Source organism: Cupriavidus phytohabitans (genome assembly GCF_000426345.1).
Taxonomy (GTDB): domain Bacteria; phylum Pseudomonadota; class Gammaproteobacteria; order Burkholderiales; family Burkholderiaceae; genus Cupriavidus.
The window spans coordinates 57672-115342 of sequence record NZ_AUFE01000011.1; the positions used below are offsets into that span (position 1 = coordinate 57672).

General features: G+C 67.8%; 48 protein-coding genes and 1 tRNA gene (2 of these 49 cut by a window edge). 22 read left to right on the plus strand and 27 right to left on the minus strand.

Going from position 1 to position 57671, the window contains the following annotated elements:
* Positions 1–267, plus strand: the 3' end of a protein-coding gene (locus K309_RS0110925; protein ID WP_029046443.1) for a TetR family transcriptional regulator. 471 nt of this gene lie to the left of the window's left edge; the window shows 267 of its 738 coding nt (coding positions 472–738); its start codon lies off the left edge, out of view; it ends in the stop codon at positions 265–267.
* Positions 268–288: 21 nt separating this feature from the next.
* On the opposite strand, the gene K309_RS0110930 is transcribed toward K309_RS0110925, so the two are convergent.
* Positions 289–1350: an ABC transporter substrate-binding protein gene (locus tag K309_RS0110930; protein WP_198030808.1), complete on the minus strand. Its 1062-nt coding sequence runs from the start codon at positions 1348–1350 to the stop codon at positions 289–291.
* 321 nt (positions 1351–1671) lie between these two features.
* Here K309_RS0110930 and K309_RS0110935 point away from each other — a divergent pair, with 321 nt between their 5' ends.
* Entirely contained in the window at positions 1672–2346 is a 675-nt protein-coding gene (locus K309_RS0110935; protein WP_029046445.1) for a response regulator, read from the plus strand.
* A 1-nt stretch (position 2347) separates the two neighbouring features.
* Complete coding sequence (locus K309_RS0110940; RefSeq protein ID WP_232232360.1) at positions 2348–3838, plus strand: sensor histidine kinase; 1491 nt, start codon at positions 2348–2350, stop codon at positions 3836–3838.
* An 80-nt stretch (positions 3839–3918) separates the two neighbouring features.
* Here K309_RS0110940 and K309_RS0110945 read toward each other — a convergent pair whose 3' ends face one another.
* The 13 genes from K309_RS0110945 to K309_RS0111005 all read right to left on the minus strand — a co-directional run bounded on the left by K309_RS0110945 (position 3919) and on the right by K309_RS0111005 (position 20502).
* Complete coding sequence (locus tag K309_RS0110945) at positions 3919–5403, minus strand: dihydrolipoyl dehydrogenase family protein (protein ID WP_029046447.1); 1485 nt, start codon at positions 5401–5403, stop codon at positions 3919–3921.
* 66 nt (positions 5404–5469) lie between these two features.
* Positions 5470–6390, minus strand: coding sequence for a patatin-like phospholipase family protein (locus K309_RS0110950; RefSeq protein ID WP_035877223.1), 921 nt, complete (start codon positions 6388–6390; stop codon positions 5470–5472).
* The gene (locus K309_RS0110955; protein WP_051320415.1) at positions 6390–6812 is read right to left on the minus strand and encodes a PaaI family thioesterase; all 423 of its coding nucleotides are present in this window, start codon (positions 6810–6812) and stop codon (positions 6390–6392) included. The genes K309_RS0110950 and K309_RS0110955 overlap by 1 nt, the downstream gene beginning before the upstream one ends.
* 63 nt (positions 6813–6875) lie before the next feature.
* Positions 6876–7934 carry an AbrB family transcriptional regulator gene (locus tag K309_RS0110960; protein ID WP_029046450.1) on the minus strand — a complete coding sequence of 353 codons (1059 nt, stop codon included), beginning with the start codon at positions 7932–7934 and terminating at the stop codon, positions 6876–6878.
* Positions 7935–8058: 124 nt separating this feature from the next.
* Positions 8059–9573, minus strand: a complete 1515-nt coding sequence (locus K309_RS0110965) for a tripartite tricarboxylate transporter permease (RefSeq protein WP_029046451.1) — start codon at positions 9571–9573, stop codon at positions 8059–8061.
* A 28-nt stretch (positions 9574–9601) separates the two neighbouring features.
* On the minus strand, positions 9602–10075 hold the full coding sequence (locus K309_RS0110970) for a tripartite tricarboxylate transporter TctB family protein (RefSeq protein WP_029046452.1): 474 nt from the start codon (positions 10073–10075) through the stop codon (positions 9602–9604).
* A 260-nt stretch (positions 10076–10335) separates the two neighbouring features.
* On the minus strand, positions 10336–11304 hold the full coding sequence (locus tag K309_RS0110975) for a Bug family tripartite tricarboxylate transporter substrate binding protein (RefSeq protein ID WP_029046453.1): 969 nt from the start codon (positions 11302–11304) through the stop codon (positions 10336–10338).
* A 361-nt stretch (positions 11305–11665) separates the two neighbouring features.
* Complete coding sequence (locus tag K309_RS0110980; protein WP_029046454.1) at positions 11666–12502, minus strand: ChaN family lipoprotein; 837 nt, start codon at positions 12500–12502, stop codon at positions 11666–11668.
* Between the two features lie 54 nt (positions 12503–12556).
* Positions 12557–15754, minus strand: a complete 3198-nt coding sequence (locus K309_RS0110985) for an efflux RND transporter permease subunit (protein ID WP_029046455.1) — start codon at positions 15752–15754, stop codon at positions 12557–12559.
* Between the two features lie 3 nt (positions 15755–15757).
* Positions 15758–17008 (minus strand): efflux RND transporter periplasmic adaptor subunit, encoded by a 1251-nt coding sequence (locus K309_RS0110990; protein WP_029046456.1) that lies wholly within the window; start codon positions 17006–17008, stop codon positions 15758–15760.
* A 262-nt stretch (positions 17009–17270) separates the two neighbouring features.
* Positions 17271–17909 (minus strand): MOSC domain-containing protein, encoded by a 639-nt coding sequence (locus K309_RS0110995; RefSeq protein ID WP_029046457.1) that lies wholly within the window; start codon positions 17907–17909, stop codon positions 17271–17273.
* Positions 17910–18083: 174 nt separating this feature from the next.
* Positions 18084–19268, minus strand: coding sequence for an MFS transporter (locus K309_RS0111000; protein ID WP_029046458.1), 1185 nt, complete (start codon positions 19266–19268; stop codon positions 18084–18086).
* A gap of 208 nt (positions 19269–19476) precedes the next feature.
* A complete protein-coding gene (locus tag K309_RS0111005) occupies positions 19477–20502 on the minus strand; it encodes a D-2-hydroxyacid dehydrogenase family protein (RefSeq protein WP_029046459.1) in 1026 nt (341 codons plus the stop codon).
* Positions 20503–21024: 522 nt separating this feature from the next.
* Here K309_RS0111005 and K309_RS0111010 point away from each other — a divergent pair.
* Positions 21025–22881, plus strand: a complete 1857-nt coding sequence (locus K309_RS0111010; RefSeq protein WP_029046460.1) for a phosphoenolpyruvate carboxykinase (GTP) — start codon at positions 21025–21027, stop codon at positions 22879–22881.
* Between the two features lie 123 nt (positions 22882–23004).
* Here K309_RS0111010 and K309_RS0111015 read toward each other — a convergent pair whose 3' ends face one another.
* The gene (locus K309_RS0111015; protein WP_156914341.1) at positions 23005–23679 is read right to left on the minus strand and encodes a response regulator; all 675 of its coding nucleotides are present in this window, start codon (positions 23677–23679) and stop codon (positions 23005–23007) included.
* Positions 23676–25094 carry a cache domain-containing protein gene (locus K309_RS0111020; RefSeq protein ID WP_029046462.1) on the minus strand — a complete coding sequence of 473 codons (1419 nt, stop codon included), beginning with the start codon at positions 25092–25094 and terminating at the stop codon, positions 23676–23678. Before K309_RS0111020 ends, K309_RS0111015 begins: the two co-directional genes overlap by 4 nt.
* A gap of 392 nt (positions 25095–25486) precedes the next feature.
* Here K309_RS0111020 and K309_RS0111025 point away from each other — a divergent pair, with 392 nt between their 5' ends.
* The 3 genes from K309_RS0111025 to K309_RS0111035 all read left to right on the plus strand — a co-directional run bounded on the left by K309_RS0111025 (position 25487) and on the right by K309_RS0111035 (position 28458).
* Complete coding sequence (locus K309_RS0111025; protein WP_029046463.1) at positions 25487–27559, plus strand: carbon starvation CstA family protein; 2073 nt, start codon at positions 25487–25489, stop codon at positions 27557–27559.
* A 26-nt stretch (positions 27560–27585) separates the two neighbouring features.
* A complete protein-coding gene (locus tag K309_RS0111030; RefSeq protein WP_029046464.1) occupies positions 27586–27780 on the plus strand; it encodes a YbdD/YjiX family protein in 195 nt (64 codons plus the stop codon).
* A gap of 228 nt (positions 27781–28008) precedes the next feature.
* Entirely contained in the window at positions 28009–28458 is a 450-nt protein-coding gene (locus K309_RS0111035) for a hypothetical protein (protein ID WP_029046465.1), read from the plus strand.
* A 289-nt stretch (positions 28459–28747) separates the two neighbouring features.
* On the opposite strand, the gene K309_RS0111040 is transcribed toward K309_RS0111035, so the two are convergent.
* Positions 28748–28963, minus strand: coding sequence for a hypothetical protein (locus tag K309_RS0111040; protein WP_029046466.1), 216 nt, complete (start codon positions 28961–28963; stop codon positions 28748–28750).
* A gap of 201 nt (positions 28964–29164) precedes the next feature.
* Between K309_RS0111040 and K309_RS0111045 the strand changes: the two genes are divergently transcribed.
* On the plus strand, positions 29165–30106 hold the full coding sequence (locus K309_RS0111045) for a LysR family transcriptional regulator (protein ID WP_029046467.1): 942 nt from the start codon (positions 29165–29167) through the stop codon (positions 30104–30106).
* 101 nt (positions 30107–30207) lie between these two features.
* Here K309_RS0111045 and K309_RS0111050 read toward each other — a convergent pair whose 3' ends face one another.
* The 4 genes from K309_RS0111050 to K309_RS0111065 all read right to left on the minus strand — a co-directional run bounded on the left by K309_RS0111050 (position 30208) and on the right by K309_RS0111065 (position 35905).
* Positions 30208–32916: a DNA topoisomerase III gene (locus tag K309_RS0111050; RefSeq protein ID WP_029046468.1), complete on the minus strand. Its 2709-nt coding sequence runs from the start codon at positions 32914–32916 to the stop codon at positions 30208–30210.
* A 147-nt stretch (positions 32917–33063) separates the two neighbouring features.
* Positions 33064–33468 (minus strand): thioredoxin family protein, encoded by a 405-nt coding sequence (locus K309_RS0111055; RefSeq protein ID WP_029046469.1) that lies wholly within the window; start codon positions 33466–33468, stop codon positions 33064–33066.
* Positions 33469–33562: 94 nt separating this feature from the next.
* Positions 33563–34717, minus strand: a complete 1155-nt coding sequence (gene dprA, locus K309_RS0111060; protein ID WP_051320416.1) for a DNA-processing protein DprA — start codon at positions 34715–34717, stop codon at positions 33563–33565.
* A gap of 18 nt (positions 34718–34735) precedes the next feature.
* Positions 34736–35905, minus strand: coding sequence for a LysM peptidoglycan-binding domain-containing protein (locus K309_RS0111065; RefSeq protein WP_029046471.1), 1170 nt, complete (start codon positions 35903–35905; stop codon positions 34736–34738).
* Positions 35906–36066: 161 nt separating this feature from the next.
* On the opposite strand from K309_RS0111065, the gene def reads away from it, so the two are divergent.
* The 10 genes from def (at position 36067) to K309_RS0111115 (ending at position 46477) form a co-directional block, all read left to right on the plus strand.
* On the plus strand, positions 36067–36573 hold the full coding sequence (gene def, locus K309_RS0111070) for a peptide deformylase (RefSeq protein ID WP_029046472.1): 507 nt from the start codon (positions 36067–36069) through the stop codon (positions 36571–36573).
* 177 nt (positions 36574–36750) lie between these two features.
* Complete coding sequence (fmt, locus tag K309_RS0111075; RefSeq protein WP_029046473.1) at positions 36751–37764, plus strand: methionyl-tRNA formyltransferase; 1014 nt, start codon at positions 36751–36753, stop codon at positions 37762–37764.
* Positions 37765–37956: 192 nt separating this feature from the next.
* Positions 37957–38817, plus strand: coding sequence for a zinc metalloprotease HtpX (htpX, locus tag K309_RS0111080; protein WP_029046474.1), 861 nt, complete (start codon positions 37957–37959; stop codon positions 38815–38817).
* Between the two features lie 180 nt (positions 38818–38997).
* Positions 38998–40413, plus strand: coding sequence for a 16S rRNA (cytosine(967)-C(5))-methyltransferase RsmB (rsmB, locus tag K309_RS0111085; RefSeq protein WP_029046475.1), 1416 nt, complete (start codon positions 38998–39000; stop codon positions 40411–40413).
* Between the two features lie 9 nt (positions 40414–40422).
* A complete protein-coding gene (locus tag K309_RS0111090) occupies positions 40423–41289 on the plus strand; it encodes a DUF4390 domain-containing protein (protein WP_029046476.1) in 867 nt (288 codons plus the stop codon).
* Positions 41286–43721: a sensor histidine kinase gene (locus tag K309_RS0111095; RefSeq protein ID WP_029046477.1), complete on the plus strand. Its 2436-nt coding sequence runs from the start codon at positions 41286–41288 to the stop codon at positions 43719–43721. Before K309_RS0111090 ends, K309_RS0111095 begins: the two co-directional genes overlap by 4 nt.
* A 54-nt stretch (positions 43722–43775) precedes the next feature.
* Entirely contained in the window at positions 43776–44486 is a 711-nt protein-coding gene (locus tag K309_RS0111100; RefSeq protein WP_029046478.1) for a response regulator, read from the plus strand.
* Positions 44487–44546: 60 nt separating this feature from the next.
* Positions 44547–44622 (plus strand) — tRNA-Phe (locus tag K309_RS0111105).
* A 270-nt stretch (positions 44623–44892) separates the two neighbouring features.
* Positions 44893–45357, plus strand: a complete 465-nt coding sequence (locus tag K309_RS0111110) for a hypothetical protein (RefSeq protein ID WP_029046479.1) — start codon at positions 44893–44895, stop codon at positions 45355–45357.
* 349 nt (positions 45358–45706) lie between these two features.
* Positions 45707–46477 (plus strand): aquaporin, encoded by a 771-nt coding sequence (locus tag K309_RS0111115; RefSeq protein ID WP_029046480.1) that lies wholly within the window; start codon positions 45707–45709, stop codon positions 46475–46477.
* Here the strand turns inward: K309_RS0111115 and K309_RS0111120 are convergent.
* Entirely contained in the window at positions 46461–48266 is a 1806-nt protein-coding gene (locus K309_RS0111120) for a carbohydrate porin (RefSeq protein WP_084402396.1), read from the minus strand. The genes K309_RS0111115 and K309_RS0111120 overlap by 17 nt on opposite strands.
* Positions 48267–48619: 353 nt before the next feature.
* Between K309_RS0111120 and K309_RS0111125 the strand changes: the two genes are divergently transcribed.
* From K309_RS0111125 to dinB, 3 genes are all read left to right on the plus strand, one after another.
* Positions 48620–49756 carry a TRAP transporter substrate-binding protein gene (locus K309_RS0111125; protein WP_029046482.1) on the plus strand — a complete coding sequence of 379 codons (1137 nt, stop codon included), beginning with the start codon at positions 48620–48622 and terminating at the stop codon, positions 49754–49756.
* 119 nt (positions 49757–49875) lie between these two features.
* Positions 49876–50778 (plus strand): EamA family transporter RarD, encoded by a 903-nt coding sequence (gene rarD / locus K309_RS0111130; RefSeq protein ID WP_029046483.1) that lies wholly within the window; start codon positions 49876–49878, stop codon positions 50776–50778.
* 47 nt (positions 50779–50825) lie between these two features.
* Complete coding sequence (gene dinB / locus K309_RS0111135; protein WP_029046484.1) at positions 50826–51920, plus strand: DNA polymerase IV; 1095 nt, start codon at positions 50826–50828, stop codon at positions 51918–51920.
* Positions 51921–51983: 63 nt separating this feature from the next.
* Here dinB and K309_RS0111140 read toward each other — a convergent pair whose 3' ends face one another.
* Together K309_RS0111140 and K309_RS0111145 are read right to left on the minus strand one after the other, a co-directional pair.
* Entirely contained in the window at positions 51984–52979 is a 996-nt protein-coding gene (locus K309_RS0111140; protein WP_029046485.1) for a DUF2272 domain-containing protein, read from the minus strand.
* A gap of 250 nt (positions 52980–53229) precedes the next feature.
* Positions 53230–53508, minus strand: a complete 279-nt coding sequence (locus K309_RS0111145) for an HU family DNA-binding protein (RefSeq protein ID WP_012354324.1) — start codon at positions 53506–53508, stop codon at positions 53230–53232.
* A 1027-nt stretch (positions 53509–54535) separates the two neighbouring features.
* Between K309_RS0111145 and K309_RS0111150 the strand changes: the two genes are divergently transcribed.
* The gene (locus tag K309_RS0111150; RefSeq protein ID WP_029046486.1) at positions 54536–55039 is read left to right on the plus strand and encodes an SET domain-containing protein; all 504 of its coding nucleotides are present in this window, start codon (positions 54536–54538) and stop codon (positions 55037–55039) included.
* Positions 55040–55052: 13 nt separating this feature from the next.
* Here the strand turns inward: K309_RS0111150 and K309_RS0111155 are convergent, their stop codons facing one another.
* The 3 genes from K309_RS0111155 to K309_RS0111165 form a co-directional block, all read right to left on the minus strand.
* Complete coding sequence (locus K309_RS0111155; RefSeq protein ID WP_029046487.1) at positions 55053–56732, minus strand: sensor histidine kinase; 1680 nt, start codon at positions 56730–56732, stop codon at positions 55053–55055.
* 83 nt (positions 56733–56815) lie between these two features.
* Positions 56816–57520, minus strand: a complete 705-nt coding sequence (locus tag K309_RS0111160; RefSeq protein WP_029046488.1) for a response regulator transcription factor — start codon at positions 57518–57520, stop codon at positions 56816–56818.
* 148 nt (positions 57521–57668) lie between these two features.
* Positions 57669–57671 carry the end of a 4a-hydroxytetrahydrobiopterin dehydratase gene (locus K309_RS0111165; protein WP_029046489.1) on the minus strand. The gene runs 303 nt beyond the window's last position, so the window shows 3 of its 306 coding nt (coding positions 304–306); its start codon lies off the right edge, out of view; its stop codon occupies positions 57669–57671.

Consider the following 57671-nt stretch of genomic DNA (forward strand, 5'->3'; position numbering starts at 1 on the left):
CTGGACCTGGATCTCGCCGTCAACGCCTTCCACGCCTGCATCGGCGGCGTGCTGGCGCACTGGCTGTTCTCGCCCGAGGACTTCGACCTCGACGCCAATGCCGAGCGCATGGCGGACGCCTTCATCGACACCCTGAAATTGTCTCCCGCGCTGCGGCTCGGCTACGTGCCGCGCCCGATGGCGCAGCTCGACGACGAACTGTCGACGCTGTGCGAGCAGGCCTGCATGAAGGCCGAGGGCCTGGACACCAGCGACCTGGTGCCCTGATCTCCCCGATGCGCGGCCGGGCTAGCCGCGTACCGCTTCGTGCCAGCGCGCCAGGAAGGCGCGCTTGCGCAGGGTGTCCTGCGCGGCCAGCAGGCCCGGTCCCACGCTGATCGGCTTGAGCGCGTAGCCCAGGCGCTCCGAAAGCGCCGCGGCGGTATGCACGCTGTCGGTATCGGTGCGGACGGTATAGAGCTGCGTGGTCGACTTGGCCAGCAGCGCCTGCCCCTCGCGCGACAGCAGGAAATCCAGCCACAACCGCGCGGCATTGGGCCGCGGCGCCCGCCGCGCGATAAAGGCCACCCGCGACATCACCAGCGTGTAGTCGCGCGGCGCGATCACGTCGATCGCCGCGCCGCGCTCCATCAGCGACAGCGCATAGGAACCCAGCAGGTTATACCCCATTACCAGCTCGCCGCTGGCGATGCGCTCGACCATCTCGGCGGTCGACGACGACAACTGCACCCCGGCGCGCCCCAGCGCCTGCGCCAGGTACCAGAACTCGCTGCCCATGCGCGCGTCCTGTTGCGCCAGCAGGTAGCCCACGCCGGAGCGCTCCACGTCATACGTCACCACCTTGCCGCGCCAGCGCGGCGCGTTCTCCTGCAGCAGCCGCGCCAGCCCGGTGCGGCTGCGCGGCGCGCGCATGCCGGCGAAGTGGTGGCGGTTGTAGACAATCACCGCGGGCTCGAAGGTGGTGCCCCAGGCCTCATCGCGCCACACCGCCCAGCCGGGCAGGCCGGTGCGCTCGGGCGAGGCGTAGCGCTGGGCGTTGCCGTCGTTGACCAGCTTGATCTGCAGGTCCATGGCGGTGCTCCACAGCACGTCGGCATAGCGCGCGCCCGGCGCCGGGCGGCCGCCGCCGAGCGCGGCGGTCTCCGCCAGGAAGCGCCGGTTCAGGTCGACGGTGTTCAGGTCCTCGTAGCGCACCCGGATGCCGGGATAGCGCGCCTCGAACGCCGTGATCAGCGGCTGCGCCACTTCCAGGTCGGTCGAGGCGTAGACCACCACCTCGCCTTCGCGCAGCGCGCGGGCGATGGTGGCGTCATACCCGGAGGGGTAGCCGGGCGGCGGCGCCGGCAGCATGGACTGGGCCCGCAGCGGCAACGACAGCGAAGTCCCGGCCAGCAGCGAGGCGCCGACCAGCCGGCGGCGCTGCGGCGATGCGGGGGCAACTTCGGCACGGGAAGACTCGACGGCGGGCGGCAGCGGCAAGAGCAGCACAGGGAGGCGTGTAAGGCAGGTCGGACGACGGGGATACCGTGCCGTCATTCCCGCGCATACCCAAAGGGCACGTGGGCGGGAACGACGGCATGTCGGAACAGCGGGGTTATTATAGGCGCCCACGGATCGTGGCGATGACGCCCCGGCCGCACCACAATGAACCGGCAGAGGAGGAAAACCGGCATGCGCATCCTGCTGGTGGAGGATGAAGTCGAACTGGCACGCTGGGTCGCCCGCGCGCTGGAGCAGGGCGGTTTCCTGATCGAGCACGTCGCCGACGGCCTGCAGGCCGAGACACGGCTGCAGGCCGAGGAATACGACGCGGTGGTGCTCGACCTGCGCCTGCCCGGCAAGGACGGGCTGGCGGTGCTCAAATCGATGCGCGGGCGCGACGACCGCACCCCGGTGCTGATCCTGACCGCGCAGGACACGCTGGACGAACGCGTGCGCGGCCTCAACCTCGGCGCCGACGACTATTTGGCCAAGCCCTTTGCCATCGCCGAGCTGGAAGCGCGCCTGCTGGCGCTGATCCGGCGCAGCCGCGGCCGCGCGCACCCGCGCCTGCAGTGCGGCACGCTGGTGTTCGACGGCGAGACCCGCAGCTTTACGCTCGATGGCCAGCCGCTGGCGCTGACGCCGCGCGAATCGACGCTGCTGGGCGCGCTGCTGGCGCGCAGCGGCCAGCCGCTGACCAAGGCGCAGCTGCTCGACAAGGTGTTCTCGCTCGACGCCGACGTCTCGCCCGACGCCATCGAAGTGCTGGTCTACCGGCTGCGCAAGAAGCTGGCCGGGCACGGTGTCACCATCGTCACGCTGCGCGGCTTCGGCTACCTGCTGGAGCCCGAGGCCGGGCGCTGACATGCGCTGGAAGGCGGCGACCATGGGCCTTGGGCCACGCCATCCCGTGCTGCTGTGGCGGCGCGGCAGCCTGCGCCGCCAGCTGCTGTTGCTGCTGGTGCCGGCGCTGGCGGCGATGATGGCGATCGACACCTGGCTCACCTACGGCACGCTGCGAGACGCCGCCAACCGGGCCTACGATCGCTCGCTGTACGGCTCGATCCGCACCATCGACAACGCCATCGGCATGGCCGGCGAGAGCATCCAGCTCACGCTGCCCGACGCCGCCATGGAAATGTTCGAGAGCGCCGCGCAGACCCATGTGTACTACCGCGTGTCGCTGGAACGCGCCGGCAAGGTGGAAACCATTACCGGCTATGACGACCTGCCGCTGCCCGCCGGCAACCTCGTCAATAACACGCCGCGTTTCTACGATACCGAGTACCTGGGCGAGGCGGTGCGCATTGGCGTCATGGCGCGCCCCGTGTACCGGCCCGACGCGCGCATGCGGGTGATCATCCAGGTCGCCGAGACCGCCGAGCCGCGCAGCGCGCTGATCGCCACGGTATGGCGCAGCGCGCTGGCGCGCGACCTGCTGCTGATCCTGCTGAGCGCGGCGATCCTGGTGGGCGGCGTCACTTACGTGCTGCGCCCGCTCAAGCGCGTGCGCGACGACGTCGAGGCGCGCTCGCCCGATGATCTCGCGCCGCTGGCCTTCGAGCGCGTGCCGTCCGAGGTGCGGCCGCTGGTCGACGCGGTCAACCTGCACGTGTCGCGCTCGGCGGCGATGGCGCAGTCGCAGGCCCAATTCATCGCCGATGCCGCGCACCAGCTGCGCACGCCGCTGGCCATCCTGAAGACGCAGGCCGAATACGCCCAGCGCCAGCTGCGCGATCCCGATCCGGAAGCCGCGCGCCGCGCCGCGGGCGAGGCCGTGGGCGGCATCGTCACGCAGCTGGAGCAGGCCGCGCGCCTGACCAACCAGCTGCTGGCGCTGGCGCGGGTACGCCAGCACCATGGCGAGAACGCACAACCGGGCGAGGCCAGCGACACCATCGACATCATCGACGCCGTCGCCGTGGCCGAGCAGGTGGCGCTCGACTACCTGCCGCTGGCGCGCGGCAAGCAGCAGGACTTCGGCTGGGAGCCGGTGCCGGGGCTGAAGCTGCCGGTGCGCGCCGATCCCGCGCTGCTGCGCGAGGCGCTGGCCAACCTCGTGCACAACGCGATCCAGTACTCGCCCCGTGGCAGCCGGATCACCTTGTCGGCAAGCCGCGATGACGAAACGGCCTGCCTGATCGTGGAAGACGACGGGCCGGGCATCCCGGCCGAAGAGCGCGACAAGGTCTTTGCGCGCTTCTATCGCCGCGTGGGCAATGCCGAGCCCGGCTCGGGGCTAGGGCTGGCCATCTCGCGCGAGATGGCGGCGCGCTTCGGCGGCACGGTGGAGCTGGGCGAAGGGCTGCAGGGCACCGGCGTGCGGGCGGTGCTGAAGCTGCCTGTCGGCGAATAATTCAGCCAGGAACGCATCGCGACCGGCTGTGGCCTCCCTCTCCCGCAAGCGGGAGAGGGGAGCAAACCGGCGGCAATCCGCTAACTGAACAGCTCCTCCGCCACCGTCGGATGCAGCTGTACCGTGGTCTGCAGATGCGACTCGCGCACGCCCAGGCGCAGCGCCACCGCCAGCGCCTGCACGATCTCCGGCGCGGCGTTGTCCATCAGGTGCACACCCAGCACGCGCCCGCTGCGCGCGTTCAGCACCAGCTTGAACACGCTCTGGTACGCCGTGCCGCCGAAGCGGTTCTCCAGCGAGACAAAGCGCTTGACCACGGTGCGGATGCGCTCGGGCTTGCCGGCATCGGCAATCGCCTGCGCCTCGGTCATGCCGACCGCGCCGATGGCCGGTTCGCTGAACACCGCGGTGGGCACGAAATCGAAGTCGGCACGCTCGCCGCGCCGGCCATACAGGCGGTCCGCGAGCCAGCGGCCCTGCGCGGTCGCCACCGGCGTCAGGTGCAAGCCGTCGGTGGCATCGCCGATTGCATAGATCTTGCGCAGGCTGCTGCGGTACTGCTTGTCGACATGGATGCCGCCCTTGTCGCCAAACGCCATGCCGAGTTCTTCCAGCCCCAGCCCCTGCACATTGGAAATGCGCCCGATCGCCGCCAGCGCGGCCTGCGCGCGCACGGCCTCGGTCTGGCCGGGGCGGTCGGTGGCGCGGTAGCAGACTTCCACCGCGCCATTGGCCTGGCTGAGCAGGTGGACTTCGGCATTCAAATGCAGGCGTACGCCGCGCGCCGTCAGCGCCTCGGCCAGCGCCGCGCCGATCTCATGGTCGAAATGCCGCAGCAGGCGGTCGCCGGCGACGATCAGGTCGACCTTGACGCCATAGCGCGACAGGATCGATGCCTGCTCCACGCCGATATAGCCGCCGCCGATCACCGCGACCGAGGCGGGCACGGTCTGCCAGGTAAAGACATCGTCGGAGCTGGCCGCCAGCTCGCCGCCGGGCACATCCAGCGTGCGCGGGCGCGCGCCGGTGGCGATCAGGATGCGGCGCGCGTGGATGGTTTCGTCGCCGACGCGGACTTCATCGGGCGCGGTGACGCGCGCGTCGCCACGCAGGATCTCCACGCCGGATTCATGCAAGCGCTGGGTGTAGCCGGCGTTCAGCCGCGCCACCTCGGCGTTGACGCGCACGATCGCGTCGCGCCAGTCCTCATGCCCGCCGGTGTGCGACAGGCAGCCGGAAAGAATCGCCGCCCACGAGGCGCCGTAGGACAGCATCTTCTTGGGTACGCAGCCGCGGTTGACGCAGGTGCCGCCAATGGCATCGCGCTCGACCAGGATCACGCGGGCGCCGTGCGCCGCCGCGCGCCGCGCGCACGCCACGCCGCCGGAGCCGCCGCCGATCACGACCAGGTCGGCTTCGCGCGCCTTGCCGTTGCGGCGCCTGCCTGCGCCCTGGCCGCGGGCGCGCGGGACGCGCTCCACGGGCGGCGCCGCGCTGATCTGGCGGGCACGCCGCGGTTCGTTGGTCCCCAGCGTTGCGGTGGGGGTTGTCTTGCGCTCGGTCATCCATGCCTCCTGTCGCGGCCCGCGGGCCGCATCGACAATCGATCGGGCCGGTGCCACAACACGAAGCTAGGCGGCCGGCCGCAGTTCGGTATTCAGGATCGACGGCCACTCGCGCAGGAAGGTTTCCCCGTCGCGGCGGCCGAGTTCGTAGGCGTGCGTCATGGCATCGGGCCGGGTGTAGTCCCAGCTCGAGATCGGCACGCGCTCCGAGGGCTGCAGGTACAGGCGGCGCTGGCCGCCTTGCTCGAACACGTGTTCCTGCACAAAGCGGCGCGGGCGCGGATAGAGCCGCGTGACCAGCACCAGCACATTGCCCGGCGCGGTGTCGAGCGCATCGACCGGGACGTTATCCACAAGGCCGCCGTCGAGCACCGGCCGGCCGTCGCGGCGCAGCACCGGCGTGAACGGCGGTGTCGACGCGGACTGCAGCAGCAGGTCGGCCAGCTGCTCTGGCGAGGCGCAGTCCTGCGCGCGCACGAACTCGGGCCGGAAGCCCAGCTTGCGCCCCAGCCGCGGGTGCAGCGTCTTGAGCACATGCTTGTCGATGTTGTAGGCCAGCAGGCCTGCGGCCACCGCCAGGCGCGGGCCGCTCCAGCGCGGGATATGCGCCACGCCGATGCGGATCTCGGGCGCCTGCTGCAGGTGCGCCAGGCGGCCGTCGGCAAAGATCGTCAGCAGGGCGGTGCGGTAGATGCCGTAGTGGGGGAACACGCGCTCGTTGCGCAGCAGGTTGCCCCAGTAGGCATTGCGGCGGTTGCGGGACAGCACCTCGCGGTAGTAGTCCATGGTCTGGTGCGAGTCGTGCGCATAGACCATGCATGCGGTGGCCGCGCCGGCGGAAATGGCCGCGATCACGCGCGGCCGCAGCTGCAGTTCGGGCGCGACCGTGTCCCACCAGCCCGCCTGCCACCAGCAGCGGTTGCCGCCGCCGGCAAAGACGACCTGGTCGAAGGGACTGGCGGGATTGGCGCCGGCGCTGGCCAACATCAGAGCAGCGCGTAGGTGGTGGTGGCCTGCACCGCCAGCTTGCCGTCGGTACCGGTCAGCTCGATCTCGCCGAACACCACGGTCTTGCCCAGGCGCAGCACGTTGGCGCGCACCAGCACGTCGCCGTCGATCACGGGACGCATGAAGTTGGTGGTGAGCGAGACCGTGGTCATCGGGCGGAAGCCGCCGAGCGCACTTGCGACGGCGACGATCATGGCGGTGTCGGCCGCCGACATCAGCACCTGCCCGCAGACCACGCCACCCGCGTGGCGAAATGATTCGTTGAAAGGCAGGCGCAGCGTTACGCCGTTTGCATCGACGGCTTCGGCACGCAGGCCCAGCTGGCGCACCCACGGCGCCAGCACGCGCTCCAGCGTGGCGTCGATGTCGGCAAGCGCAAGTTGCGGTGAGGCTTCAGACATGGCGGTCCTCGTTCTTGTATCCATGTTCCATGGCCGCGCCCGTGGCCGGCCCGTGGCGGACCGCTACGCTGTCTCCCCCGGCGCGACGCGATGCTTCAGGCAATGATACAGGGGGCCGGTGGCAAGCACCACGAAGGCCATCCGGATCACATGGAAGGCCGTCACCAGCGGCACGCCCAGCTCCAGCACCTTGGCGGTGATGCACATCTCGGCAATGCCGCCGGGCGTGGTGGCCAGGATCATGGTGGCCGGGTGCGCGCCTGACAACGCCGCCAGCGCCCAGCCGAACAGCGCCGACACCACCAGCGCCAGCACGGTGTACAGGGCCACGCCCGACAGGAAGCGCGGCGCGGTGTGCAGGAACTCGCGCGAGAAGCGCACGCCCAGCGACACGCCGATCAGCAGCTGGCCGGCGCGGCTCATCCAGGTCGGGATCGCCGACAGTTCGATCCCCGATGCCGTCAGCACGGCGGCCGCCAGCAGCGTGCCGATCACGAACGGATTGGGCATGTTCAGGCGCCTGACCAGCAGCGCCACGCTTAGCGTGATCGCCACCAGCGCCAGCAGGCCCGCCGCGCTGACCACGCGCGGGCCGGGGATATACGTGTCGAGCCCATGGATGCCGCCGTACTGGAAGATCGCCGGCACCGTCACCACCACCATCAGCACCCGCAGCGAATGCGCCGCCGCAACCTGGTCGATGCGCGCGCCATTGCGCTCGGCCAGGTTGGCCATCTCGGAAGCGCCGCCGATGGCCGTGGAAAAGTAGGCGGTCTTGAACGCGACGCCCGTGGTCCCGCGCAGCATCAGCGCACCGCCCGCGCCCATCGCCAGCGCGAACAGCGAGCCGGCGACGATGTACGGCAGGAACTCCACCAGCCGCGCCACCACGTCCGGCGTGAAATACAGCCCGAGCGATGCGCCGATCACCCACTGCCCGGCATTGCGCGCCTGCGATGGCGCGCGCAGGTCAGCGCCCCACATGCGCGCCGAGGCGACGGCCAGCAGCGGGCCGATCATCCACGGCAGCGGGGTATGCAGGACGGTGCAGAGCAGGGCGGCGGCCAGCCCGAGTGCCAGCGTGGGCACTGCGGACAGCCAGCGGTTGGCGGCAAGACGCATCGGACAGCGGCCTGGCGCGGGGGGCACCGGCGCTTGTTGTTGGTTGTTTTAAGGGGATGGAAATGCAAAGGGCCCGCACGCCATGGCGCCGGGCCCCGGAGAGACTACCGCATGCTAACGTGTATCACGCCGCGTTGTCAGCCTGCGCGTGCGCCGAGCCGCGCGCGGCATGCCAGCGCAGCAGGCGCGGGATCACCACCACCGCCACGGTCATCGCCAGGATGGTGGCCGAGATCGGCTGCTTGATGAACAGGCTCCAGTCGCCCTGACCGATCGACAGCGCATTGCGCAGCTGCTTCTCGGCCATCGGCCCCAGGATCATGCCGACGATCACCGGCGCGGTCGGGAAGTCGAAGCGGCGCATCACCATGCCGAGCAGGCCGACCACGAACAGCAGCAGCAGGTCGAACCACGACTGGCGGATGCCGTACGCGCCCAGGCCGGCGAAGATCAGGATGCCGCCATACAGCAGCGGCGTGGGCACGCGCAGCATGCGCACCCACAGGCCGATCGCCGGCAGGTTCAGCACCAGCAGCATCACGTTGCCGATATACAGCGACGCCAGCAGGCCCCACACCAGGTCGCCCGAGGTCTGGAACAGCATCGGGCCCGGTTGCAGGTTGTAGTTCTGGAACGCGGCCAGCAGGATCGCGGTGGTGTTCGAGGTGGGGATGCCCAGCGTCAGCAGCGGGGCCAGCGTCGCGGTCACCGCCGAGTTGTTGGCCGCTTCCGGGCCGGCCACGCCTTCGATCGCGCCGACCTTGCCAAACTCTTCCTTGTGGTCCGACAGCTTCTTCTCGGTCGCGTACGACAGGAAGGTCGGGATCTCTGCGCCGCCCGCGGGAATCAGGCCGAACGGGAAGCCGATGAACGTGCCGCGGATCCACGCCGGCAGCGAACGCTTCCAGTCCGACTTGTTCATGTGGACCGAGCTGAGCTTGTTGAAGGTGCCGTCCGGCTGCGGGAAGAACGCATTGAACAGCGCTTCGCCCACGGCGAAGAGGCCAACGGCCACCACCACGATGTCGATGCCGTCATACAGCTCCTGCACGTTCATCGAGTAGCGCGTCTGGCCCGACAGCGAATCCATGCCGATCAGGCCGATGCCCAGGCCCAGGAACAGCGCCGTCATGCCGCGCAGCAACGACGATCCCAGCACCGCGGAGACCGTGGTGAAGGCCAGCAGCATGATCATGAAGTACTCGCCGGGACCGAACTGCAGCGCCACGTCGGCCGCCACCGGCGCGAACAGCGACAGCATCACGGTAGCGATGGTGCCTGCCACGAACGAGCCGATTGCCGCGGTCGCCAGCGCCGGGCCGGCGCGGCCGCTTTTTGCCATCAGGTTGCCTTCCATGGCCGTGACCATGGTGGAAGACTCGCCCGGCGTGTTCATCAGGATCGACGTGGTCGAGCCGCCGTACATCGCGCCGTAGTAGATGCCGGCGAACATGATCAGCGCGGCGGTGGGTTCGACCTTGGCGGTCAGCGGCAGCAGCATGGCCACCGTCAGCGCGGGGCCGATGCCCGGCAGCACGCCGATGGCGGTGCCGAGGAAGCAGCCTACCAGCGCCCACATCAGGTTGATCGGCGTGATCGCGACGGCAAAGCCGTGCATCAGCATGTTCAGGGTTTCCATTCGAAGACTCCTTGCTGGACGGGCGGGCTCAGAAGCCGGCGATGGGGAGCAGCGGCAGGTTGATGCCGAGCAGGAATTCAAACAGCGCCCACATCGGCACCGTGATGCACAGGCCCACGATCAGGTCGCGCACGATGCGGCGGCTGCCGTAGCCGCGCGCCACGCACACCATCAGCAGCGTGGAAGAAAACACGAAGCCGAGCGTGCCGATCAGCGCCATGTTCAGCACCAGGCCGGCGGCCACCCACAGGAAGCCGCCGAAGTTGTGCGGTGCGCTGGGCAGCTCGGCATCTTCCTCCGGCATGTTGCGGAAGCCGCCGCGCACGCCCTGCCACGTCAGCAGCGCGCCGCACACGGCCAGCCCGACGGCCACCAGGGTGGGCACGAAGCGCGGCGACAGGCCGGCATAGCCTTCCTCGCCGGTGATGCCGGCCAGGCCGAGAAAGAAGAACAGCGAAAGCGCCAGGACGGCAACGCCGATGGCAACGTGCGAGGGTTTCATGGAGACTCCTTGGCCTTTGTCGCCAGCAAAGGGGGCTGGCGTCCGCGACGCTGGCTTAGCTGACCTTGCGGCTCGCGCGGCAATGAGGCCCGGCGACATATGGTTCTTGTCTTCGGTATCGCAGGTGGACACCGGGCCCCTTGCCGTTTTCCTGCCGCCGGGATCAGCCGGCGGTGTTGGCAGGCACGACAGGTAAAGCGGTTTGATGCGGTAAAGCGGGGTGGTTCAGGGGCCGCGCCGGGTTGGCGCGGCAGCGGGCTTTACTTGGCGACGCCCAGCTCGCGCAGCGTGCCGCCCAGGCGGGTGGATTCGCTGTCGACGAACTTGCCGAACTCGTCGCCGGTCAGCAGGAACGGCGTCCAGTCGTTCTTCTGCAGCGTGTCCTTCCAGGCCTTGCTCTCGGTGGCCTTGACCACTGCGTCGATCATGGCCTTGCGCTGCTCGGGCGTGGTGCCGGGCGCGCCATACACGCCGCGCCAGTTGTAGATCTCGACGTTGACGCCTTGCTCCTTCAGCGTCGGGATATCGGCGGTGCGGTCCTTGGAGGTCACCGCCAGCGCGCGCATCTTGCCGCTCTTGATGAAGGGCAGGAATTCCGACACGCCGGCAATACCGACCGTCACGTGGCCGCCCATGATCGAGGCCGAGGCTTCGCCGCCGCCCTGGAACGGCACGTAGTTGATCTTCTTGGGATCGACGCCGCTTTCCTTGGCGACCAGGCCGGCCAGGATATGGTCGATCGAACCCTTGGAGCCGCCGCCCCAGCTGACGCTGCCCGGGTTGGCCTTGAGCTGCGTGGTCAGGTCCTTGATCGACTTGATCGGCGAGCTGGCCGGCACGGTGATGACCATGGTGTCGGCGAACAGGCGCGCGATCGGCGTGGCGTTCTTCAGCGTGACCGGCGGCTTGTTGGTCTCGATCGCGCCGACCATCACGGCGCCCACCACCATCAGCGCGTTGGGATTGCCCTTGTCGGTGTTGACGAACTGCGTCAGCGCGATGGTGCCGCCGGCGCCGCCCTTGTTGTCGTACGAAGCGGTCTTGGCCTGGCCCGCGGCAATCATCGCGGCGCCCAGCGAGCGGCCGGTCTGGTCATAGCCGCCGCCGGGGTTGGCGCCGATCATGACCTTGACGCTGTCCAGCGCGTAGGCGGGCGCGGCAACGACGGTGGCGGCAACGGCGGCCGATGCCAGCGCGGCATGGGCGAAGCGGGAAATCGAACGGCGCATAGCGGTCTCCTTGGTAGTAGTACCGGTGATCGCTTGCCAGTTGCTGGCAACCGCGATCCGACCCGGGGGTTCCGGCAGCCTCTGCATTGCCGGGGACGGGGACACGGCCTGGCGGCGGCGCGCGTGGCGCTGCCGGGGTTGTCTCCTGTCCGGCGCGGCGGGGCGTGGCCGGGACTGTTCTTGGATTTTTGGTGAATCAGACTGGGTTAGCAGTCATGGGGCGGATTCTAGGCGGGGGAAACTGTCAAAAGGCTGTCAAAAGCGGAGGGAAGGGGTTGGGGTTTACGTGGATGGTTTGGGATTGGCGTGTGGGCGGGCGGGACTTCGTGGTGGCGCCGGCCCTGCAATAGCCAGATAGCGCTCACCCCGCCGGCTTCGCCTCCAGGCAAGGATCCTTGCGCGCCACCGCCGGCACCACCACCGCCATGTCGAACTCGCCGTGCGCCGCCGCGCTCTCCACATAGCCCACGCTGACGACCTTCCCTGCCTCGCCGGAAAGCCAGCGCGGCACACCCACGTCGCGCCGCACGTGCCCGTTGCCGGCGATCAGCACCGCCCCACGCTGCGCGTAAGGCCGCAACGCCTGCGCCATCACCGCGTCGCGCGCGGCCTGTGCCGCCAGCATGCCGGGCAGCATCGCCTTGGGGAAATTGCCGCAGTGGCCGCGATCGAGCACTGCGGTCTGCGCCGCCACCATGTCAGGAGGCAGCGCTCCGGTCAGGCCGAGGGTCTGCCGCTCGTCCGCAGAAAACAGCCCGTTCAGGCCGCCGCGAACGATCTTGCCCGCATCCGCGCGCGACAGGTTGGCCGCGACCAGAGGCAGGTCGTACTGCAGCGCCAGCGCCACCACCGGCCGGTAAAGGGGCCACTGCCAGGCGCGGCCGCCGGCCTGCGCGATCAGGTAGTCGGCATCCTTCGGCCGCTCGCGGCGGGCGCGGTCGATAACTGACTGCTGTTCGCGGTCGAACTGCTCCATGGCGATGGCCGGGCGCCAGCCCTGCTCGAGCGCGCGCGTCAGCGCGGCCAGCCGCTGCTGCTGTCCGGCGGCATTGTCATGGACCTCGCCCAGCAGCACGTAGGGCTTGCCGGCAAAGCTGTCGCTGACGGTAGCCGGCGAGGGTCCCGAGGCAGCACAGCCGGCGGTCAGCAAGGCAAGCGTTGCGGCCAGCAGGGTCGGAACGCGCAAGCGGAATGACATCACGCGGCTTCCTTTATCTTGTTTCGCTCATCGGGACGGACCCGGCTAACGCACTCAGTGCTGCCGCACTGTCTCCCCAGGCACCTTCTCCGGCAGCTTGTTCCCTTCCGAGTCGATCTGCAGCGGCCCCGTACCCGAGAACTTGTCGAGCGCCAGGTAGATCACCGGCGTGATGAACAGCGTGATCACCTGCGAGAACAGCAGCCCGCCGACCACCGCCAGGCCCAGCGGCTGGCGCAGCTCGGCACCGGCGCCGAGGCCGAGCGCCAGCGGCAGCGCGCCCATCACCGCGGCGAAGGTGGTCATCATGATCGGACGGAAACGCAGCAGGCACGCCTGCCGGATTGCCCTGGCCGGCATCATGCCTTGCTCGCGCTGCGCCGCCAGCGCGAAGTCGATCATCATGATCGCGTTCTTCTTGACGATGCCGATCAGCATCAGCACGCCGATGACCGCGATCAGCGACAGCTCGACATTGAAGACAAAGAGCGTCAGCAGCGCGCCGACCGCCGCCGAAGGCAGGCCCGCCAGGATGGTCAGCGGGTGGATGTAGCTTTCGTACAGCACGCCCAGCAGCGTGTAGATCACCGCGATGGCCGCCACCAGCAGCACGATCTGCGTGGCCTGCGATGACTGGAACACCGCCGCGTCGCCGCCCCAGCTGGTGAAGATGGAGGTCGGCATCGCGATCTCCTGCTTGTAGCGGTCGATACGCGCCGACGCGTCGCCCAGCGCCGCGCCCGGTGCCAGGTTGAACGACACCGTTACCGACGGCAGCTGCCCCTGGTGGTTCACTGCGATCGGGCCGACGCGGCGCTCGGTGGTGGCAAAGGCTGACAGCGGCACCATCTGGCCGGTCTTGCTACGCACGTAGAGCTTGGCGAACGCGGTCTCGTCGACGCGGTCGATGTCGGCCGCCTGCAGAATCACGTAGTAGTTGTCGATCGGCGTGTAGATGGTCGACACCTGCCGCTCGCCGAACGCCGAATACAGCGCGGTGCGCACGTCCTGCATCTGCACGCCGAGCGCGTTGGCCTTGTCGCGGTCGATCGACAGGTGCGCCTCCAGGCCCGACTGCTGCGAGTCGCTGGTGACGTCGCGGAACAGGCTGTCGGCGCGCATCTTGGCCATCAGCTTGTCGGAGTAGTCCTGCAGCTGGCCGGCCTTCACGCTCTGCAGCGTGTACTGGTAGCGGCTCTTGCTCTGGCGCCCGCCGAGCTGCAGGTTCTGCACCGGCGCGAAATACACCGCCAGGCCGGGCACACCGGCCACGTCGCGGCGCAGGGACTCGATCACCCTGGGCATGGCGTCGCGCTCGCCGCGCGGCTTGAGCTCGACGAACATGCGGCCGGTGTTGATGGCCGGCGACGGTCCGCCGCCAATGGCCACCACGATGCTCTTGACCGCGGGGTTGGCGCGCATGCGCTCGGCCGCATCGCGCAGGCGTTCGGACATGGCGTCGAAGGAAATGTCCTGCGGGCCTTCGGCATTGACGCGGATCTGGCCGATGTCCTCCTCCGGGAAGAAACCCTTGGGGATCGTGACGAACAGCACCGCGGTCAGCACGAAGGTCAGACCAGCGGCCACCAGCACGGTGCGCCGGTGTGCCAGGCACCAGTCCAGCCCGCGCGCATAGCGGTGCAGCGTGAACTCGAACAGGTTCTCGAACCACTGCGTGGAGCGCATGCCCAGGGTCTGCTTCTGTGGCACGGCAGGCTGCGCGATCGCGTGGTCGCCATAGGCGTGGTGCGACTCGTCGACCGGCACGTTCTCGGCCGACAGGAAGCGCGCGCACAGCATCGGGATCAGCGTCAGCGACACCGCTGCAGACACCAGGATCGCCAGCGACACCACCGCGGCGAATTCATGGAACAGCAGCCCGATCACGCCCGGCATGAAGAAGATCGGGATAAACACGGCCACCAGCGAGATCGAGATCGACATGATGGTGAAGCCCATCTCGCGCGAGCCCACCAGCGCGGCCTTCAGCGGCGGCACGCCTTCCTCCATATGGCGCACGATGTTCTCGAGCATGACGATGGCATCGTCGACCACCAGGCCCACGGCCAGCGTGATGGCCAGCAGCGATACGTTGTCCAGGCTGTACCCGAACGCCTTCATCAGCGCCACCGTGCCGATCAGCGAGATCGGCAGCGACACGGTGGGGATCAGCGTGGCGGCGGCGCGGCGCAGGAACAGGAAGATCACCATCACCACCAGCGCCACCGTCAGCGCCAGCGTGAACTGCACGTCGTGGATCGATTCGCGGATCGAGCGCGAGCGGTCGTTGACCACCGCCACGTTGACCGAGCCCGGCATCTGCTCGATCAGGCGGGGCAGGGCGCCCTTGATCGCATCGACCACCGCCACGGTGTTGGCGTCAGGCTGGCGCAGCACGGCCAGCACGATCGAGCGCTCGTTGTTGAGCCAGCTGCCGGTCTTGATGGTCTCGACGCTGTCCTCGACCTCGGCCACGTCGGACAGCCGCACCAGTGCGCCATTGGGCTGGCTGGCGACGATGATGTTGCGGAAGGCATCCGCATTGGTCAGCTGCCGGTTGGCCTGGATGGTCAGGGTCTGGCGCGCGCTGTCGAGCGTGCCCACGGGCGTATTGGCGTTGGCGCGGTTCAGCGCCGTGGCCAGCTCGTCCAGCGTCAGGCCGCGCGCGGCGAGCGCAGCGGGGTGCGCTCGCACGCGCACGGCAAAGCGCTTCTGACCGAAGACCTGCACCTGCGCCACGCCCGGCAGCGTGGCCAGCGTGGGCGAGATCAGGTTGTCGCCGAAGGCATTCAGATCCGCCAGGCTCATTGCCGGCGAGTTGATCGCCAGCAGCAGCACCGGCGCGTCGGCCGGGTTGACCTTGCGGTATGACGGCGGCGTCGTCATCTCGATTGGCAACGAACGCTGCGCGCGGAACAGGGCCGCCTGCACGTCCACGGCCGCGTCGTCGATGTTGCGGTCGTTGTTGAACTCGATGGTGATGCTGGAGTTGCCGAGCGTGTTCGACGAGCTGATCACCGACACGCCGGGGATGGTCGCGAACTGCTTTTCCAGCTGCGTCGCCACCGACGCCGCCATGGTTTCCGGGCTCGCGCCCGGCAGTGTCGCGGTGACCTGGATCACCGGCGAGTTGAAGCTGGGCAGCGCGGCGATCGGGATGGTCGGGTACAGCACGATGCCGGTGACGATCACCGCGAGGCACAGCAGCACCGTCATCACCGGACGGCGGATGCAGAGTTCGGACAGCGTCATGGCTCAGTGCCCCGCGGCGGCGTTGGCGGTATTCGCGGGGCGTGCGGCGGCCGCACCGGAGGCGGCGCCGGCCGGCGCCTCGCGCACCAGCGCGCCCGGGCGCAGGTTCTGCGTGCCTTCCACGACGACGCGGGCGCCGGGCTGCACGCCTTCCACCACGGCCGCGGCGGCAGTGGTGGTGATCACCTGCACCGGCACGCGCGCGACCTTGCTGTCGGGCTGCACCACATACACGAAGCGGCCTTCGGGGCCGGTCACCACCGCCTGCGGCGGCACCGACAACGCACCCTTGAGCGTCTGCACCACCGCGCTGACGTTGGCGTAGGTGCCCGGCCAGAGCCGCTGCTCTTCGTTGTCGAACTGGGCCTTGACGCGGATGGTGCCGTACTGCGGGTCGACCGTGTTATCCACGAAGGTGATCTTGCCGGTCACCGGGGTCTTGCTGCCGTCATTGGGCTGGGCCGTGACCTGTACCGGACCGGCCTGCAGCGCCTCGCGCAGCGCCGCCAGCTGCCGCTCGGGCAGGCTGAAGGTCACGGCGATCGGCTGCACCTGCGCGATGGTAACCATCGGCACGGCGCCGCTGGGCAGCACCAGCGAGCCCGGGAAGGCGTTGATCACGCCGGTGCGGCCGCTGATGGTGGCGCGGATCAAGCCATAGCTGATCGCCACGCGGCTGGCCTCGATGGCGGCCTGGTCGGCGCGCACGGTGGCTTCGGCGCCATCGACCTTGGCCTGCGCGGTATCGACCGCGCTCCTGGAAATGAAGTTGCGCTCGAGCAGTTCCTTGCTGCGCGCCAGCGTGCGGTGGGCGTCCGCCAGGTCGGCCTGGTCCTTCAGCAGCTGCGCCCGGGCCTTGGCCAGGTTGGCCTCGTCCATGCGCGTGTCGAGCGAGAACAGCAGGTCGCCCGGCTTGACCGTCTGGCCTTCCTTGATATGGACCGTGCGCACGGTGCTCGACACCTGCGGCCGCACCTCGACCGTGGACAACGCGGTGACGTTGCCATTGGCCGTGACCTGCAGCGGCACGTCACCCTGCTGCACCGGCGCTGTGGTCACCACCACCGCGGCGGGCGGCTTGGGCGCCGGCTTGGGCGCCAGCCAGGTACGCCAGGCAAACCAGCCCAGCCCGGCCAGCACCAGCACTGCTGTGATCCATACCCACGGCGATACCCGGCCGCGCCCGGTCCCGGCGGCCGCACTCCAGTTACTGTCGACGAAGCCCTTGGGCTGGTCGATCCTGTCAGTTTTCATGTTCTCTGTGGACCCTCTGCACCGCGTCTTGCGCCACTCCCCGTGATCCGCGCCGGCTTGTTGTGATCGAATGTCGCCGGCGCGTGTTGCGCAAAGACTCTACTAGTACCGCGCTTCGCCCGCCGGAGCCAGCGTCGCGTATTACAGTCCATTACAGGGGTGTAAGGGTCTCGTGACGGCAGGCGCTGGCACGCGCGCGCCGGGCGACGGAAAAAGCCGGGTGTGAATTAGGCGGGGCGCTTGTATTGTTAGACAAACATTATCAGAAAAGCTGCCGCCTGCTGTCACGGCGCCACTGGTTGACGCTGTCGACCGACAGTTCACGTGGCCCCGGCTGCACAATGACTGCGTCGCCGGCCCGGACCTGGCCGGTCACCACCACGCTCAGGTAGACACCCGAATACCCGCTCTGCACCATGTCGCGCACCGCATGGCGGTAGCCGAGTGCGGCATTGAATTTGTAGCAGGGCCGGCGCGGCGCCTCCACCCGCAGCAGCGCCGTCCCGGCGCGCACCAGGTCGCCGATCCACAGGTCGGACTCCAGCAGGCCTTCCATGCTCAGGTTCTCGCCCAACGCGCCGAACGGCAGCGGCTGGCCCGCTTCGGGCTGCCCGCAGGCGCGCCGGCGCGCATTCCACCAGGGGTAGTGCTCGGACGGATAGGCATAGACCGCCTTGTCGCGGCCGCCGTGGACGGCCAGGTCGGCCTGCTCGTCGCCGGCCAGGCCCTGCGGGCGCACCTGCACCGGGAGCGGGTGCAGCAGGGTGCTGACGGCATGCTTGCGGATGCCGGACAGCACCACCGCCTCGGTGCCGGCGCCGGCCACGACCAGCGGGATCGCCTTGCCAAGGCTCACGGCCAGCACGCGTGCATTGCCTTGCCAGCGTCTGGATTCGCTCACATGCGCCCCCGCTTGGTGGTTGTGGAAAGGGATGTGGATAAGCTGCGGATATCCCTGAGGATAAAGGGGCGGATAACACTGTGGACAAGTGCTTGGTGCGGTGCCTCACAAGACGCCGCGGGCACGGCGAGGCAGGCGCGCCCCCGGCGGATATGATGCCCCGGGGGCGCGGCGTCAGCCGGCGTTGGGCGCCTGCTGCGGAGCCGGCGGGCGCTGCCACTGGCAGCCCAGCGAGCGGGCGCGCTGCGACACCGCCAGCGCCGCCAGCATCAGCGCCGCAGCGCCCCAGTGCAGCGAATCGGCTCCGGCCAGGGTATAGATGCAGGCGCCGGCCATCGCGCCGGCCGCCTGCCCGAGGTAGATCGACGAAGAATTCAGCGAGATGGAGGCAGAGGCCCGCTCCGGCGCCAGCAGCACCAGCCGCGCCTGCTGCGCGCTGTTGGTGGCAAACCCGCCCAGCCCCCACAGCATGAACAGCAGCACCAGCGCCACGCCGCCCAGGCCAGCCAGCGGCCACAGCACCATGGCGGTGACCGAGGTCAGCAGGGCCACCTGCACGATCCGGCTGGGCGTGACGCGGTCCATGCGCGACGCGGCCAGCGCATTGCCGAGCACGCCGCAGGCCCCATAGGCCAGGAACATCAGGCTGAGCGCGCCGCCGCTGATGCCGTAGACATCGCGCATCAGCGGCGCGACATAGGTAAACATGGTGAACATGCCGGCCGACGACACCATGGTGGTCAGCACCACCAGCATGACCGGCTTGTGGCGCAGCACCGCGGCCCAGGCCTCGCGTCCCACCGGCGCCACGTACAGCCCGCGCGGCAGCGCCCGCCACACCGCGGCCGACACCAGCAGCGCCAGACCGCCCACCAGCCCCATGCTGACGCGCCAGCCCAGCGTGGTCGAGATCCACGTGCCCAGCGGCACGCCCACCACGCTGGCGACGCTCCAGCCCAGGAAGACAAAGCTGATGGCACGGCCGCGCGTCTGTGCATTGACCAGCAGCGGCAACGTCGCCGCGGTCTGCGGCGTGTAAATGGCGGCGCCGATCGCGGTCAGGAAGCGGATGACCATCAGCGCCGCGAAGCTGGGGGCAAAGGCGGCCGCGAGGTGCATCACCGCGTAGACCAGCAGCGACCCCGCCAGCAGCAGCCGGCGGTCGATGCGCGAGCCCAGCGTGGCGAACAGCGGCGCGCCGACGCAGGTGGCCAGCGCGAACACCGAAATCAGCTGCCCGGCACTGGCCGCGCCCAGTCCGAAGTCCCCGGCAATGTCGTTCAACATGCCGGTCACGATCATGGCGCCGGTGCCGATGACGAAATTGCCGACGCAGAGCGTCACGAGCCTGGGATCCATGCCGGCCTTGGGAAGTGGGGGTGCGCGCGGGCGCCTGTTGTTGTCGGGGCTGCCGCCAGGGCCATTGCGGCCGGCGGTTAGGGAAGTCCCGAGTGTAGCGGGATTGGGAGATTCGCGTTGACGAGGCAAGCAGCCGTGGCCGCAGCCCGCGTCATGGGAACCAGGCTCCCCTTTCCGTCGGGCGGGAGAGGGGAGCCGACCGTGCGCCTCAGCGCGACAGCGCCGGCGTCAACGCCTTGGGATTGACGATGCAGTCGTGGTTGCCGCCCAGCACGTCCAGGATGTTCTGGAACGCCGTGCGGAAGTACAGTTCATAGCTGTCGCGCTCGACGTAGCCCAGGTGCGGCGTGCAGATGCAGTTTTCCATGCGCAGCAGCGCGTGCCCCTGCAGGATCGGCTCGGATTCGAACACGTCGACCGCCGCCATGCCCGGCCGGCCGCGGTTGAGCGCGGTGACCAGCGCGTTCTCTTCCAGCAGCTCGGCGCGGCTGGTATTGACGAACAGCGCGGTGGGCTTCATCCGCGTCAGGTCGGTCAGCTTGACGATGCCGCGGGTGTCGTCGTTCAGCCGCAGGTGCAGCGACAAGACGTCGCTGTCGGCAAAGAACTGGTCCTTGGAAGAGGCCACGTCCAGCCCGTCGGCGCGCGCCGCCTCCAGCGAGGCCTCGCGGCCCCACACCATCACCCGCATGCCGAAGGCCTTGCCATAGCCGGCCAGCAGCCGGCCGATCTTGCCGTAGCCCCAGATACCCAGCGTCTGGCCGCGCAGCACCTGGCCCAGCCCGAAGTTGGGCGGCATGGTGGTCGATTTCAGGCCCGATTGCTGCCACGCGCCGTGCTTGAGGCTGGCCACGTACTGCGGAATGCGCCGCTGCGCGGCCATGATCAGCGCCCAGGTCAGCTCAGCCGGGGCCACCGGCGAGCCGACGCCTTCCAGCACCGCCACGCCGCGGTCGGTGGCGGCATCCAGGTCGATATGGCCGCCCGGACCGGCGCCGACCTTGCCGGTCTGGCTGATCAGCTTCAGTTTGGGCAGTTTTTCCAGCAATTGCCGGGTGATACGGGTACGTTCGCGGATCAACACCACGGCTTCCACGTCCGACAGGCGCGCGGCCAGCTGGCCCACGCCCTTGACGGTGTTGTTGAACACCTTGACGTCGTGCCCCTCCAGCAGGCTGAAGCACGGCAGCTTGCGCACGGAGTCCTGGTAATCGTCGAGTACGGCAATCTTCATCGGCAACTCTGGTTTGTCTTCCGGCGCTTGTGCCGGTTGGTGCGCGCGGCAACCGAGCCGCGCGCCGGCCAACAGTATTGTGGATAACCCGGCGTCGGCGCCAGCATGCCGGGCCGCCGCGAGGTGAAACATCTCTTGCGAAACAATGGTGTCAATTGTTGCGCAGCAAAAAACAGGGGGGTGCGCCAGTGGTATCCTTGCCCGCTCCGGTGCCGCCGCGGATTGTCGGTCGAGCCTTTCTCCCGACACGCGGACGCCGCTGGACAAAGCCCGCCCGGCGCGCGCAGCTACCCCTGCGCGGGCGAAGCGCAACTTTAGCGCAGCCGCAGGGACCGCCGCGACCTTTTGCACAACACGGGCCGCCGCGGAGTTGTAACGGGATGTGACGATCGGGACATGACGACCTCCATGCCGCGATCCGCGATTCCGTCCACCGCGCGAGCAGCGGAAAAACCGCCCCCGCCGGCCAGGCTTTGCAAGGTTTCCTTCCCTTCCTTCCCTTTACAAACCTGGAGTTGCAGTATGAACCACCCCACGATGCAAGGCATGGCGCCAGTGAATGCTCCGGCCTGGGTCAAGCACCCCAAGCTGGTGGCCTGGGTCGCCGAAATCGCCGCGTTGACCAAGCCCGACAATATCTACTGGTGCGACGGTTCGCAGGAAGAATATGACCGCCTGTGCGAGCAGATGGTCGCCGCCGGCACGATGAAGCGGCTGAACCCGGCCAAGCGCAAGAACTCCTTCCTGGCGCTGTCGGACCCGTCGGACGTGGCCCGCGTCGAGGACCGCACCTTTATCTGCTCCGACAAGCAGGAAGATGCCGGCCCCACCAACAACTGGACCGCCCCGGCCGAGATGCGCCAGACGCTGAACGGCCTGTTCGACGGCTGCATGCGCGGCCGCACGCTCTACGTGGTGCCGTTCTCGATGGGCCCACTGGGCTCGCCGATCGCGCATATCGGCGTGGAACTGTCGGATTCGCCGTACGTGGTGGTCAACATGCGCATCATGACGCGCATGGGCCGTGCCGTGTATGACGTGCTGGGCAACGACGGCGAGTTCGTGCCGTGCGTGCACACCGTCGGCAAGCCGCTCGCCGCCGGCGAGAAGGACGTGCCGTGGCCGTGCAACCCGACCAAGTACATCGTCCATTTCCCGGAAACGCGCGAGATCTGGTCGTTCGGCTCCGGCTACGGCGGCAACGCGCTGCTGGGCAAGAAGTGCTTCGCGCTGCGTATCGCGTCGACCATGGGCCGCGACGAAGGCTGGCTGGCCGAGCACATGCTGATCCTGGGCGTGACCTCGCCCGAAGGCAAGCAGTACCACGTGGCCGCCGCGTTCCCGTCGGCCTGCGGCAAGACCAACTTCGCGATGCTGATCCCGCCCAAGACCTTTGAGGGCTGGAAGGTCACCACGATCGGCGACGACATCGCCTGGATCAAGCCGGGCAAGGATGGCCGCCTGTACGCGATCAACCCGGAAGCCGGCTATTTCGGCGTGGCCCCGGGCACCAGCGAAAAGACCAATTACAACGCGATGGCGACGCTGAAGGAAAACGTCATCTTCACCAACGTGGCGCTGACCGACGACGGCGACGTGTGGTGGGAAGGCATGACCAAGGAAGCGCCGGCGCACCTGGTGGACTGGCAGGGCAAGGACTGGACCCCTGAGATCGCCAAGGCCACCGGCGCCAAGGCCGCGCACCCGAACGCCCGCTTCACGGCACCGGCCTCTCAGTGCCCGTCGATCGACGAGAACTGGGACAACCCGGCGGGCGTACCCATTGATGCGTTCATCTTTGGCGGCCGCCGTTCGACCACGGTGCCGCTGGTGACCGAGGCGCGCAACTGGACCGAAGGCGTGTACATGGCTGCCACCATGGGTTCGGAAACCACTGCCGCGGCCGCGGGCCAGCAGGGTGTGGTGCGTCGTGACCCGTTTGCGATGCTGCCGTTCTGTGGCTACAACATGAGCGATTACTTTGGCCACTGGCTGGAGCTGGGCAAGAAGCTGGAGGCCTCGGGTGCCAGGCTGCCGAAGATCTACTGCGTGAACTGGTTCCGCAAGGATGCCGATGGCAACTTCGTGTGGCCGGGCTTTGGCGAGAACATGCGGGTGCTGTCGTGGATGATTGACCGCGTCGAAGGCAAGGGGCAGGGCGGCGAGCACGTGTTCGGCACGACGCCGCGGTATGAAGATCTGAACTGGAACGGCGTGGAGTTTTCGCCCGCGCAGTTCGAACAGGTGACCTCGATCGACCGCGATGCCTGGCAGGCGGAACTGGCGCTGCACGATGCGCTGTTCACACAGCTGAATCACCGTCTGCCGCAGGCGCTGGCGGAAACGCGCATGGCGCTGGGCAAGCGGCTGGAGGGCTAAGCCACTGCTGGTTTGCTCCCCTCTCCCCAGGAGGGGAGGGGGCAAACACCTTGCCAGGGCGAACTCGGGGGCTAGGGAGCACCCCAGAACCACTCTCCTTTTCGGTGTCTTGGGGGGGCCCCGTCACCCGGCCTCGCTATTCCCCAGCGTCTCCACCGCATACTTCACCAACCCCGCGCGCCCCTCGATCCCCAGCTTGCGCTTCAGGTTGAGCCGGTGCGTCTCCACCGTGCGCACCGATACCCCCAGCTGCACGGCAATCTCTTTGTTGGCCATCCCGCGCCCGATGCATCCCAGGATGTCGCGTTCACGCCGGGTCAGCGCATCCAGCGGCCCCGGGCTCTGCTCTGCCATGCCGCGCGCGATGCGGGCGCTGTAGAACACGCGCCCGGCCAGCACCGACTGGATCGCCGCCATCAGCTCATCTGCCGGCGCGTCCTTCAGCACATAACCCCGCGCCCCAGCTCGAACCGCCTGCCGCACATATTCCAGGTTGTCGTGCATCGACACGATCAACACCGCCAGTTCCGGATACCGGTCATGCAGCGCCGCCGCCAGCGCAATCCCTCCCATGCCGCGCATGCCGATATCGGTGATCACCAGATCAGGCATATCAACCTCACCGGCACGCCCGAGCCAGGCAAGCGCGGCCTCGCCATCGTCGGCTTCCCCCACGACCCGCAGCCCCGGCTGCAACGCCAGATGCATCCGCATCCCGTCGCGCACCAGGGCATGGTCGTCGATCAGCAAAACGCGCGCCGGCGCCTTGGCATGGTTGGGTTCAAACGAAATATTCATGACTGGGAAGGTCCGGCGGAAACAGGATCATGTGGAACGGCGGCAACGCGAGGCGCTGCCTTGGCCAGCGGCAAGGACGCCACCAGCTCCGTACCGCCGATGCCGGAAACAATGCTGAACTGCCCACACAGCGCAGCAATACGCTCGCCCAGATTGCGCAGCCCGATCCCGCGCTGCGGATCGACCTGCATGCGGGCCACATCGAAGCCGCTGCCGTCGTCGCGCACGGTCAGCCGCGTGGCATCGGCATCGAACGCAAGGGACACGCTGACGTTCCGGGCGTTCGCATGGCGTTCCACGTTGGTCAGCGCCTCCTGGGCGATTCGGAACAGCGCTGTGGCCTGTTCGTCGGGCAACTCGCGCGGGGTGCCTGATTGCATCACGGAAATCTGGAACCGGCTGCCGCCTTGCATCTCGCGCGCCAGGTGCTGGAGCGCGGCAAAGAGACCCAGGTCATCCAGCAGCGCCGGGCGCAGGTTGCGCGCCACGCGCCGCACCTCATTGAAGACGGTGTCAAGCCGGTTCAGCGCCATGCCCAGCACCGGCGCCACCGCGGCGCCTTCGGTCGGGGCCAGCCGCAGCCGGTTGGTGGCGGTCTCCAGCACCAGCTTGGCCGACACCAGCAGCTGGCTGATGCCATCGTGCAATTCACGCGACAGCCGCGCGCGCTCCTCTTCCTGCGACTGCACCACGCGCTGCGCCAGCTGGCGCAGCTTGGCATCGGCCTCGCGGTGCTCGCTGATATTGAGCGCCAGGCCGCTGGCGGCGACCAGCAGGATGCTGACCGCCGCGATCACGCCGATCCACGCCATGGTCTCGCGGATGTCGGTCTCGGCGCGCGCATCGAGCTGGCGCAGCGTGTGCTCGACGTCATCCAGGTAGATGCCGGTGCCGAGCATCCAGCCCCACTCCGGCACCGCCACCACGTAGCCAAGCTTGGGGGCAAGCTGCTGCGACGATGGCTTCTGCCACTGGTAGCGCACCGCGCCGCCGCCGTTCTTTGCTGCGGTGATCAGTTTCTGGATCGGCAGCGTGCCCTGCGTATCGCGCAGGGTCCACAGGTCCTTGCCGACCAGTTCGGGCTGGCGCGGGTGCATCAGGTTGCGGCCCTGCATGTCGTAAAGGAAGAAGTAGCCGTCGGGCCCGTAGTCGAGGCGGGCCAGTGCCTCCATCGCCGCCTGCCGCGTGGCGAGGTCGGCGCGGCCGGACCGCACCATCGGCGCGATCGCGCTCTGCGCCAGCTCTACGTAGTGGCGCAGCTCTGTCTCTTTGCTTTGCAGGTAGGCGGCTTCGACCAGCGCGCGCTCATGCTGCGCGAGCTGGGTCGCCTGGTTGCGCACGGCAAGCGCGATGCCCAGCATGGCCACCGCCAGGGGCGCCACCGCGAGCAACAGGATCTTCTGGCGGAGTTTCATACAGGACCGGGGGTAAACACCGATGCCGCACAGGCGGCATGCCACCGTCGATTTGCGTAGTACTACGCAGAAGTGCTGCGTAGTTACGCGCTTGTGCGGGGTTTGGCGGGTGTCAATACTACACGCCGGATGCGCAAGCCGCCCCAACAAGGCGCGCGCGTCCACGCAGCTGGTGCACCGGCCTACCCGGATGGTGCACCGCCTGCCTGCAATGCGAGATCCGGAAACGACACGAACCGGGCGAGCAGCAGCCAGATCCCAGGAGACACCCTCACCGCCGGATTGCCCCAGCTGCCCGCCCCGGCGCGCCCGCCGCCGACCCAGCCCGTTGCCAGTTGCCAGTCCTTCGCCGCCGCAGGCTTTCCAAATAACGGTCTGAGGAGACCTTCACTATGAATCGCATCGGAGAACACCTGGTGTGGCTGGCCGTCGCCGTGCTCGGCGCGTTCGCCTTCGGCACCGTCGCGCTGGCGCGCGGCGAAGCCGTCAGCGCGCTGTGGATCGTGGTTGCCGCGCTCTGCATCTACCTGATCGCCTATCGCTACTACAGCCGCTTTATCGCCGACAAGGTGATGCAGCTTGACCCGAAACGCATGACGCCGGCCTGGCGCCACAACGACGGCCTGGACTACGTGCCGACCAACAAGGCGGTGCTGTTCGGCCACCATTTTGCCGCGATCGCCGGCGCCGGCCCGCTGGTGGGCCCCGTGCTGGCCGCGCAGATGGGTTACATGCCGGGCATGCTGTGGCTGCTGGCCGGCGTGGTGTTCGCCGGCGCGGTGCAGGACTTCATGGTGCTGTTCATCTCCACGCGCCGCGACGGCCGCTCGCTGGGCGACCTCGTCAAGTCCGAAATGGGCACGGTGCCGGGCCTGATCGCGCTGTTCGGCTGCTTCATGATCATGATCATCATCCTGGCGGTGCTGGCGCTGATCGTGGTGAAGGCGCTGGCCGACTCGCCGTGGGGCACCTTTACCGTGGCGGTGACCATTCCCATCGCCATTTTCATGGGCATCTATACGCGCTACATCCGCCCGGGCCGCATCGGCGAAGTGTCGGTGATCGGCTTCGTGCTGCTGATGATGGCGATCATGGGCGGCCAGTACGTGCATGAAAGCGCGACGCTGGCGCCGCTGTTCACCTACGACGGCAAGGCGCTGACCTGGATGCTGATCATCTACGGCTTCATCGCCGCCGTGCTGCCGGTGTGGCTGCTGCTGGCCCCGCGCGACTACCTGTCGACCTTCCTGAAGATCGGCACCATCATCGCGCTGGCGGTGGGCATCGTGATCGTGGCGCCGGAACTGAAGATGCCGGCCTTCACGCAGTTCGCCGAAGGCGGCGGCCCGGTGTGGTCGGGCAACCTGTTCCCGTTCCTGTTCATCACCATCGCCTGCGGCGCGGTGTCGGGCTTCCATGCGCTGATCTCGTCGGGCACGACGCCCAAGCTGCTGGAGAACGAGACCCATGCGCGCTTTATCGGCTACGGCGCGATGCTGGCCGAGTCCTTCGTCGCCATCATGGCGCTGGTGGCCGCCGCGGTGATCGAGCCGGGCGTGTACTTCGCCATGAACAGCCCGGCTGCCGTGATCGGCACCACGCCGGAAGCGGTGGCGCAGGCGGTCTCGACGTGGGGCTTCGTGATCACCCCTGACGTGCTGGTGCAGACCGCCAAGGACGTCGGCGAGAACACCATCATCTCGCGCGCCGGCGGCGCGCCGACGCTGGCCGTGGGCATCGCGCACATCCTGCACCAGGTGGTTGGCGGCCAGGCCATGATGGCGTTCTGGTACCACTTCGCCATCCTGTTCGAGGCACTGTTCATCCTGACCGCCGTCGACGCGGGCACCCGTGCCGGCCGCTTCATGCTGCAGGACCTGCTGGGCAGCTTCATCCCGTCGATGCGCAAGACCGACTCGCTGCCGGCCAACCTGATCGCCACCGGGTTGTGCGTGGCGGCCTGGGGCTACTTCCTGTACCAGGGCGTGGTCGATCCGCTCGGCGGCATCAACACGCTGTGGCCGTTGTTCGGCATCTCCAACCAGATGCTGGCCGCGGTGGCGCTGGTACTGGGCACCTGCGTGCTGGTCAAGATGAAGCGCGGCCAGTACGCCTGGGTCACCCTGCTGCCGACCATCTGGCTGCTGATCTGCACGCTGACCGCCGGCTGGCAGAAGCTGTTCCACGCCGACCCGAAGGTCAGCTTCCTGACCCATGCCGCCAAGTTCAGCGCCGCCATTGCCGAAGGCAAGGTGCTGGCCCCGGCCAAGTCGATGGAGCAGATGCACCGTATCGTCTTTAACGATTACCTGGACGCCGGCCTGTGCGCCCTGTTCATGGTGGTGGTGCTGTCGATCGTGTTCTACGGCTTCAAGACCGCACTGCAGGCCCGCGCCGCGACCCGACCGACCGACAAGGAAACGCCGTTCGAGCCGCTGCCGGGCGCGGCGTCGGCCCAGTCCTGATCCCCTTACCTGACAAGGAGCCCGCCATGCTGGAACAACTGGGTACGATGGGGCGTTACCTCGGGCAGTCGCTGCGGCTGATGGTCGGATTGCCCGACTACCAGAACTATGTGGCCCATATGGAAACGGTCCACCCGGACCGCGCGCCGATGAGCTACGAAGAGTTCTTCCGCGAGCGTCAGGAAGCGCGGTACGGTGGCGGGCAAGGCAAATGCTGTTAGGGACGCAGTAAGGGACACCCGGACACCCGTCCCGGGTGTGCAGACAAAGCAGACAGGCGATCACATGATCGCCTGTCTTTTTGTTAGGTGTTGTATTTTCACTGCGCTTTTATTGCCCGGTTACGCCGTTTCTGCAGGGGCTTACAGGCCTTTACAGGTCGTTACAGCAAGGGTGGGGCTCCTTCTCTACACTTGCGACACATCATGGCAATTCAAAGGACAAGACATATGACTCGCCATTCCGTTCGCAATCTGACCATTGCCCTCGCCCTGGCGGCCAGTGCGCTGCCGGCCTTCGCGGGCGACATGAACAACGCCCTGGGCGGCGCGCTCGGCGGCGTCGCCGGTGCCGCAGTGGGCGGCGCGCTCGGCGGCAGCACCGGCGCAGTGATCGGTGGTGCGGTGGGTGGCGGCGCAGGTGGCGCCGTGACGTCCAACCGCCGCGAGCGCACGGGCGCCATCATCGGCGGCGCGCTGGGCGGTGGCGCAGGTACCGCGGCGGGCAACGCCATGGGCGGCCGTACCGGCGGCCTGATCGGCGCGGGCCTGGGCGGTGGTGCCGGCGCAGCGCTGGGCGGCAATATCTCGCGCAGCAACTCGTATGCCGATGACCATCGTCATTACAAGAGCCACTACAAGCGCAAGAAGCACAGGCATCACCATCATTACGACGACTGATCATCCGTGGTGAAGCAAAAGCGGGCCGCAAGGCCCGTTTTTTTTTGCGCCGGCTGGCATAATCGATTTCGGTACGGCACTCGACCTGCCGCTCGCCGAAACAAAGAAGCCCGCAGCCGGACGTGCCGGTTGCGGGCTTCTTCTCCAATAAAGTGGGAGAGGGCGTTTGACGCTCTCCCCAAGCTGGCTGGAGACCAGGCAAAACAGAAGGGGCCGCTCTGGGAGGAGCGGCCCCGGATCGCGCTTGCAGAAGCCTTGTTGCGGTAGCGGCCCCGGAGGGACGGGTCGCTTACAGCGGCGCGCGATCGGTACCGGTTTCGTACCGGGCGCCGTCGGTGAAGGCGTCGAACTTGCCGTTCCTGGCGCCGTTCGTGTAGACGTCGAACTTGGCCACCTTGGCGCCATCGGTGAACACGTCGAACTTGCCGTTCTTGGCAAAGGCCGGCGCGGCGAACAGGGCGGCGGCGATAGTGGCGACAGCGATCAGGGCGGAGCGGTTTTTCATGATTCAGGCTTTCTGTATAGCTTGGATGCCTCCGCCAGCACTTCGGCGAAAGAGGATTGCTGCAATGCGGCATCCGATGGCTAGATATTAGGCATTTCCCTCATATCAATAAATATCAGGATCCACAATGATTAGTTCTGATTCCAACAATAAAGCAGCCTGAACGCGTAAGGATTCAGCGCAGAAACGGGAGACTATGTCATGGACCGCCTGCAATCGATGCGTGTGTTTTCCAAGGTGGTGGAACTGGGAAGCTTCGCGCGTGCAGCGCAACAGCTGGAAATGTCCAACGCCGTGGTCACCCGCTATGTTGCCGACCTGGAAAGCCACCTGGGCACCCGGCTGCTGAACCGCACTACCCGCAGCCTGTCGCTGACCGACGCCGGCGAAACCTACCTGCAGCGCTGCCAGCAGATCCTCGAAGACGTGGAAGAGGCCGAAAGCGTGGTCGCCGCGCGCAGCCAGTCGCTGTCGGGCACGCTGCGGCTGGTGACGCCGGTGATGTTCGGCCTGCACCTGCTGCCGGCCCTGCTGGCGCGCTTCCAGCAGCAGTATCCCGAAGTGGTGTTCGACGTGCTGCTGTCGGACCGCAATGTCGATATCGTCGAAGAAGGGCGCGACGTGGCCGTGATGCTGTCAGACCTGGGCCTGGGTTCGCATCTGGTGGCGCGCCCGCTGATATCGGCCGAGGTGATCCTGTGCGCGTCGCCCGGTTATGTGGCCGCGCATGCACCGCTGCGCCATGCGCACGAGCTCAGCCACCACCGCTGCATCGCCATGCGGCTGCCCAATGCCGAGCACGAGTGGACGCTGCTGGGCCCGGAGGGCGAGGTGACAGTGCCGATCCGCCCGGGCCTGCTGTGCAGCAACGCCGAACTGGCGCACCAGGCGGCGCTGGCCAATATGGGCGTCGCCATGCTGTCTTCCTACCTCGCGCGGCCAAGTATCGAATCCGGCAAGCTGGTCCACGTGCTGCCGCAATACCAGTTGCCGCGGCGCGACGTCAGCGTGGTCTACCCGAGCCGGAAATTCCTGCCCACCAAGGTGCGCGCCTTTATCGATTTCCTGCTCGAGGAAGGGCAGGTCAAGGGCAAGGCGGAGGGCGTCGGGGCGCGGCATGCCGCGCATAGCGTAAGCCAGTAGCGACCGCCCAGGGGCTCGCAGGACCGAGCACCAGTCAGAAGGGGGCCCATTGCAGGCCCCCTTTGTCGTTGCGGGCGGTGCCGGCCAGCTTTTCGACCGACTTACTCGCCGGCCTCGACCGCGGTCTTCCGCGCGGCGCTCTTGGCAGGCGCCTTCTTGGCCGCGGTCTTGGTGGCGGTGGTCTTGGCAGCAGCAGCCTTCTTTGCAGTCGTCTTGGTGGCCGCGGTCTTGGCCGCCGGGGCTTTGGCCGCCGTCTTCTTGGCCGGAGCCGGCGCCGCTTCCACATCGTCGGCCTTGGCCACGTCGCGCGAAGCCGTCTTGGCCGCGGTCTTGGCGCCAGCCTTGGGCTCGCGCGCCTCGAACTCGAAGCCGATCTTGCCGTCCGCCTGCCTCACCAGGAAAGCCTTGAAGTTGCGGCCCGTGCGCGACGACTTGAAGCCGGTCAGCAGGTCGGTGCGGCCCTCGTTCAGCAGCTTGCCGACCTGCTCGCGGCTGATCTCCTGCTGCAGGATGATCTTGCCGGTGGTGAAGTCGCAGCTCCTGGGGCTGGCCACGCTGTTCTCGCAGACGTACTTCATGCCGTGCTCGAACACCGCGCCGCCGCACTTGGGGCAGTTGCCGACCGGCTCCTGGCCGCTGAAGTCGACCGGCTCGCCGTCGCCCTCGTCGTCGTTCTGGCCGAAGTCGAATTCCATCTTGAAATGGCCTTCGTCGTCCTTGCCCAGCTTGAGGATGGCGGCGAACGGGCGGCCCATCTTGCTGCGGAAGCCCTGCAGCGGACCGATTTCCTTCTTCAGCAGCAGCTCCTCGACCTCTTCGATCTCGAACTGGCGCCCGCCCGGGATCTTGCTGATCGAGAACTCGCACGCGGTACAGGCAAAGCGGCGGTAGTTTTCCTTGACCTGCCCGCCGCACTGTGGGCAGGGCGTGTCCAGCGTGGCGTAGTCGCCCGGGATGGTGTCGCTGTCGTATTCCTTGGCGCGCTTGACGATCTGCTGCGTCATCTGCGCGATCTCGAGCATGAACTCGTCGCGTTTCAGGCGCCCGCGCTCGATCTGCGAGAGCTTGTGCTCCCACTCGCCGGTCAGTTCGGCCTGCGTCAGTTCCTGCACGCCCAGGCCGCGCAACAGCGTCATCAGCTGGAACGCCTTGGCGGTCGGGATCAGTTCGCGGCCTTCACGCACCAGGTATTTCTCGGTCAGCAGGCCTTCGATGATGGCCGCGCGCGTGGCCGGGGTACCCAGGCCCTTGCCGGCCATGGCTTCGCGCAGCGCGTCGTCGTCCACCAGCTTGCCAGCGCCTTCCATGGCGGACAGCAGCGTGGCTTCGTTGTAGCGCGCGGGCGGCTTGGTGGTCAGGCCGACGCTCTCGACCTTGTCGGTCTTGACCTTCTCGTCCTTGGCCACCGGCACCAGGTTGGCGGCGTCCTTGTCGCCTTGCGCCTCGCGGCCATAGATCACCAGCCAGCCCGGGTTGACCAGCACCTTGCCCTCGGTCTTGAAGTGGTGGCCGGCAACTTCCGTGATGCGGGTTGTGACCTGGAACTCGGCTGCCGGGAAGAACACCGCCAGGAAGCGGCGCACCACCAGGTCATACAGCTTCTGCTCCGGCTCCGACAGGTTCTTGGGCGCCTGCAGCGTCGGGATGATAGCGAAGTGGTCGCTGATCTTGCTGTTGTCGAAGATCTTCTTGTTCGGCTTGACCCAGCCCTGCGACAGGATCTTCTTCGCGTGCGGCAGGTAGTTGGGCGAGCTGTCGGAGAGCATGGTCATGGTCTGCTTGACCGTTTCCATGTAGTCCTCAGGCAGCGCGCGCGCATCGGTACGCGGGTAGGTCAGGACCTTGTGCTTCTCATACAGCGCCTGCGCCAGGCCCAGCGTGTTCTTGGCCGAAAAGCCGAAGCGCGAGTTGGCCTCGCGCTGCAGCGTGGTCAGGTCGAACAGTGCCGGCGATTGCTGCGTCGACGGCTTGGATTCCTCGGTGACAGTGCCCGGCTTGTCGCGGCAGGCGGCAACAATGCTCTTGGCCTCGGCCTCGCTCCACAGGCGCGACTCGCGCGCCTCGGGATCGAATTCGCTCTTCTTGAACTTGGGATCGAACCAGCGGCCTTCGTACAGGCCCGCGGCAGCGATGAACTCGGCGCGCACTTCCCAGTAGTCGCGCGGGACGAAGTGCTTGATCTTCTCTTCGCGCTCGACCACGATCGACAGCGTCGGCGTCTGCACGCGGCCCACGGTGGTCAGGAAAAAGCCGCCGCCCTTGCTGTTGAAGGCGGTCATGGCGCGCGTGCCGTTGATGCCGACCAGCCAGTCGGCCTCGGAGCGGCAGCGCGCGGCGTCGGCCAGCGGCAGCATGTCCTCGTCCTCGCGCAGGCTGGCAAAGCCGTCGCGGATTGCCTGCGGCGTCATCGACTGCAGCCACAGGCGGCGGATCGGCTGCTTGGCCTTGGCCTGCTGCGCGATCAGGCGGAAGATCAGTTCCCCCTCGCGCCCCGCGTCGCAGGCGTTGATCAGCCCGGTCACGTCCTTGCGCTTGATCAGGCGGTTCAGCACCTTCAGGCGCGACTCGGTCTTGGCGATCGGCCGCAGGTCAAAATGCGGCGGGATCACCGGCAGGTTGGCAAAACTCCATTTGCCGCGCTTGACCTCGTATTCGTCCGGGGCGGCAATCTCGACCAGGTGGCCGACTGCCGAAGACAGCACGTAGTCGTCGCTCTCGAAATACTCGTCGTGCTTGGTAAACCCCCCGAGGGCACGGGCGATATCCGCCGCGACCGACGGCTTTTCCGCGATGATGAGGGCTTTTGACATGGGAAAGGGTCCTTGCGAGCCGCTTCCGGCAACCCGCTATTGCACTGCAAACGTAGTAATCAGAACGCCGGGAGGCTTTGAGGCGCCAATAATAAGCGCGGTTTCAACGGCGGTGCAAGCAAGCCCCGTCGTCATCGCCAGCGCCGCCTAGGCGGCGTCTCGACCCCCGGCAAGTAACCAGTCCAGCACCTGCGGCACATCTTCGGCGCTTGCCGGCATCGCGCCACCGCGCGTCAGCATGCGTTCCAGCACCTCGACATGTGGCAGCAGCGTGCCATAAAACTGCGGCGCGCCGCCCGACGCCGGCTGTACCAGCAGCGTCGGGAAGTTCTCGATGTCGATATCGCCGAGCGCGTCGGCATGGGTCTCGATATCGATCCAGACGAAACAGTCCTGCGGATGGCGTCCCGCCAGCGCCGTCAGCGCCTTCAGGTAGTCCCGGCAGGTGCCACACCACTGCGCGCACAGGCATGCCACCAGGCGGCCCTGTGGCCGCGCGGCCAGGCACTCGGCAATGGCTGCGGCGTCACGCTCGGGAAAATAAACGGTCATGGCATCGGAATCATGAGGCGCCCGCGGCATGCGGACGCCGGCGATTGTATCGGTATCGGGGGCCATGCCCCCTTGCTGCGGCAACACGCCTGGTTCAGTCCAGGCGCCGGAACAGGTTTCCCGGTAGACGTTCGGCCACGCCGGCCAGTTCCAGCTCGAGCAGGCGCGCCGCGACTGTCTCCGGAGGCTGGCCGCTGCGCTCGCACAGCGCGTCCAGCGTAACCGGATCGTAGCCGAGTGCCGGCAACAGGGTATCAGCCGGTTCTGAAAGCCGGACCTTGCCGGCGACATCGTGGTCCGGGGCCGCGGCGGCCTGGGACGGGGCGGGAACGCCAAGTTCGTCGAGCACGTCCTCTACCGATTCCACCAGCTTCGCCCCCTGGCCGATCAGCAGGTGGCAGCCCCGCGACAGCGGTGCATGGATCGAGCCCGGGATCGCGAACACCTCGCGTCCGAGCTCCGCCGCCAGCCGCGCCGTGATCAGCGAACCCGAGCGCGCTGCCGCCTCGACCACCAGCACGCCGCGCGCAAGCGCTGCGATGATGCGGTTGCGGCGCGGGAAATTGGCCGCCAGCCCGCGCATGCCGAGGGGAAACTCGGTGACGATGGCGCCACGCTGCGCCACTTCACGTGCCAATGACAGGTTCTCCGCGGGATAGACGCGGTCTGCCCCGGTGCCGGTCACCGCCACGGTGCCGCCGCGGCCGCGCAGGCCGCCCGCGTGGGCCGCCGCGTCGATACCCAGCGCCAGGCCCGACACCACCGTCAGTCCCGACTCGGACAAGGCACGACCAAACGTGAGCGCGTCGCGCGTGCCCTGGGCCGTGGCCGAGCGCGCGCCGACGATGGCCACTGCGGGGCGGGCCAGCATGGCGGGGTCACCCTGGATATATAGCAGCGGTGGCGGATCGGCCAGGTCGAACAGGCGCCGGGGATAAGCGTCATCAGCGAGCGTGACGAGATGGTTGCCTGGCGTGTCGAGCCATCGCAGCGTTCTTTCGGCCAACGCCGACACCGCGGCGCCGGGGGCAGCCAGCACGGCGCGCGCCAGCCTGGCCGGCACCACCGACGACAGCGCCGCCACGCTCTGCGCGAGCACCTGCTGTGGCAGCCCGAACGCCGCCAACAGGCGCCGCGCGGCCACCGGGCCGACGCCGGGTGCGTTGGCCAGCCGCAGCCAGGCGAGCACGTCTACGGGCTCTCGCGTGGTGTCCTGCCGGATCACGCCGGCCAGGGGCAATGCCTTCACGCCATCCCCAAGGCCGGTTCAGCGCGGTGAGGTGGCGCGGTCGCCGACCGCGATCACGTTGGAGGCATCCGTCACTAGCGCGTACGACACGCCGGGGAACACGCGGAAGACAAAGGCGAGCCCGTAGCGCTCGTCCGGCAGGCGGATGCTGCGGTTGTGATCGGTCCGGTCGTGCACGGTCTCTCCGGCGCGCGACAGCGCCAGTACTTGCCCGGGCTCGAGCCCGGCCTTGCTGCCGACGTTGAGCACAATCACCTGCTTGGCGCCGCCGAATTCGACGCCGCCATAGACCTTGGCAACGCGGCCGTCGACCTCGGCATCGGGCGCGCGCGGCACGTAGCGCACCGCTTCGCGCGCCGGCTGCGGCATCAGCAGCGTGCCCACGCCCATCTCTTGCTGGGCCTGCGTGACCTGCAGCGTGGAAACCGCGTCGGGACCCTGCGCGCCGCGCGCCAGGCGGGCGTTGCCTTCGTATTCGGCCTCATAGCCCAGCACGGCGTTGGTGACCGGATCGTGCACCGGCGTGACGGGCCGATAGGCCTGCCAGTCGCTGCCGGCCGGCGCATCGGCGGCAATGCCGCGCGCGTAGGCGCTGTCGTCGCGGCCCAGGTAAACCCGCGATTCGGGCACGGCGACGATCCGTGCCGACGTTGCGAGCGTGCCTTCATCGACCACCAGCGGGCGGATCAGGAACGGCTCGATATCGCTGGCGGAAATGCTGAGGATGGCGGCGCCGTCCGCGTCGCCACCGCGCATGCGAGGCGACAGCTGCACGGTGCCGTTGCCGGCGGGGGTGGTGGACAGCCAGGCGCGGCCGTCGCGCTGGATCAGGTACAGGATCTGGCCGGGGTAAATCAGGTGCGGGTTGCGGATCTGCTGCTGGTTCATGCCCCACAGCTCTGGCCAGCGCCATGGCTGACGCAGGTATCGGCCCGAAATGCCCCATAGCGTATCGCCGTTGCGCACGGTGTACTGCGAGGGCGCATTGGGGGCGAGATCGGCAATCGGGATACCCTGGCGAGCAGTGCGCTGGGCCTCGGCCTGCTGCGCCGCCGTGACCGTCAGGTCAGCGGCCCGGACGGACAGGCTTGCCGCGGCAGTGATGCCGGCGGCACTCAGCAATGCAAGGGTGAACGCGTGCAGCCTGCGGCCCGACGCCGCCTGGTGTTCTTTGGTAAGATCGCGCATTTTCCTGAACCGGCCGGTGGTTCGGCCGGATTGACCCTGGAGAGCGTGCCTGCTTCGGCGCGCCTTGATTTTTTGTACTGGCGCCCCGATTCTGCATGTAAAGTCCCGACGCCGCAACGCGGCCGGGCCGCTCGCTCGAGCGGGCGTTGCGCCCTAGCATCATGGCAAAACTCGACATCCTGACCTACCCCGATCCCCGCCTGCACACCGTCGCGAAACCCGTCGCGGCCGTGGACGACCGCATCCGCCAGCTGGTGAAGGACATGGCCGAGACCATGTACGAAGCACCGGGCATTGGCCTGGCCGCGACGCAGGTGAACGTCCATGAGCAGGTGGTGGTGATCGACATTTCCGAAACGCGCGACCAGCTCCAGGTCTTTATCAATCCGGAAATCGTCTGGGCCAGCGACAAGCGCAAGGTATGGGAAGAGGGCTGCCTGTCGGTGCCCGAGATCTATGACCGCGTCGAGCGCCCCGACCGCGTGCGCGTGCGCGCGCTCAACGAGAAGGGCGAGACCTTCGAGCTGGACGCCGACGACTTGCTGGCCGTATGTATCCAGCACGAGATCGACCACCTGCGCGGCAAGGTCTTCGTCGAGTACCTGTCGCCGCTCAAGCTGAACCGCATCAAGAGCAAGCTGCAGAAGCGCGAACGCACGCGCATGTAAGCCGGCGCGGCGTCCGCGCGAAGATGTAACAGCACGGCGGAATCCGCCGCCCGCGCTCGACACGCGCGCGGGGTCTGTTATCTTTATGACTTCCGAAGAACAATCGTACCGGCCGCGATAGCGGCCGGTTGCGCTTTCAGCCCGCGCTTTCAGCCAGTATTCACCTCGGAACCTGCCATGTCCCAAGCCAAGCCCCTGCGTGTCGCCTTTGCCGGCACGCCCGAGTTCGCGCGCGTCGCGCTTGAAGCCATCCACGCCGCCGGCTTTCCCGTGGTGGCCGTGCTGACGCAGCCGGACCGGCCCGCGGGCCGCGGCATGCAGCTGCAGGCGAGTCCGGTCAAGCAGTACGCCGTGGCCAACGGGCTCGGCCCGGTGCTGCAGCCGCGTTCGCTGCGCCGGCAAGGCAAGTATCCGGAAGAGGCCGCGGCGGCCGTGGACACGCTGGCAGAACTCGCCCCCGACGTAATGGTGGTGGCCGCCTACGGCCTGATCCTGCCGGCCGAGGTGCTGGAGCTGCCGCGCCTGGGCTGCCTCAATATTCACGGCTCGCTGCTGCCGCGCTGGCGCGGCGCGGCGCCGATCCACCGCGCCATCGAGGCCGGCGATGCCGAGACCGGCATCACGCTGATGCAGATGGACGAAGGCCTGGACACCGGCGATATGCTCACGCGCGAGGCCGTGCCGATCGGTGCCGACGACACCACCGGCACGCTGCACGACAAGCTGGCCGCGCTGGGCGCGCGCATGACCGTCGCCGCGCTGCAGGAACTGGCCGCGGGCCGCGCGCTGCCGGCGACGAAGCAGCCCGAGGCCGGCGTCACCTACGCCGAGAAGATCGCCAAGGACGAGGCACCGCTGGACCTGCGCCGTCCGGCCACGGCGCTGGCCAGCCAGGTGCGCGCCTTCAACCCGTTCCCCGGCGCCACCGTGCAGGTCGGCGATACCGTCATCAAGTGCTGGCAGGCGCTCCCGCTGGCCGCGGCCAGCAACCTGCCGCATCCGCCTGGCACGGTGCTGGCGGCCGATGCCGGCGGCATCATCATCGCCTGCGGCGACGGCAGCGCCCTGCAGGTTACCGAACTGCAGAAGCCAGGCGGGCGGCGCCAGCCGGCGCAGCAGTTCTTGCAGGCCATGCCGCTGCCGCCGGGCACGCGCTGCGCGGTCCCCGGTAATGGGGCAGCGCAGGCATAATCGTTCAAACCAGCTCAAACCAGCACGGCAAACACTTCGTGTGCGTCATGCGCCATGGTGCGGCGACTGGGTAGCATCCTCCGCAAGCAGTTGAATTTTCTGGTGTTGGCCCCTATCTAACGGTCATCGCGACGGCATGTTTTGCAAAGTCTTGCAGCGGCCGGCGCGGTCCACTACATGGAGATCACCGCAATGTTCAACTGGGTCAAGACCTTCATGCTGATGGCGGCCATCACGGCGCTGTTCATCGTCATCGGCGGCATGATCGGCGGACGCAGCGGCATGATGATGGCGCTGCTGCTCGCGCTCGGCATGAACTTCTTTTCCTACTGGTTCTCGGACAAGATGGTCCTGCGCATGTACAACGCGCAGGAAGTCGACGCCAGTACCGCGCCGCAGTTCTATGGCATGGTGCAGGAGCTGGCGCAGCGCGCCAACCTGCCGATGCCGCGCGTCTACCTGATCAATGAAGACGCGCCGAACGCCTTCGCTACCGGCCGCAACCCGGATCACGCCGCGGTGGCGGCGACCACCGGCATCCTGCGCGTGCTGTCCGAGCGCGAGCTGCGCGGCGTGATGGCGCATGAGCTGGCGCACGTGCGCCATCGCGACATCCTGACCTCGACCATCGCCGCGACCATGGCCGGTGCCATTTCCGCGCTGGCCAACATGGCGATGTTCTTCGGCGGCCGCGACGAGAACGGCAACCGCAGCAATCCCATCGCCAGCATCGCGGTGGCGATCCTGGCGCCGCTGGCGGCCTCGCTGATCCAGATGGCGATCTCGCGCGCGCGCGAGTTTGAAGCCGACCGCGGCGGCGCCGAGATCAGCGGCGACCCGCAGGCGCTGGCCAGCGCACTGGACAAGATCCACCGCTATGCGCAGGGCATCCCGTTCCAGGCGGCCGAGGAACACCCGGCCACCGCGCAGATGATGATCATGAACCCGCTCTCTGGCGGCGGCATCGCCAACCTGTTCTCGACCCACCCGGCGACCGAGGAACGCATCTCGCGCCTGATGCAGATGGCGCAGACGGGGACCTATCCCGCCTGACCGGGCGAAAGTTGGCGGCGCGTCCGGGGAGCCGCTGCGGCGGCAATTCCGGAGCGCTGCCCCCACACAAGGTAAACTGCCCGCTGGTTTAAGCATGGACCAGCGGGCATTTTTCTTGCCCTCGCCCGGCTGCCCACCGATTCACGACTTATTTGCCGCCTCATCCGCTGCCTGACCGATATGCGCCTGCCTCCCGATTCGCTTGCCTTCCAGATGCTTGGCGCCGCCGCCGCGGTACGCGCCGTCAGCGAAGGCACAGCCTTGCCACAGGCGATCGAGGACGCCGCCGCGCTGCTGCGCCTGGACCGCGTGCGCGATGCCGCCACGCGTGGCGCGCTGCAGGACATCGCTTACCGCACCATGCGCCAGTTCGGCACCGCGCGCGCGCTGGTGACCAGGCTGGTCACGCGCCCGCCCGGCGCGCAGGTGGACTCGCTGCTGGCGGTGGCGCTGGCGCTGCTGGTCGAGCAGGCGCCGGGCCAGCGGCAGGACAAGGACAGCCAGGACGCGGCATCGGGCGCGCCCGGCCGCACCGGCTACAGCACCTTCACCGTGGTCGACCAGGCGGTCAGCGCAGCCGCCTCGGAACCCAAGACCGCGCATGCGCGCGGCCTCGTCAACGCGGTGCTGCGCCGTTTCCTGCGCGAGCGCAAGGCGCTGCTGGCCGAGGTCAGCCGCGACGAACAGGCGCGCTGGAACCTGCCGCCGTGGTGGCTGCGCATGCTGCGCGAGGCGTACCCGGAGCAGTGGACCGATCTCGCCGCGAGCGTCAACGTGCGCCCGCCGATGACGCTGCGCGTCAATACCGCGCGTGTCAGCGTGAAGCAATACCAGACCGACCTGGCCAATGCCGGCCTGGCCGGCACCGTGGTCGGCCCGCAGGCCGTGCGCCTGGTGCGCGCGGTGCCGGTGACGCAATTGCCGGGCTTCACCGAAGGCTTGGTGTCGGTGCAGGACGCCGGCGCGCAACTGGCCGCGCCGCTGCTCGAGGTGGCCGACGGCATGCGCGTGCTCGATGCCTGCGCCGCGCCCGGCGGCAAGACCGGCCACCTGCTGGAGCTTGCCGACATCGACGTGACCGCGGTGGAAAGCGATCCGCAGCGCGCCACGCGCATCAATGAGAACCTCGCGCGCCTCGGCAAGCAGGCCCGCATCGTGGTGGGCGATGCCAGCCGGCCCGCCGACTGGTGGGACGGCCAGCCCTTCGACCGCATCCTGGCCGACGTGCCGTGCTCGGCCTCGGGCATCGTGCGGCGCCATCCCGATATCCGCTGGCTGCGCCGTGAAACCGATATCGCCAAGCTGGTCACCGAGCAGCGCCGCATCGTGTCGCAGCTGTGGCCGCTGCTCAAGCCGGGCGGCATCCTGGTCTACGTCACGTGTTCTATTTTCCCAACGGAAGGCGAGGAGCAGGCGCGCTGGTTTGGTGCACAACTGGCAGATGCGATACGATTGCAGGCGCCGGGGCAACTGCTGCCCGGCACCCGTACGACAACGCCTCCGGCCGGCGAACAAGGTGAAAAGGACCCCGGCCACGCCAGCCTGCCATCGGATCACGATGGCTTCTTCTACGCCCGCTTCCAGAAACGCGCCTGATCTGATCCGATGCTGAGCACGCCGCGCCCGTCAGACTGCCGCGTTACCGTGGATTTCGCCACGGGAATGACGCAACTGCGGACGCACCTTCTGGCGCGCATGCGCGTGGTGCTGATGCTCGCGCTGCTGCTGTGGCTGCCGCCTGCCGCCAATGCACAGGTGATCGAGGCCACCGAGGCCCGCATCGAATACCAGGATGGCGGCTTCGAACTGGCCGCGAGCTTCGAGTTCGACCTGCCGCCTGCGCTGGAAGACGCCCTGCACAAGGGCATCTCGCTCTATTTCGCGGTCGACTTCGAGCTGACGCGGCCGCGCTGGTACTGGTTCGATGACAAGCCCGTCAACACCAGCCGCAGCGTGCGTTTGTCCTACCAGCCGCTGACCCGGCAATACCGTATTTCCACCGGCGGCTTGCAGCTGCCGTTCTCGCGGCTGAAGAGCGCGCTGCAGTTTATCCAGCGGGTACGCGGCTGGCGCGTGTTCGAGCGCAACGCGATCAAGCCCGGCGAGAGCTATCACGCGCAAGTGCGCATGCGACTGGACCTGTCGCAACTGCCCAAGCCGTTCCAGATCAATGCGGTCAATACACGCGACTGGAACCTGGCTTCGGACTGGCGGCGCTTTGTCTACACCGTGCCGACTGACTTGAACGCGGTGCCAACGCCGGTGCCGGTGCCCGCGGTTCCGGCGCCGCCGCCGCCGGCCTCGCCGCCGCTGCCCGCTCCACCTGCGGTGCCGGCAGTGCCTGCGTCCGCGCCGGGCGCACCTGCCGCCGCAATGGACCCGCGCAACACCGTGTTCGTGCAGGCGGCGTCGACCGCGCTGTCGCCCGCACTGCTGGCGCAGCCGGCGCTGTCCGCCTCAAGCCAGCCATGAACACTTCGCTGTGGGACAGCCGCTTCCGGCGCGTGCTGTATCGCGTCGTGGCGGGCATCATCGTTTTCCTGGCACTGGTGCTGGTCGGCCTGCTCGCCGGGGCGTCGGCCAATACCGAATTCTTCGATCGCTATTTCACGCTGCTGTTCAAGGTGAACCTGGTGATCGGCGCGCTGCTGGTGCTGATCATCGGCGCACTCGCGGTGACGCTGTGGCTGCGCTACCGCCGCGGCAAGTTCGGCACGCGGCTGATGACCAAGCTTGCGGTGTTCTTCGGCGTGGTGGGCGTGCTGCCGGGCGTGCTGATCTACCTGGTGTCGCTGCAGTTCGTCTCGCGCAGCATCGAGTCGTGGTTCGACGTGCGCGTGGAGACGGCGCTCGAAGCCGGCCTCAACCTGGGCCGCTCCACCATCGACAGCGCGCTGGCCGACCTGCAGGGCAAGGCGCGGCTGATGGCGGAGCAGCTGGCCGGTTCGTCGGGCGTGTCCACCTCGCTGCAGCTGAGCCGGCTGCGCGAGCAGTACGGCGTGCAGGAGGCGGCGATCTTCACCGGCAGCGGCCGCGTGCTGGCAACCGCATCGAGCAACTACGCTGCGCTGGTGCCAGACCTGCCCTCGGGCGTGCTAGCCGAGCAGGCGCGGCTGGCGAGCGGCTACGCCGCGGTCGAAGGCGGCACCGATCCGACGCCGGACGGCCAGAGCGCCGAGCGCGTCGACAGCAGCCATCTGTACCGGCTGCGCGTGATCATCCCGCTGGGCCCGGCGCCGACCACCGCGCAGGAACAGATGGCCGCGAGCGTGCCGCGCGCGGCACCGCGCCCGCGCTGGGCCGGGTCAGGCCTGTCGGTGGAACGCCGTCCCGAGGAATCGCCGTCGAGCGGCTTCGGCCTGGTCGGCGAAACCGTGCGCGAGGAGCGCTACCTGCAGGTGCTGCACCCGGTGCCGGCCGTGCTCGCGCGCAATGCCGATGAAGTCCAGCGCGCCTACCAGGAGTACCAGGAGAAGGCGCTGGGCCGCACCGGCCTGCGCAAGATGTATATCGGCACGCTGACGCTGACGCTGTTCCTCGCGGTCTTTATCGCGGTGATGCTGGCCCTGCTGCTCGGCGGCCAGCTGGCGCGGCCGCTGCTGATGCTGCTGCAGGGGACCAAGGAAGTGGCCGAGGGCGACCTGTCGCCCAAGCGCGAACTGAAGAGCCGCGATGAGCTTGGCATGCTGACGCAGCAGTTCAACCAGATGACGCGGCAGCTGGCCGAGGCGCGCCTGGCCGTGGAAGAAAACCGCGCGGCGCTGGAGCAGTCAAAGGCCTACCTCGAAAGCGTGCTGCAGAACCTGACTGCGGGCGTGCTGGTATTCGACAGGCGCTTCGTGCTGATCACCGCCAACCCCGGCGCCGAGCGCATCTTCCGCCAGCCGTTCGGCGCCGTGCTGGGACTGCCGGTAGAACAGATCCCGGGGATGGGACCGTTCGGCGAGATCGTGCGCCAGGCGTTCTCGGACCAGAACACCAGCGAGGTGCTGGGCGGCGCCGAGCATTGGCAGAAGCAGATCGAGCTGCCGCAGGGCCACGGCGGCATGGACGAACAGCCGCTGACGCTGCTGGTGCGCGGTGCGCGGCTGCCCGGCGGCGAGCGTGACGAACCCGGCTACGTCATCGTCTTCGACGATATTTCCGATGTGATTTCCGCTCAACGCTCGGTAGCCTGGGGCGAAGTGGCCCGGCGCCTCGCTCACGAGATCAAGAACCCGCTGACGCCGATCCAGCTGTCGGCCGAGCGGCTGCAGATGAAGCTCTCGCCCAAGCTCGAAGGCACCGATGTCGACGTGCTCAAGCGCGGCGCTGCCACCATCGTCAGCCAGGTGGCGGCGATGAAGCGCATGGTCGACGATTTCCGCGACTATGCGCGCACGCCGCCCGCGGTGCTGCACCCGCTGCAGCTCAACAGCCTGGTGTCAGATGTGCTGCATCTGTACGGCATCGACGATCCCGCGTTGCACGAGCATCCGGTGATCCATCCGGCGCTGGGCACTGCGCTGCCCGAGATCAAGGGCGATCCTACGCAACTGCGGCAGGTCATCCACAACCTGCTCCAGAACGCGCAGGATGCGGCCGCCGAGAACGTCGCGGCAGGTAGGGCGGCGCCCCATATCACTCTGAACACCGAGACTGTAGAATACAAAGATTCTGCCGGCGAAAACCGGCAGGCCGTCAAGCTCACCATTGCAGACAATGGTCCCGGCTTTGCACCACGGATCCTGAGCCGTGCGTTCGAGCCCTACGTGACCACCAAAGCCAAGGGCACGGGTCTCGGGCTTGCGATGGTAAAGAAGATCATTGACGAACACGGCGCGCGCATCGAGCTGCGCAATCGCATGGAAGGTGCGGAGGTCGTCGGTGCACAGATCTCGATCCTGTTCGTTAAACTGGCATAGTCAACTTTTGGCGATCCGGACCCGGAACGCTGCGGTGGGGTTAAGAGGGGAAGTATGGCAACCATCCTCGTAGTCGATGACGAAATGGGAATCCGGGAGCTGCTCTCGGAGATCCTCAGCGACGAAGGCCACGTGGTCGAACTCGCGGAAAACGCGCAGCAGGCGCGCGAATACCGCGCGGCCGGCACGCCCGATCTCGTGCTGCTCGATATCTGGATGCCCGATACCGATGGCGTCAGCCTGCTCAAGGAATGGTCCGCGCAGGGCCAGCTGACCATGCCCGTCATCATGATGTCGGGCCATGCCACCATCGACACCGCGGTCGAGGCCACCAAGATCGGCGCGCTGAATTTCCTGGAGAAACCGATCGCGCTGCAGAAGCTGCTGTCCGCGGTAGAGCAGGGCCTGGCACGCGGCATCGAACGTCCGCGTAGTGCTCCCGCCATGGCCGCCGCGCCGGCAAGTGCGCCCTCGGCCGAATCCGCGGGCGCCACCGCCGCGCCGGAAGCCGTGGCCGAGACCGCGGCCAACGGCAGCCCCGCGCGCGTGCCCGAGGCCGAGATGCAGTTCTCGTTCGACATGCCACTGCGCGAGGCGCGCGACCTGTTCGAGCGCGCCTACTTCGAGTACCACCTCGTGCGCGAACACGGCAGCATGACCCGAGTGGCCGAGAAGACCGGGCTGGAGCGCACTCACCTGTACCGCAAGCTCAAGCAGCTCGGTGTCGAACTGGGCCGCAACAAGCCCGAACCGGCCGAGCAGTGAGACAGTGATGCAGATGGTGCTTGACGGCATCAAAAATTACGTTTATAGTTTTCCTTCTTTGGCCCGGTAGCTCAGTCGGTAGAGCAGAGGATTGAAAATCCTTGTGTCGGCGGTTCGATTCCGTCCCAGGCCACCAGAAATTAAAAAAGCCCGGCTCTTGCAGCCGGGCTTTTTGCTTTGGGAAGCCGTGTCGATCAATTCGTCGGCAACATAGCCAAATGTCTTTGCCTGCCACGCAACATCCCAATCCAGAAGTAAATATCTTCTACTTGGCACCCGTTATAGGTATCTCTAGGATTGCCTGACGTCCTGCCACCCGGCAGTGCGTCGCACGCCGGCGAAACCGCACTCGGCAGCAGAACAATGCGGTACCCGGCCCAGGGAAGTCCTTTCTACCGGGGGTCAGATGGATACGTTGATCGGAACGGCCGGCGAGCGCGGCCTGTGGAAGAGCACCATGGCCGCGGCGAGCCAGGCGCTGGGCGCGGCCGGCAAGATGCAGCAGGCGGTGACGCAGACGCTGAAACTGCAGCGCAAGATCCGCGAGTTGCGCGACGCCTTGCACCATGCCGAGGCGGAACGCGATGTCTATCGCGAACTCCACGCCCGTACCGTCGACGAACTGCACCAGGCGGTGGACCGCAGCCCGGCCGAAATCCGGCGGCTGCGCGCCGAGGCCGAGGCCATGCAGGTGCGCCATCGCGCCTACAAGCTGCTGGTGCAGCACTACATGCGCATCGGTACGCCGATCGATCCGGCGGTCTTTGCCGAGCAGCGCAGCCGCGTGCAGCAGCACATCCTGTTCCAGCGCCGCAAGGGCATCCCGGTGTCGAAGATCGGCGTGGACGATATCGCGTTCCTGTTGCGCTGAGGCGAATTCAGCTCGGCCACGTCGAATCGCTGCATCAGCGGACGGCTTTGGCAGACGCCTGCGGCCACCAGAGCCACCCCGCGGCGTCGATTCGATACCCGGCGTCAGCACACAACAAAGCGGCTGCGCATTGACGCTCCGGGGCGCCGGCGGAACACTGTCGCGTCTGCGCCGGGCCTGGCATCGCGCTCCAGTTTCGCGCGGACATCCCCCGCTGAATGCCACCGTATGAGGCGTCGTCTCAGGCGACGTTGTCGATCTTGCCGCTGCAAACTTTCCCCGCCGGTCCCGCACCCATTGCCACACCCATTGCCGCCACCTCGCGCTTGCCTGCCACCGGAGCGCAGCAATGAGTACGCACGCGCGCCGGCGCATGGTGGCCGAAGGACTGGGCACTGCGCTGCTAGTGGCGATCGTGATCGGCTCGGGCATCCGCGCCGAGCGCCTTGCCGGCGGCGATACCGCGCTGGCGCTGCTGGCCAATTCGCTGGCCACCGGCGCCGGGCTGGTGGCGCTGCTGGTCTCGCTGGGGCCGGTGTCCGGTGGGCACTTCAACCCGGTGGTGAGCCTGTCCGCGCTGGTGCAGGGTACGCTGTCGCCACGCGATGCGTTGCGCTATGTGGCGGTACAGCTGGCGGGCGCCGTGTGCGGCGTGCTGGCCGCGCATGCGATGTTCGGCGAGCCGGCGCTGGCGTGGTCGGGCCAGGCGCGTACCGGTGCGTCGATGTGGTGGAGCGAATGCGTGGCGACCTTCGGGCTGGTCGGCGTGGGCATCGGCACGCTGCGCAGCCGGCCGCAGCTGGTGCCGTTCGTGGTGGCGGGCTATATCACGGCGGGCTACTGGTTCACGTCGTCGACGTCGTTCGCCAATCCGGCGCTGACCATTGCCTGCGCGCTGACCGATAGCTTCACCGGGATCCGGCCCGTCGATGTGCCGGGCTTCGTGCTGGCGCAGCTTGGGGGCGGCCTGGCGGCGACGCTGGTGTTCCACTGGCTGTGCCGCAAGCCGGCCGGTGAAGATAGCGCGGCGCATGCGTCAAACCCGGCCAAGGCCGACAGCGCAACGACCGCCGCTTCCCCTCGGCGCAGCTGGCAGGCTGGCGCTACCAGCGCCGATTGAGCTGCACGCCGAAGATCGAGCCGCTGGCCTGCGACGCCCACGCGTCCGCTGGCGCGGTATAGCCGATGCCGTCAACATCGCTGGCGCGGCTGTAGGTATAGAAGGCGCGCAGGTTGGCGTTGCCGGCCGACTTGCCCAGCGTCAACGTGGGCGCCACCGTCAGGGCAGTGCGCTGGCCGCTGACGCCGAAGCCCGACGAAATCTGGTCGTGCGACACCTCGAAGTTCAGGCGGAACTGGTCGCTCGCCACATAGGCGGGGCGTACGCGCGTGGTGGTCCACTGCAGCGTGCCGACCGGCGAACGATCGAACTGCAGGCTCTGTTCCACCGCGCCGCCCAGCCCCGAGCGGCCCTTCCATTCGATCGATTCCGCCACGCGCATGCGCGACAGTGACGGCCCCATGCCGGAATAGCCGGTCATGGCATTGCGCGAGCCCGAGCCGAACTGCATGCCCAGGCGATTGGTCCCGTACAGCACGCCTTTCTGCTCGTGCAGCGCCGACGCCCACCATGCGCCGCCGGTGTCTTGCAGCATCGGCTGGGCTTCGACACGGGTGAAGCCCAGCTGCACCGAGCCCCTGTCGTTGGTCGGGATCGGCGCGGTGCGCAGCGAGTGGTAGCTCGGCAGGTTTTGCCCGTTCTGATCGGCGCGCGCGGTGTACTGGTAGTTCAGCCCGATGTCGCCGATCACCCTGGCGTTGTCGACGCCAAAGCGCATCGCCGTTGAATTGGGCGGCAGCAGGCCGGACGACATCAGGAATGGCGCGTTGTCGCGCCGGCCGGCCCACATGGTGGCGCCGTCCAGCACCGCCAGGCCGCTGACGGCGGTATAGAACTGTGGCACCAGCGCATAGGGATCGATCGCGGCGGGGCGGCCGTTGACGGTGGTGGCGTCGGTGCCACGCGCCTGGGCAATCAGCATCACCTGCGCACCGCCATCGAGGTCGAGCACCGACTCGCGGAATTTCACTTCGCCGGCACTGCGGCAGGACAGGCCGCTGCCGATGCCGGTCGACAGCGCGCCGCCCGGGCAGGCCCGCATGGTGGCGGGGCGCTCTTCGACCGCGGCGCGGCCGCTGTAACCCAGGCGCCACACCGAGTCGCCCGCAGGGTCGTCAGCTGGAAGTTGCGAACGCAGCACAGGTGGAGCTTCGGAAGGCGATTCGGAAGGTGCCTGGGCCGTGGTGGCGGCCGGCCCGTCCGCCGGGGCATCCGTCCCGGCTGCTGCCGGCTGTGCCGGCGCTTCGGGCTGGAATTCGCCCAGCCGGGGCGGGAACAGCACCAGCGGCGGTTGCGGGGGCGCGGGCGGCTCCGGCGGTCCCACGAAACCGGGATCGGGCACGCTGGCCGCCGGGGCCCCATTGCCGCCAATCAGCGCCGCCAGCGGGTCATCCTGGCCCGCAGTGGCCGCAGCACCAGACGCGGTCGACTGCGCCGGGGCCGCCGCCGCATTCGCGGCCAGTATCACCGGCGGCACTGCTGGACGCTGCGCAATGCGCGGCGGCTGCGTGCCGTCGCCTGCTGATACCGCCATCGGCCCGCCGGTCTGCGCACACGCGGCCAGCCCCCAGGCGGCCAGCACGGTAAAGCCGAAGCGGCGCACGGGCAAGCCCCCCGGCCCGGCGGCGGCGCTCGGGCAAGGCAGGACGGCGATAAGCCGGCGGGAGGTGGGCAGCAAGACGAACGGCAAGGCGGACAACAAGGCAACGAGATTCCAGCGGGCAAACCCCTCGACCGGAACGAACAAAACCCGCCGATGGCGGGGACTGTTTTTTATCAGTCGGTCCATTTGACCGCAAGGCGGGTTACAAAATCCATCACAGTGTTGCCCGTCTCACAATGCGAAAATCACACGCTCCCAGTCGCAATTGACTAGCGAAAACCCGCATTGGCGCGATGCTCCGTGCCGAAAGAGCCACCGCTATAATCGGCTGGCTTGTCTTTCGGGTAAGACAGCCCTCGCCGTGCGACGCAAGTCCCGGCCATGCAGGGCACGCCGCCGTGCCCGTTCGCAACAGGCACAGCGTGCGCAGGCCGCCTATCGACACGATCGCCGGCGGCATGTGCGTCCCGGTCCGGCGCCCGGCATCAAGCGAGCCGCGCGCTTGCACCGAACCAAAATCTATAAGAGGAGAAGTAGAGATGGAACGTCGTTCCTTTCTGTTGAAGGCGTCGGCCGTGGCCGCTACCGGGGCATTGGCCGCGTGCGGCAAGGGTGAAGAGAAGGCGGCGCCTGCCGCCGCCAGCGGTCCGGCAGCCCCGGCCGTGGTCGGCAGCAACCCGGCCGTGGAATGGCGCCTGGCCTCGAGCTTCCCCAAGTCGCTCGACACCATTTTCGGCGCCGCCGAGCTGCTGTCGGCGCGCGTAAAGGAACTGACCGACGGCAAGTTCAACATCAAGGTCTTCGCGGCGGGCGAGATCGTGCCGGGCCTGCAGGTGCTGGACTCGGTGCAGAACAACACCGTGCAGATCGGCCACACCGCCGGCTACTACTACTTCGGCAAGAACCCGACACTGTGCTTCGACACCACCGTGCCGTTCGGCCTGACCGCGCGCCAGCAGAACGCCTGGATGCTGCAGGGCAACGGCATGAAGCTGATGCGCGAGTTCTTCAAGGAATACAACGTCATCAACTTCCTGGGCGGCAACACCAACGCGCAGATGGGCGGCTGGTTCCGCAAGGAAATCAAGACCGTGGCCGACCTGCAGGGCCTGAAGTACCGTATCGCCGGTTTCGCCGGCGTGGTGCTGTCGCGCCTGGGCGTGGTGCCGCAGCAGATCGCAGGCGGCGACATCTACCCGGCGCTGGAAAAGGGCACCATCGACGCGGCCGAGTGGGTCGGCCCCTACGATGACGAGAAGCTGGGCTTCTACAAGGTGGCGCCTTATTACTACTACCCGGGCTGGTGGGAAGGCAGCGCGCAGCTGTCGTTCTACGCCTCGGCCAGCGAGTTCGAGAAGCTGCCTGCGCTGTACAAGCGCGCGCTGGAAACGGCGACCATCGAGGCCCATACCACCATGATGGCCAAGTACGACACGGTCAACCCGCAGGCGCTGGCGCGCCTGCTGGAAAACGGCGTCAAGCTGCGTCCGTTCTCCAAGGAAATCATGGAAGCCTGCTTCAAGGCGACCCAGGAAGCCTACGCCGACGAGACCGCCAAGAATCCATCGTTCAAGAAGATCTACGACGACTGGCGCGTGTTCCGCAACAACGAGGCCGCCTGGTTCAACGTGGCCGAGCAGGCTTTCTCGCAGTTCAGCTTCGCGCGCAAGCTCTAAGCACGTTCCGGCAGGTGCCGGGCACAAACCCCATGCCTGTCGTCAGGCATGGGGTTTTTTGTTGCCCGGCGCGGTTAACGCAGCGCCGGTAGAATCGCCGGCATCGACCGGAATTCCTTATGCAAATCGGCATCCTTTACGCGCTCCTGGCTTATGCCATCTGGGGGCTGCTCCCGCTCTATATCAAGTCGCTGCCCGGCATTGCGCCGACGGAGATCCTGCTGCACCGGATGGTGTGGTCGCTGGTGTTCCTGGGGCTGGTCCTGGCCTGGCGGCGCCAGTGGTCCTGGCTCGGGCAGTTGAGGGACCGGCGCCTGCTGCTGTCGTTCGGCGCCAGCGCGGCGCTGCTGTGCGCCAACTGGTTCCTCTATATCTGGGCGGTGTCGGCCAACCGCGTGGTCGACGCCAGCCTGGGCTACTTCATCAATCCGCTGTTCAGCGTGCTGCTGGGGGTGGTCTTCCTGCACGAGCGGCTGCGCCCGGTGCAATGGCTGTCGATCGCGGTGGCCGCGGCCGGCGTGGCATGGCTGACGGTAGCGGCGGGCCAGTTGCCCTGGATCGCACTGGGGCTGGCGGCCAGCTTCGGCGGCTATGGGCTGTTGCGCAAGACGGGGGCGCTGGGCGCGCTCGAAGGGCTGTCGCTGGAGACGCTGCTGCTGTTTCCATTTGCCGCGGCGATGCTGGCCTACCTGTTCGCCACGGGGCAGGATGGCTTCACCCATGCAGCGCCTGGTACGCAACTGCTGCTGCTGATGGCCGGGCCGGTGACGGCGGTGCCACTGCTGTTCTTCGCCGCCGGCGCGCGGCGCATCCCGCTGTCGCTGCTGGGCCTGCTGCAATACACCGGGCCGACGCTGCAGCTGCTGCTTGGCGTGTGGCTGTGGCATGAGCCGTTTCCCGCGCAGAAGCAGGCTGGCTACGCGCTGATCTGGATTTCGCTGGCGCTGTATGCGGCGGAAGGGTTGTGGATGAGCAGCCGGCAAAAGGCCTCCCCCATCCAGACGACTAATGAATCGCTATAAAATAACAAAGCATTCATTCATCACATAGATAAAACTGGTGCCCGGCAATGTCCGCACCGTCTGATGCCACGCCCCCGGTCCAGCGCAAGATCATCCATTGCGACTGCGATTGCTTCTACGCCTCGGTCGAGATGCGCGACGACCCGTCGCTGCGCGGCCGGCCGATGGCCGTGGGCGGCTCGCCCGACCGGCGCGGGGTGATCGCCACCTGCAATTACGAAGCACGTGCGTTCGGCGTGCGCTCGGCCATGGCGTCGGCGCAGGCGGTCAAGCGCTGCCCGGACCTGCTGATCCTGCGCCCGGCCATGGACAAATATCGCGAGGTGTCGCGCCAGATCTTTGCGATCTACCGCGAATACACCGAGCTGGTCGAACCGCTGTCGCTGGACGAGGCCTACCTCGACGTCAGCCTCTGCACGCAACACGCCGGCAGCGCCACCCGCATTGCCGAGGAAATCCGCCAGCGCGTGCGCGACCAGGTCGGCGTGACCGTTTCCGCCGGTGTGGGGCCGAGCAAATTCGTCGCCAAGATCGCCAGCGACTGGAACAAGCCCGACGGGCTGTTCGTGGTCCGCCCGGCGGCGGTCGATGCCTTCGTCGCGGCGCTGCCGGTCGATCGCATCCACGGGGTCGGCACGGTCACCGCGGCCAAGCTGCGGCGGCTGGGCGCGCAGACCTGCGGCGACCTGCGGCCGTGGTCGGCGGACCGGCTGCACCGCGAATTCGGCGCGTTCGGGGCGCGGCTCTACAAGCTGTGCCGCGGCGTGGACGAGCGCGAGGTCACGCCCGAGCGCGAGCGCAAGTCGATCAGCGTGGAAGAGACCTATGCCGACGACCTGCCCGACCTGCAGGCGTGCCTGGCCGAACTGGAGCCGCTGATCGCCATGCTCGAGGCGCGCATTGCCCGCGCGCAGGCGCACGGCACCATCGACAAGCTGACGGTCAAGCTGCGCTTTTCGGACTTCCGCCAGACCACGGTGGAATGCCGCGGCCAGGCGCCCGACCGCGCTGTCTATGCGCGCCTGCTGTCAGAGGGCCACGCCCGGCGCGGGCTACCGGTGCGGTTGCTGGGGGTAGGGGTGGCGACCAGCGACCGGGATCGGGCGCAGCTCGAGCTGTTCGAGTGGCGTCAAAATTATTAGCGCGAATAATCACATACCCAATCCTCATCATCAGATAATTATTCACACTAATAAACCTGACGACTATTGCAGGTTGTTCCGCATCACCAGCACCCAGGGCATGTGCGAATTGGTCACGCCATCGATCCGCCCCGAATCGCCCAGTTCGATTTCTTCCATCGATACCGATTGCTGGACATTGCCGCCGATGGCACGCACCACCCGCGCCACCGGATCGACGGCCACCACGATGTCGCAATGCATCGGCGTGGTGCCGAAGCCGATCTCGGCAACATTGTCGAGGTAGCGGTCGCGTCCGCGTCCGGAACAGACGATATCGCCCGGGCGGGGCAAAGCCGGAACGGGCTCGATGCGGAAGGCGGGATGGGCAAGGATGCCGTCGCGCGCATCGACTACGTACATCGAATGTGACTGGCCGGTCAGGAACTGCTGCTCGTCCAGCCCGGCCTTGCGCAACACCCAGGAGATAAACACCGCCGACCAGGCCCACGCGCCTTGGGTGACCTGCCGGCAGCTGGGGGTCTCGCCAACGATGCCCCAGTAGCGCCGGGCCAGCATGCAGCCCACCGGCGTGGCCTCCATCCCGGTGCCGTCCGGAAAGGTCATGCAATCGGCGCGCGGCCACTTGACGCCGTTATTGTCGGTGTCGGCACTGGTGCCGGTGGCTGGCGCTCCGGTATCGGCTTGGTCGCCGGGTTGCACCTCCGGGGGTTCGGGCAGGGCCGGGGGCAGTTCGGGCGCGGGCACCGGGCTGGAGGTGACGCAGGCGCTGTCGTCGCGGCCGAGGCGCACCACCTGGCCGCCCCAGCGTGCCCACTCCTGCGTGGCGATCTCGACGATGCGTTCGCGCGGTGTGGCGCCGGGGGTTGTGACCGGCCGCTCATTGTCGGCCAGCGGGCGTGCCTGCGGCCGCGCGGGTTGGCTGACGGTGGTGCAGGCGCTCAGCAGCGCCAGCGCCACGGCGGCGCAAATTGCTTGTGGAGAAACCTGTGGAATCCGCTGTGGAAAGCACTGTGCATAACGCTGTGGAGATCTGCGGCGCAATGGACGGGCGAACATGGAAGCCCCACATGGCTCGGCGCCCCGGCTGGCCTTGCATCGGCCTTGGCTGGACGCCGGTTGGTAGACCTGGCGCGCAACCGCTTCGGCAGTGGCTTCAGCGATGCGGCGGAATACTGCAGAGAACGTCGATTCCTGTTGTGGATAACGTCCCCCGCCTGGCGCTCACCTGCGCATGGTCGAAGCTTGCGGCCGGCGGCGGCATGGCGGGGTCAAACAAACACGGGCCGTGCAGTGCAGCCCGTCAGGCTCACTGGTTGACAGCGTCCTTGAACTTCTGGCCGGCCTTGAACTTCACGGTCTTGGCGGCTTCCACCTTGATTTCTTCGCCGGTGCGCGGGTTGCGCGCCATGCGCTCGCCACGCTCGCCCTTGCTGAACGTGCCAAAGCCGATGAGGCTCAGCGTATCGCCCTTGGCCACGGCGTCCATGATGGCCGACAGGGTCACGTTCAGTGCCTGTTCTGCCTTGGCCTTGGTGAGACCGTCCACACCGGCTGCGATAGCGTCGATCAGTTCGGTTTTCGTCATGCTTCACTCCGTATCGAGTTGATAAAACACAGGCGTCCCGGTCGGCGGCAGCCAGGCTGGCGCCGCCCCGGCAAAGACGCCGCGGGCCACATGATACCGTGTCGGACAAGGCGCACCGGGAACAGATTGTTACCCGCAGTGTTCCGCGAGGCCGCATCAGGCCGTGGCTGGCGGCAAATCGGCGCATCGGCGAGGCAGGTTCCGAACACTACCGCTGCGGCGCAAACGCCCCGCACCGAGCGCCGGGAGTGCCACATGGGGCTGCACGGGCTGCAGCCAGGCTGGCACGTCAGGGTAGGCCTGGTGGTCGGAATAAGGCCAGGAGGCGCTTTAGAGGCGTTTACAGGCCATCTGTGACCGTGACAGAGGGCAAGGCAGCTTCCCCCACGTAAACGCGCCTGCACGTGCTCAGGAGCCCCACACTCAATCTGCACTATGTTGCAGGCCGGCGAGGCATGGAGCGCCGTGTCCGGAGGCGCGGTATTCGGCCCATGCATGCCTGGATCCGGGTGGCCCAGGCGCGCGTATACCGGCACCGCCCCGGGACACCGGTATACGCCAGATACTTGCCGCTGCCCTGGGTCTGTCTTTCGGTTTACATCTTTCTTTCATGTATACAAATAGTGGTAGTAGGTAAACAGCGCCCCTGCCTGTGGAAAACCACGTAAACGTCTTTACCGTCAACGGTTTACGTAAACGAGAAGTGGTCGTATCCAGTGTTGGCCGCAGTGGATGAGTCAGCCTTTTGGATGAGGCTTGCGGTAAACCCCTCCGACTTATGCCCGAGGCATCCCCATGCGAGCCCCAGGCAGCCCACATCGAATCCGCGTGCTTTTCCACAGAAGGAGGCGGGGTTATCCACATGCGCCAGGCTTATGCGGACGAGCCGTATACTCGCCGGGGCGCGGGGGCGAGCGGTTAACCCAAGGTCGCGCAAGGCTGCGTATACGTGCCGCAGCCGCGCCGGTATCATGCGCGATCGCGCCGGAACGGCCGGCACAGGCAAGCGACACGCACGGAAAGGCAAATGGCGGACAAGGCAAAGCACAAGGCAGCGGGCAAGAAGACAGCGAGCGACCGGATCGAGGTGCGCCAGTCGGGCGTGCACGGAAAGGGCGTATACGCGATCGCCCCCATCGCCGAAGGCGAGCGCGTGATCGAGTACAAGGGCGAGCACATCTCGTGGAAGAAGGCGCTGGAGCGCCACCCGCACGATCCCAGCGATCCCAACCACACCTTCTATTTCAGCCTGGACGACGGCAGCGTCATCGACGCCAAGTTCGGCGGCAACCGCGCGCGCTGGATCAACCACGCCTGCGAGCCCAACTGCGAGGCGCGCGAGAAGAAGGGCCGCGTCTATATCCACGCGCTGCGCGATATCGCCCAGGGCGAGGAGCTGTTCTATGACTACGGGCTGGTGATCGAGGCGCGCTATACGGCCAAGCTGAAGAAGGAATTCGAGTGCCGCTGTGGCAGTCCGCAATGCCGCGGCACCATGCTGGCGCCGAAGGACAAGAAAAAGAAGAAGTAAGGCCGGAGGCGGCTCAGGCGGCTCCGGCGGCCGACCCGGCCGGCTCGCACGGGATCCGGATCACGAAGCGCATGGTTGGCCGGCGCTCCGGCGTGCCGTCCGCGACTTGGGGGCTGGCCGGCTGCTGCGGCACATCCTCGATATGGATGCTGCCCTGGTGCAGGGTAACGATCTCATGCACGATGGCCAGCCCGAGGCCGGCACCGCCGCTCTGGGCCGCGCGGTCGCCGCGGAAGAAGCGCTTGAACACCTCTTCGCGCCGCTGCGGCGGGATGCCGGGCCCGTTGTCTTCGATCATCACCACCGCCATGCCGCGGTGGCCCATGGCCTCGCCGCCGGCGCGCACCGTGATGCGCCCGCCGGCCGGCACGTATTTCACCGCATTGTCGATCAGGTTGGACAGCGCCTCGCGCATCAGCAGGCGGTTGCCGCGCACGATTGCGGGTGCGCCGCCGGTGAAGGTGGGGCCGGGCAGCACCTCGAAGCCCAGGTCGATGCGGCGCACGAGCGCCTGCGGCACCCATTCGGCGCCGATCTCGAAGGCAAGCTCGGCCAGGTCGAAGTGCTCCACCGGCCCCAGCCGCTCCAGCGACAGCCCAGGCTCCGCGCGCGCCAGCGACAGCAGCTGGTTCGACAGCCGCACCGCGCGGTCGGCGGCGGTCTGAACTTCGCGCAGGGCATGCCGGGCGACCTCCGGCGAATCGGCGTCCATGGCGCGGTCGGCATGCAGCTTGACCGCGGTCAGCGGCGTGCGCAGCTGGTGCGCGGCATCGGCGATGAACTTGCGCTGCGCATCGAGGGCGTCGCGCAGCCGCGCCAGCAGCGCGTTCAGGCCGCGGATCAGCGGCGCCACCTCGGCCGGCACCTGGGTTTCGTCCAGCGCCGCCAGAGAGCGTGCGGTCTGGCGGTTGAGCTTGTCGGCCAGGATCTGCAGCGGCACCAGCTCTTCCTTGAGCACGTGCGACAGGATCAGGCTGCCGACCAGCAACAGCAGGATCAGCGGCACCGATACCGACAGCAGGATCTCGTTGGCGGCGGTCTCGCGCCGGTCCAGCAGCTCGGCCACCTCGACCACGATGGGCCCCCGCGCGGGCTTGCCGGCCTCGCTGGTGCCGAGCTCGTCCACCGCGGCGCTGGGCAGCATCACCGGCAGCCGTACCGCGCGCACCTGGCGCCCGCTGAACCAGGCGTAGAACAGCCGGGCATCGTGCAGCGTGGTCTGGCCGGTGCCGTAGCCGAGCCACGTGTCCATGCCGCCGATCAGGCCATCGGGTCCGTGGATGCGCCAGTAGATGCGGTCGGTGCCCTCGGCCTCGACCAGCGTCTGCGCGATCATCGGGATGTCCTGCTCCAGGCGGGGGCCGGCGATGCGGATCTGCTGGGCGATATTGTTGGCCACGCCGTACAGCGCGCGGTCGAACACCTGCGTGGTGTAGTGCGCCGCCAGCCAGTAGGACAGCGAGCCGCTGGTCAGCACCAGCGCGAACAGCGGCGTCGCCAGCGCGCGCAGCAGGTGTACGCGCAGGCTGAGGCTCGAGCCGGGGCGGTTGGACTGGCGTGTCGATGCGGGCGCGCCGCCGGGCGCGTCAGCCGCGGCGGAAGCTGGAGGCACGTTCCGCGTGGCGATGCGCGAGGCGGTGCGCCAGGAAACGCGGGAGGAGGTGCGGGAAGAGGTGCGGGAGCGGGGCCACATTGCCGGCTGGGGCAGAAACAGGGCCGAGGATCAGGGCCGGGGATCAAGGCCGTTCGCGGACGGCGCAAGCGGCAGGAACGCTTTCATTGGCCGGCGCGGATCTGCAGCAGGTAGCCAAAGCCGCGCACGGTCACGATCTCGACATCGCAGTCCTCGAGCTTCTTGCGCACGCGGTGCACGTAGACCTCGATGGCGGTGTCGCCCACGGTATCGCCGCCTTCGCCGGCGGGGTGGGCAAAGGTGGCCAGGTGGTCCTGCAGCTGCGCCTTGCTGACCACGCGGCCCTGGCGCTGCAGCAGCAGCTCCAGCACCGCGAACTCGCGCGGCGACAGCTCCAGCGGCCGGGCGTCGATGAACATGCGGCGGTCGTTGCCGGACAGGCGCAGGCGCCCCAGGCGCACGTCGCGCTCGGGCGCGGCCTCGCCATGCTGGCTACGGCGCAGCAGCACGCGCACGCGCGCTTCCAGCTCGGGCAGCGCAAAGGGTTTGATCAGATAGTCGTCGGCACCGGCGTTCAGGCCCGAGAGCTTGTCTTCCAGCTCGTCGCGCGCGGTCAGGATGATCACCGGGGTGGCGCGGTTGCGGGCGCGGTAGCGCGCCAGCAGGGTCATGCCGTCGATCCCGGGCAGGCCCAGGTCGAGGATGACCAGGTCGTGCTGCTCGCGCAGCAGGTGTTCGGTGGCATAGACGCCGTCGTGAACGACGCGTACCTGGTGGCCGGCTCGGGACAAGCCGGCTTCGACGCCGCTGGCAATCTGGCGGTCGTCCTCGATCAGCAGGATACGCATGGCGGCTCGGGCAGGAGGTTGGGCATGGCTGGAAGGAGGGCCCATGCAGCACACGCAGGTGCGGGCCTGCCGCAGATTGTACTAGGCGCGGACCGCTGCTTCCTTACGGTTTGCCTACATCCGCCCGGATCTGCTGTCGCGCCGGGTTTCA

Bases quoted from the DNA above. Each gene is read 5' to 3' on its own strand.
- K309_RS0110930 (WP_198030808.1), bottom strand. From the start codon at position 1,350: ATGCTGCCGGCGCCGCCGCCCGGCTACCCCTCCGGGTATGACGCCACC.
- K309_RS0110935 (WP_029046445.1), top strand. From the start codon at position 1,672: ATGCGCATCCTGCTGGTGGAGGATGAAGTCGAACTGGCACGCTGGGTC.
- K309_RS0110940 (WP_232232360.1), top strand. From the start codon at position 2,348: ATGCGCTGGAAGGCGGCGACCATGGGCCTTGGGCCACGCCATCCCGTG.
- K309_RS0110945 (WP_029046447.1), bottom strand. From the start codon at position 5,403: ATGACCGAGCGCAAGACAACCCCCACCGCAACGCTGGGGACCAACGAA.
- K309_RS0110950 (WP_035877223.1), bottom strand. From the start codon at position 6,390: ATGTTGGCCAGCGCCGGCGCCAATCCCGCCAGTCCCTTCGACCAGGTC.
- K309_RS0110955 (WP_051320415.1), bottom strand. From the start codon at position 6,812: ATGTCTGAAGCCTCACCGCAACTTGCGCTTGCCGACATCGACGCCACG.
- K309_RS0110960 (WP_029046450.1), bottom strand. From the start codon at position 7,934: ATGCGTCTTGCCGCCAACCGCTGGCTGTCCGCAGTGCCCACGCTGGCA.
- K309_RS0110965 (WP_029046451.1), bottom strand. From the start codon at position 9,573: ATGGAAACCCTGAACATGCTGATGCACGGCTTTGCCGTCGCGATCACG.
- K309_RS0110970 (WP_029046452.1), bottom strand. From the start codon at position 10,075: ATGAAACCCTCGCACGTTGCCATCGGCGTTGCCGTCCTGGCGCTTTCG.
- K309_RS0110975 (WP_029046453.1), bottom strand. From the start codon at position 11,304: ATGCGCCGTTCGATTTCCCGCTTCGCCCATGCCGCGCTGGCATCGGCC.
- K309_RS0110980 (WP_029046454.1), bottom strand. From the start codon at position 12,502: ATGTCATTCCGCTTGCGCGTTCCGACCCTGCTGGCCGCAACGCTTGCC.
- K309_RS0110985 (WP_029046455.1), bottom strand. From the start codon at position 15,754: ATGACGCTGTCCGAACTCTGCATCCGCCGTCCGGTGATGACGGTGCTG.
- K309_RS0110990 (WP_029046456.1), bottom strand. From the start codon at position 17,008: ATGAAAACTGACAGGATCGACCAGCCCAAGGGCTTCGTCGACAGTAAC.
- K309_RS0111000 (WP_029046458.1), bottom strand. From the start codon at position 19,268: ATGGATCCCAGGCTCGTGACGCTCTGCGTCGGCAATTTCGTCATCGGC.
- K309_RS0111005 (WP_029046459.1), bottom strand. From the start codon at position 20,502: ATGAAGATTGCCGTACTCGACGATTACCAGGACTCCGTGCGCAAGCTG.
- K309_RS0111010 (WP_029046460.1), top strand. From the start codon at position 21,025: ATGAACCACCCCACGATGCAAGGCATGGCGCCAGTGAATGCTCCGGCC.
- K309_RS0111015 (WP_156914341.1), bottom strand. From the start codon at position 23,679: ATGAATATTTCGTTTGAACCCAACCATGCCAAGGCGCCGGCGCGCGTT.
- K309_RS0111020 (WP_029046462.1), bottom strand. From the start codon at position 25,094: ATGAAACTCCGCCAGAAGATCCTGTTGCTCGCGGTGGCGCCCCTGGCG.
- K309_RS0111025 (WP_029046463.1), top strand. From the start codon at position 25,487: ATGAATCGCATCGGAGAACACCTGGTGTGGCTGGCCGTCGCCGTGCTC.
- K309_RS0111030 (WP_029046464.1), top strand. From the start codon at position 27,586: ATGCTGGAACAACTGGGTACGATGGGGCGTTACCTCGGGCAGTCGCTG.
- K309_RS0111035 (WP_029046465.1), top strand. From the start codon at position 28,009: ATGACTCGCCATTCCGTTCGCAATCTGACCATTGCCCTCGCCCTGGCG.
- K309_RS0111040 (WP_029046466.1), bottom strand. From the start codon at position 28,963: ATGAAAAACCGCTCCGCCCTGATCGCTGTCGCCACTATCGCCGCCGCC.
- K309_RS0111045 (WP_029046467.1), top strand. From the start codon at position 29,165: ATGGACCGCCTGCAATCGATGCGTGTGTTTTCCAAGGTGGTGGAACTG.
- K309_RS0111050 (WP_029046468.1), bottom strand. From the start codon at position 32,916: ATGTCAAAAGCCCTCATCATCGCGGAAAAGCCGTCGGTCGCGGCGGAT.
- K309_RS0111055 (WP_029046469.1), bottom strand. From the start codon at position 33,468: ATGACCGTTTATTTTCCCGAGCGTGACGCCGCAGCCATTGCCGAGTGC.
- K309_RS0111065 (WP_029046471.1), bottom strand. From the start codon at position 35,905: ATGCGCGATCTTACCAAAGAACACCAGGCGGCGTCGGGCCGCAGGCTG.
- def (WP_029046472.1), top strand. From the start codon at position 36,067: ATGGCAAAACTCGACATCCTGACCTACCCCGATCCCCGCCTGCACACC.
- fmt (WP_029046473.1), top strand. From the start codon at position 36,751: ATGTCCCAAGCCAAGCCCCTGCGTGTCGCCTTTGCCGGCACGCCCGAG.
- htpX (WP_029046474.1), top strand. From the start codon at position 37,957: ATGTTCAACTGGGTCAAGACCTTCATGCTGATGGCGGCCATCACGGCG.
- rsmB (WP_029046475.1), top strand. From the start codon at position 38,998: ATGCGCCTGCCTCCCGATTCGCTTGCCTTCCAGATGCTTGGCGCCGCC.
- K309_RS0111090 (WP_029046476.1), top strand. From the start codon at position 40,423: ATGCTGAGCACGCCGCGCCCGTCAGACTGCCGCGTTACCGTGGATTTC.
- K309_RS0111095 (WP_029046477.1), top strand. From the start codon at position 41,286: ATGAACACTTCGCTGTGGGACAGCCGCTTCCGGCGCGTGCTGTATCGC.
- K309_RS0111100 (WP_029046478.1), top strand. From the start codon at position 43,776: ATGGCAACCATCCTCGTAGTCGATGACGAAATGGGAATCCGGGAGCTG.
- K309_RS0111110 (WP_029046479.1), top strand. From the start codon at position 44,893: ATGGATACGTTGATCGGAACGGCCGGCGAGCGCGGCCTGTGGAAGAGC.
- K309_RS0111115 (WP_029046480.1), top strand. From the start codon at position 45,707: ATGAGTACGCACGCGCGCCGGCGCATGGTGGCCGAAGGACTGGGCACT.
- K309_RS0111120 (WP_084402396.1), bottom strand. From the start codon at position 48,266: ATGGACCGACTGATAAAAAACAGTCCCCGCCATCGGCGGGTTTTGTTC.
- K309_RS0111125 (WP_029046482.1), top strand. From the start codon at position 48,620: ATGGAACGTCGTTCCTTTCTGTTGAAGGCGTCGGCCGTGGCCGCTACC.
- rarD (WP_029046483.1), top strand. From the start codon at position 49,876: ATGCAAATCGGCATCCTTTACGCGCTCCTGGCTTATGCCATCTGGGGG.
- dinB (WP_029046484.1), top strand. From the start codon at position 50,826: ATGTCCGCACCGTCTGATGCCACGCCCCCGGTCCAGCGCAAGATCATC.
- K309_RS0111140 (WP_029046485.1), bottom strand. From the start codon at position 52,979: ATGTTCGCCCGTCCATTGCGCCGCAGATCTCCACAGCGTTATGCACAG.
- K309_RS0111145 (WP_012354324.1), bottom strand. From the start codon at position 53,508: ATGACGAAAACCGAACTGATCGACGCTATCGCAGCCGGTGTGGACGGT.
- K309_RS0111150 (WP_029046486.1), top strand. From the start codon at position 54,536: ATGGCGGACAAGGCAAAGCACAAGGCAGCGGGCAAGAAGACAGCGAGC.
- K309_RS0111155 (WP_029046487.1), bottom strand. From the start codon at position 56,732: ATGTGGCCCCGCTCCCGCACCTCTTCCCGCACCTCCTCCCGCGTTTCC.
- K309_RS0111160 (WP_029046488.1), bottom strand. From the start codon at position 57,520: ATGCGTATCCTGCTGATCGAGGACGACCGCCAGATTGCCAGCGGCGTC.